We start from the raw sequence: 57,671 nt of genomic DNA, 5'->3' as shown, positions 1-57,671 counted from the left end.
TCTTTATGAGAATGAACTTACGGGAAGCATTCCAACCAACATAGGGAATCTTTCAAAGCTTGTTAATCTATATTTGTACACCAATAAGCTAACCGGAGACATCCCGTCTTCTCTTGGGAACATAACTACTTTGGTAGATTTAAAATTGAGTACGAATCAGTTGACTGGTACAATTCCATCATCCATTAAAAATCTAATCAACCTTCAAACCCTCACGCTTCATACCAACAAATTGAGTGGTTCCATTCCTTCTGAAATTGGTAATCTCACTAAGCTGGTAAACCTATATCTGTACAGTAATCAGTTGACCGGAACTATACCTTCATCCATAGGTAACCTGGTTAACCTTGTTTACTTCCAGATTCATTACAATAAGTTGAGTGGCAGCTTGCCCTCGAGTTTAACTAACCTTACCAAGGTCAAATACTTTTACATTAGCGATAATCAACTTACGGGTAACATTCCGGCAGGCTTCTCAGCACTGAACCAGATGATCACCTTCTATGTATACAATAATAAATTCAGTGGTGAACTTCCAGCAACCGTTTTTAGTGGATGGAATAAAGTAACGGCCATCAATATTTCGAATAACCAGTTTTCCGGAGCATTTCCTTCGTCTATATCTACATGTGTAGCACTGGCGAGTATAAATGCGTTAAAGAATCAGTTCACCAGTCTCCCTTCAGGGCTGCTATCGCTCCCCGTGTTTAACAGTACTAACTTTAGCTACAACGAACTTACCAGTATACCTGACTTTACGACTCATATAAATAAGGCTAACCTATATCTGAACATCTCTTACAACCGTCTTGACTTCGGAACCTTGCAACCGCTTGTAGGAGCGGGATTGCGTTCCGTAGTATTGACACCACAGAAGAACATACAGGATGTTCTGTTTGTAACGCCTGTCGTAGGAGCATCATTAGCTATAGCGGGCCGCGCGGCTGGTAGCAACGGTACGATTATATGGGAAAAACAAAAGGGTGGTGGTGACTGGGAAAGTGTCAATGCACAGAATGAAAACAGCACTCCACAGAATTATACCCGCAATACATTTGCTGCCATTGATGAAGGTATATATCGGATCAGAATGACGAATACTTCATTCGCTGGTGTTACGATTGTGAGTGAACCGATCAAAGTAAAGACAGCTATAAATCTGGCTATTGATAACTGGGGCTTCCAGTATAAGTATGACGGACGCAGGCGCATGACGCATAAAAAAGTGCCTGGTGCAGATTGGGTTTATATGGTATACGATGAGCGTGATCGCCTGGTGATGACACAAGACGGTGAACAACGCAAGAGTAATAAATGGATGGTAACCAAGTATGATGCCTTGAATCGCCCGATCATAACCGGTATATATACACATGCAACAGCCGTTGATCAGGCAGGGATGGCTTCCCAGATCAGTACAACAGCCTTCTCTGAAACTTTTAATGGAACAACAGCTTTCCATGGTTATACGAATACTGTTTTCCCTTTTGACTTGACAAAGTTTGATGCGTTGACAGTGACCTATTACGACTCATATGATTTTAGAAGTTTGCTCAATGATGACCGCTATAACTATAAATCCGATGAGCTTACTGAACAGTATAAATCCGATGCAGCGGGTAACAGTTTTTCAGGTGTAATAGGACAGGTCACGGGTATCAAAACAAAGGTGCTTGACTACTATGGTACCGGGGGAGTTACAACCTGGCTTTCGAGTATAAATTACTATGATGACAAATATAGGGTCGTTCAAACTGTAGCTGATAATTTTCAAGGTGGTAAAGATCGCATTACTAATATCTATGATTTTACAGGGAAAGTTCTGAAGAGTAGAACCAGCCACTATGGCCTAAGCTGGAAAGGCTTGTTGGCGGCAAGACACTCTGCCAACCGCATTGAAAAAACAAGTACAGCCAATGCTTGGGGAACTTCGGGAGGTATCTCTGTTGAAGTACTTCCAGCCGGTCAGGATGGTTGGTTTGAATTTATAGCGCCATCTGTTAAGGGTATGGTAATCGAATTGGCAAATACAGCAGGCACAATTAAATATGGCTTATTCCTGACCACCAGTCCCCAAGTTCAGGTTATCGAAAATGGAGGATCTAATTTGCTAGTGCCTTCTCCTGTATTTGCGGCTGGTGATTTTTTTAGAGTTGAAAGAAAACAAGGAAAGATAAAATTCTATAGAAACGGCAAGTTTTTGATAGATCGTACAGCCACATCCGATCCTTTAGTGGTTCGCTTCTCCATATATAGTGCAGGTGGCGTTCTATACAATGTGCGTTCCTCCTTTGGCTCCTATAGTCCACAGACCGTTACCCGTACCTTTGATTACGACCATGCAGGAAGATTGCGAAAGGTATGGCACCAGGTAAATGATGGAGACAGGATTTTACTTGCTCAAAATGAATACAACGAGCTTGGTCAGATTATTACAAAGAAGCTTCATTCAGAAAATCAGGGAGGTACATTTAAACAGCACGTAGATATGCGCTATAACATACGCGGCTGGCTGACACGTATCAACAACACAGATTTAGCAGCAGATGCAAGTGGTGATCCTCGTGATCACTTTGGGATGAACCTTGCCTATAATGAACCGGTATCGACACTGAACAATGCCCCTCAGTACAACGGAAATATATCGGCCATGACCTGGAGCAATAGTCAAGGCTATGATGATGTGAAGGCGAATGCCTATAAATATAGCTATGATGCGATGAACCGTATCAGTGGAGCAGACTTCCGTCAGAAACAATCCTCTGCATGGGATCTGCCACAACACAAGGATACAAACGGCAACACGCTTACCAGCGATGCCTTTAGCGAAACCGGTTATGATTATGACTTGAATGGCAACTTGCAACACCTTACCCGCAAGAGTACGAAGGGCACCAGCCTGGATGTATTAACCTATGACTACGGAACAGGAGCAGCCAAGAGTAACAAGTTGTTGAGCGTAAGCGATGCAAGTGATATACGGCAAGGCTTTACAGACGGTAATATAGGCAGCGAAGACTATACTTACGATGCGAACGGCAGCATGAATGTTGATAAGAATAAGGACATTACAGCCATTACCTATAACCACCTGAATTTACCTGTGCAAGTAACCAAGGTAAGCGGAGAGTATATTAAATACTTCTATGATGCTACGGGCAGAAAGTTATGCCAGCAAGTGTTTAACAGCAGCAGTGCACCAACCAAGCAAACAGACTATGCTGGTGAATACTTCTATGAGAACGATACCTTAAAATTCATTAACCATGATGAGGGCCGCATTGTAATGACTGGCGCTTCACCGGAGTATCAGTATCATTTGAAAGATCACCTGGGCAACGTACGAGTAACATTTACTACTAAAGTCGAGGTTGATAACCCTGTAGCTACTATGGAGACTGCTAACGAAGAGACAGAGGGTAAAGAATTCCTATACTATGATGAAGCAGTGAAAGTTGACTTTAAATTATTTGATCACACTAATCAGGGCCCCACATACTATTCTACACGTCTCAACGGTACGGCTAATGAACGGACAGGTTTAGCCAAGTCGTTGAGTGTTATGCCAGGTGATGTGATCAAGGCAGAAGTATATGCGAAGTATCTGGATACCAACAAGAGCAACTGGTCAACAGCTGTAACCAACCTGATCACTTCGATTGCTAACGGAACAGCAGCAACCACCACCTATGTAGACGGAGGAGCTATAGGAAGCACAGGAGGTACAGTTAATCCATTTGGAAGCATCCTGAACAAAGGAAATGAAACAGGAACAGCCCCAAAAGCTTATCTGAACTACTTAGTCTTTGATAGAGATTACAACATACTGGATGGTGGTTTCGTACGCGTAAGTGAAGCTGCGATGGAGAGCGGTACAGGTATACAGCATGAGCACGAGTTGCTATCAAAAGAACTTGTTATAAAGAAACCGGGATATGTTTATCTTTACCTGAGCAATGACAACGTGGCTTTAGGTGGAAGCCCGGTTGAGGTATATTTTGATGACTTTATGGTGGAGCATACGAAATCACCGGTAATACAATCAGATGAATACTATCCGTTTGGGTTGACTTTCAATAGTTATCGAAGGGAGAATAGTGTTTTTAATAAAATTAAGTTTCAAGGGCAAGAACACATTGACGATCTAAATTTAGGATGGGACTCGTTCAAGTGGAGAAATCATCAGCCAGATATAGGCAGGTTCTTTAATGTTGACCCTCTCTCGGAAAAGTATGTATATAATTCTGTATATGCTTTCAGTGAGAATAAAGTTACATCTCATCGTGAGCTTGAAGGTTTAGAGGCAACACCATTTAATGATCCGGCATTTGATGCTGCGCTGATTGAAGAACCGGCTGATGAAGGGCCAAGCTTAAATTCTCTGCTCGATGCCGGTGCAAGTGCCTGGAATACTATTGTTGGTTTCTTCTTCGGTGACGGAAACGATGGTACTCTACAAAGTGCGAGCGGATTGGGTAAGGCAATAGAGTCGGTTCCCGCAATCGTGGCTGGAAGTCAAGAAATTAAGGGTAAACTTGAAGAAATAACAGCACCAGTTCCGGGATTGAATTCCGCACTCAATGTTATGGATGCGGGTCAAGCGGAAACAACTGGTGAGACGATGAAGCATTTAGGGAGGGCAGCAGTTAATGCTAACTCGATTCCAATAGTTGGAGTCAGACCGGGAGCTCCAAGCTTGAAGCAACAAGCACTTGAGATCAAAACGAATTTGAACGGTGGAAAGAACTCTATTACCATAGGAACAGTTAATAAACAAATTCGTTTTGATTTAGCAGGAAGAACTCATGGAAATGTAGAGACTCCGCACAAGCAAGTTTATAACAAGAATATGGTAAATGGTCAAGTGAAGAGTATAACCAGAGAGAGCAAAAACGCTTATCCTTTGACACAACAAGACATACGTGCGATTAGAAAATTCATTGAGAGTTTACCGCTACCCAAGAAATAGAATCATATGGATTTAACAGAATCAGAATTATTCGGGAATTTGTTAGAGGCAAAAGATGACTTGTTTCATATTGACTTACACAATGATTACACTTGTGTAAATGTTACCTTCTTTGCTGATATTTTAGAGTTGAAGTTTCAAAACGATAAAGGACAAGGGTATGTTATTCTACGTTTTAAGGACGTTATAATTTTAAAAATGCAAATTCCATTGCGGACACTGATTATTGATAATTTTCATCGAGGAAGATATGAATTGAATGGAGAATTGTACGATGAATACGAGGAGAAGAAGTGTTTTTATATTGAGTTTTATGAAGGAGGAGCGATTGAATTGTTATGTCGTCAGGTGTTGCTTCAAATGCCTAGTCCAGAATTAAATTGATTTAATAGCAGTCTGTTGCTCACAAGGATATATACTATATAAAATGAAGAACCAGCTCACGGCTGGTTTTTTTATGAGTGAGCTTTTCTAGCTTTAGCATCACGGATATAGGTGTCGATAAGATCGAAGAGTGTTTTCTTTTTATCATCTTCCAACAGTTCTAAATCTTGCAGTCGTTTAAGCGCTTGCTTGTCGAGTTTAGAATTTATTCCTTCACCCACCAGGTAGTCGAGCGAAACTTTATTTTTTTGCTGGACAAGTAGGCTTAAAATGCTAATGGATCGTAACCGCGTCCAAGATTATTATTAGCCCTACGATAATAAATATCGAGAAGAAGTCAGAGTGAACTCATGCCATAGTTAAATATCTACCATCCTGCCCCTTCTCCGGTATATTTAGAATTCTTGGTTTTTAGACCTTTATCACGAAGATACTCCCTAAGAACAGCGATTTCACCTCGTGAAAGATAAACTCGTTTTTTTTTACCATTCACAAAATGGATATTAAAATATAAGTCTCCATAGTATCCTCCATGTATTTGAAAAAAGAAGTATTCAATTTGTGAAAAATTGTATATCAGTGGCTTCTTAAATGAAATCTTTGAATAAAAAATACTGAGATTATTCTCACTTACATATATTTTTTTGTAGCTGGATCTAAACTGTAGATAAAACAACAATGTGTGTGCCAATACAAATAAAAATACATGCAGAGATTTCAAATCAGAGCTAAAAACAAACATCACAACAACGAGTACGACAATATACCTATAAACCAATCTTCCGATGGAATATTCAATAACATTGCTGCTTACTTTCCCTTTCTTCATACAAATCTTTTAGCGTTCTTGATTATATATATAACGGTTGAGTAATCGGGCCGGTATAAATTTCAGGCTCTAATGACAAAGTTAAAGCCTTGCAACATTCATTCTATCACAAATTCTTTAACATTGTTCCTTATGTATTTGATTCTATTGTTCACTCTTATATAGGTTATAGAATTTTCTATCTAAATCGTTTAAAGATTTTTAATTATATAAGTCGGTAAAAATGGCTTCGTTTATAAAGGGTACTATATTTTTGATCATAACTTTAGTCGGGAATTACCGAGGCATTGGTCGAGAAAGAATTCATTTTAATTGACGTCACAACACTTATTAAAAATTTTACGACATTCTTTCGATGGCTTCGAGTAACCGATTTTTCATCAAGTCTATAAAATTTGTTTGCCCACTCTTGCGGATCCTGATCTCCGAGAATATCCTCGCATAATTCCCAAGATCAATTGAAAAAACTTCTTCAAAACAATCAACCATCTGTTTGATATCCGTCTTTCCGTAGTTGAACACACCGGCAGCGTGCAGCGCATATATAAGTTCAACCAGCGCCACTTTTTGAGTCGTCCATTGAAGAGGATTATATGATGCATCAGCCTTGCTATTTTCAGATTTCCTGAGAGAAGTAAGTATATAATCCTTGATCATTTCATGTGCTAATATCCTGGCAAGTTTTACATCGTAGCGGGTTGAAAACTTTTCATCCTTCTCAACGGGTAAATATTGGCTACCGTTCCGGGTGAAGTATTGACTATCGAGGTAAGTAGCGCCAGACATGCAGTACTCATAGAACGATTGGTTTTTATAGGCATAGTGCTGAAGCTTCTGCAATACTTTGTAGTAGTTATCGATACGACTCTTTCTGTCCCGGAAGGAATCAAATAATAACACCTCAAACTTCTTCCGGTAGTAATAATACTGGCTTAGTAACACGGGCTTCACTTCTTTGAAGAACAGGATCTCTTGTTGTTCGTCAGAGAATTTATAGGTTACTGTGACCCTTTTTAACTCAGTCAGTATTTCACGCATCGTATTCAACGCTTTACCCATTGCAACCAGATCATCCGTTCCGGTGGCTTCAATGTCTTTCATACGCTTTTGCAGGCCTTCTGAGAATATGATAATATCCATAGTCATGATCTGTTAAAATGTTTAAGCGGCATCCGGTAGTCGGTCTTCAATGATGTAGCGGATGTCTTCCTTTATCTTCATATAGTTTTGTTGCACCTCGTCTATAGTCACCTTCCTGACTGCCGGTATAGGTTGATAACTGTCTTCTTCTTTCTTTAAGGCCGCATGATCGTTTAGTATCTCGGCATGAAATACTTTGAGTGCAATCTTCTGATCAGGGTCATCCGCTACCATTCCCACGAACTCGCCCGATGATAGCGATGCAATCTTTGATGGTGGTATAGCAGCGTCCAGTTGCGTTGACCTGCTTACAGAAGTATCCGTGCGATTGATAGATATACTTTCACGTTGCTGGACGATTTTTCCAAAGCGCTCCGACAAGAACTTTGCTGTGTCTCCAACGACCTGCCCGGAGATAACATTTCCGACAATGTTCATGATCACTTCGGCCTGGTCGCGGCCATAGTCTTTCTTAAGCTGTGAATAATCCTGAACGGCCAGGGTAGTTGCCACCTTGTTCGACCTTGCTGTGGCGATCAAACTATCGATGTTGTTGAAATATACCGTTGGAAATTCATCGAAGATCAAACTGCTTTTCAACTTCCCTTTCTTGTTAACCAGCTTAATGACGCGGGATATATAGAGTGAGAGTACCGCTCCGAAGATCTGTTGCTTCTGCGGGTTGTTACCCATACAGATGATCTTCGGTTCATTTGGATTATTGATATCCAGCGTAAAGTCGTTTCCCGATAGCACATAGTATAGCTGAGGAGATGATAGTCGCGCCATACCGATCTTGGCCGATGCAATCTGACCTTCTAACTGTTCCCAGGCTTCATGCCGATAGGCAGACTCAAAGGGATTAATCAGTACATCTATCTCCGGTTCTGTTCGAAGCAATGGAAACATAGTCTTGTATTCTAACTGCATCAATTCAATAACATGCGGTAGTGTGCAGTATTTTCCACTCTCATATTTCCGAAGGAACCAAATAACAGCCGTCACGAAATTGATCGGTGACTCGACAAAGAAATCACCTTGCTTCTTGATCCAGTCGCGGTTAAGGCCGAGCATGATTGTTCGTGATGATTCACTGGCATCAGTAATGTCCTCCATCGTGACAGGATCAAGCGGATTACACCGGTGCATGATCTTATCGAACTCGATCACGTAAAACTTTGGTGATACCTTGTAGTTGCTGCTAAACTTCAGCAACGTGTTATAGGCTATAATAGACAGATCATCATACTTGAAATCATAGATGAACATGCTGAATCCTTTGCGAATATGCTGCGTGATAATGTGCCGGATAACAAAGTAAGATTTACCCGCTCCGGGTGTTCCGATAACCAGCAAAGCCCGGAAGGGATTTATGAAATTGATCCAGCTCCTGCGTAGTTTACTTTTTAATATATACTGTGCCGGAAGGTTAATGGAGTATTCATTTTCCAGCAGGCGTTCCTCCTGCGGGAAAGACTCGTTTAATTTGTTGAAGATGTCATTTCTAAGCTGAAGCCTGATCAGGCGTGAGAGCCATGTACCTCCGGTAAGAATAAGTATATATCCGGCTATGACAAGCGCTATATAGATACCACTCGCCATGAAGGTTTCTATATTTCCGGATAGAACAGCATGGCTCAATAAAAACAATAAGAGGCCTATACCTATACAAGACAACGCAGCCCGAAGACTGATTTTCTCGTCCTTCTTTCCTTTCGCCCCAACAAGGGAAACGATCAGCAACGCCAGTGATATTAGCTTTGAGTTCCATATCGTGTTGAACAGCCCGGTGCTGGAAATATTTATCATCACATGGTCAATGAATTCCAATGTATACCCCCATTGAAAGAATGCGTGGTGGCAGTAGTAATAAAAATGCATGAGCAGTATGACCATACTGCAGATCCTGGTCAGATCAATAATCTTGCGCAAGGCTTGTTCGTTTTCACCGGTTTGCATAGCAATGAGTTTAAAGTGTACGTCCTTTTCTTCTTCTCCTTTTTCGTCCAAGTTTCAGAGCTGCCTCTGGTGAACTTCTGTCAAGGTCCCCGGCTGTTACCAAATCCTGTATCATTGAATTGGTACTGGCGACCGCTTCGTGAGTATACTTTTCCTGTGAGGCGACTTTGTCCGTGAATCCCGGACGGTAAGGTTTTACTGTATCTTCTTTGGCCGATAGTTTTTCTAAAATAGCGGTGGCACTATAAGGCTTACCAAGGTCACTTCCATTGAAGACCACTCTTCTTTGATTATCGACAAAGGTTATCCCATAGGTTCTACCTTCTGTATTGGTTCGGAGGAGTACAGCAATGCCGCTTTTCTCCAATTCACATTTGAACTGTTCTTTGGTAGTGACAGCCTTTGATAGTAAGACTTTGTCCACTGCCTTTTTCATCGGTTCTTTCAACGGCAACCGTAGTACTTCATTGAGCTTGAATTGCTTTTCCAGAAATGCCAGCGTCGGCTTGCTATATATAGCACTGGCTTTTACGGGTATACCTATACGTTTTCCTTTCTGATCAATGAGACTATACATCAGTCCCTTTCGGGCAAACATCTTTGACTTTTCGGTCCCGCGCTCAGCCGTAACATTGTACTGCCTGAGTACCGCGTTCAATTCCGGTAGCGAGGTATACTTGTAGGAGCGTGTTGCCATGCACACGATGTTTACAATACTTCGTCTTGTCTCAGACTTTCCGTAGACCACTTTTTCCACATCTACAGGACGGATCATCTCTTTCTGTTCTTTACCCTTGCTTTGAGCCTGCACCAATCCAAACGCTGTCTCTATTTCGTTCCTCGCTTTTTCAGATTGATTCTTCCCCAGGTAGTGAATGGGAATTCGTTTACCGTTTTGCTGAATGAGCGTAGTGACAATATGCACATGCGGGTGCGCTGTATCAGTGTGTTGATATACCAGGTAGGGTTGATCCCCGAAGCCGATCTTGTCCATATACTGCGAGGCAATTTGATTCAGCATGTGTACACCAAGCTTTTCGGTCACGTCAAAATTCAGGGAGATATGAAGAGTGTTGGTCTTGGTGCGTATATTCTTTTCATTGAGATCAGTGAAGCGCGCGAGCTTCTCATAGAAATTCAAGTTGCCTGCTTCCTTCTTAAAAAGATTCGCCTGAATACATAGCGCTTTACCTTCCATAACTTTCTGTTCGTTGTAATTGAGTGCCCCCTGTATATCTTTTCCGCTGATCACCTTGGCTACCATTTATTTTAGTATTCCATCCAGAACCGTTAGCAGCTTGTCTATCTTGCCCGAGATCTTTTTATACTCTTCCAGTATCTTCAATGCTTCAAATATTTTTTGACTCGGAATGGCAGTTCCATGGAAGTAGCGTGTTATCTGGTTGATATTGTTACCGATGGCTTTCAGCTCTTTCCTGATCGCTGTCAGTTCGACAGTTATAGCATCTGCTGAAGCATCTTTGTGATACCAGATGATTTGTTCCTTTTGCAAAATCATTCGCGTGAATTCTCCGATGGTTTGGCAGTTGCTGTTCTTACGCAGGCCTTCCAGTTTATTGTAGAATGCCTCCGATACACGTACACCGATGAGGTGATCCAGTGGCTCGGTCTTATTGTATTTGCGCTGGCTCATGACTTATTGATTTTGGCAAGCCACAGAAGCCGAGTTCCGAGGCTTCGTTCCGAAGCGCCGATAGGGGATGAGGCAAGATTCCAAATGTGTTAACATTTGTACATCTTGCTCCCTGCAGAAAACCGCAGGGTGTAACGTTCAGCTCTTCAAATTGCGATAAGCATTCACTTTCCGCTTTCATGATCTTCGTGGTTGATTTTTTGTAGGTGAAGATTCCGTATTAGCCTTGCGTTCCTGAAGGATTCGCTCGATGTCTTGGTAATCATAGAAGATCACACCTCCGATTTTTGTGAAGGGAAGCGTACCGTTAATCCGAAGGTTCTGTAATGTTCCGGGAGAGAGGTTCAGGAGCTTCCTGACCTGAGGAGATTTAAGCCAGCGTTGCATCGGGCCTGCCTGCCGTTGTGACAGCAACTTTTCTATAGCTTCGAGCAATTCAATTTTGAATGTCTGAAGATCTTCCGGGGTAATAATATTGGTTGCCATGATTTGTTCCGCTTTGAAAATTGTTGGTTCAAATCACGGGTGTAACCCCATGGTAAAACAGTCACAACTGTCCTAGGACACCTGCTAACCGACTCATATTCAGTTAGAAATATTTTTAAGATTTTCTAAAAACTAGGATGCTTACTTTTGCAGAAGCGCAGAAATTCCTGTTGGTTTTACACATTAACAACCCAAAATCTTTTATGCTATGACACAGGAAATCACTCATCCCATCCTGCATAAAGCCATTAAAAACCTCGATGTAACGAAAGAGTTTAAGGCGATGGCCAAGGCTAATGGATTCAAGAGTTTACAGGATATATTAGATAGTTCGTTGCATGAACTTCCGTTCAAACCACAGTCGGGGTATCGGATGTTGAAGGAGTTTTTGGATATCTTAGATGAGCATGGGCTTAATGAGCAGATTGAAAAAATAAGCGAGTAACTCTCAATTCAACAAAGCCGACTCTTTTAAGCACTGTTAAGTGAGATTTGACTCATCTCGGATCAAGTCACGCGATATTTTTGCTACGCCAATAGCAGCTTTTTAAAGATAGTTTGCATTTACTTTTGCACTTATCATCTTAATCGAGAGCTGGAGCTTAATGCCAGTTTCTTCTGAAATGCTACTGACGGTATTAAAAAATTCGTACAGCATTTCCTCGTATTGGGCGAGAATTTTCTTTTGCGATGGTGGATCGCCAAAGCGAAAAAAAACACAGCGTCTCCTTCAATCTCAGCAATATTTCAAGTTAAGCTTGTCAGCGTTGATAATCGAAAGGAGTAAGTCGGAAACAATATTTTGCCCAGCAATTAATTCCGTCTCAAATACGAATTTGGTGAATCCACTGATATCAACGATTATAACTAACCCGTGTTTAACTACAGTACTTCTTGATGTATTTACGAAATGGGACATGCACCGGATGGTTTGGATATTTATTTTTGATGCATTTTAATTGATGATCTTAGCCTCACCCTTCATTCAATACTTCGACATTCACTATTGGCTTAGCCATAATTAGTGAGCGCAACCGCTCCTCATTTTTATCACCCCATTGGCCAATTGCACCAATTACAGGTATTAAACTTTCTCCAAATTCGGTAAGGTTATATTCAACTTTCGGTGGAACAACTGCATAAACAACTTTTGAGATCAACTCGTGATCTTCCAATTCTTTCAATTGAACATTTAATACTCTTCGTGAAGCATCCGGAATTTTGCGTTGCAATTCGCTTGGCCGCTTGTGGCCCTGTTTAATAAACCATAATAGGCGCATTTTCCATTTGCCATACAGCACTTCGCCTACCAGGTCCAACCCACAATTCAGATTCAATGGAATTTTTCTGTTTTTCATAGATCAAAAATAGTCTTATGCTTTGCAATGTGGCATAGGGGTTAAAATTATCCCTATGCGAATAAAATCTCCCTACTTGTGCTAAGTGATCATACACTCCACTTTTGCCCATATAAATTTCAACAAAAAAGAGGTAAAAAATGGAAAATCATTTCAGCAATGAGTTATCTGGCAAAATCGCCTTGGTAACCGGTGGGACAAAAGGCTTGGGAAAAGCAATTGCAGATCGCTTAGAGAAAGCAGGTGCAAAGGTTATCATCATAGCCAGAAGCAAACCTGAAGCGAACGGAAACATGCACTTCATTCCAGCAGACTTAAGCACCGCAGCTGGTACTGAGAAAGTGATTAAGGAAGTTCAGTCAAAATTCGGGCAATTGGACATTTTGATAAACAACATGGGTGGCTCAGATACACCAGCAGGTGGTTTCGCGGCTATAACAGATGAAAATTGGGAGAAAACTATTCAAACAAATTTGATAGCCGCAGTTAGGTTGGACAGAGGTTTCTTGCCACAAATGTTAGCACGTAAAAGTGGCGTTATTATTCACGTTGCATCAATTCAAGGCAGGTTGCCTCTGCACGAATCTACCTTGCCTTATGCTGCTGCAAAAGCAGGGTTAATCAATTATAGCAAAGGTTTATCTAAGGAAGTTTCTCCGAAAGGTGTGCGGGTATTGACTGTTTCACCGGGTTGGATTGCTACCACTACAAATACCGGGTTTCTAGAACGGATTGCGGAAAACGCAAAGATTACCATTGAAGAAGCTACGAAGAGTGTTATGGATGCGCTTGGTGGTATTCCATTTGGCAGACCCGCGCTACCTGCAGAGATCGCAGAGTTTATCGGTTTTCTAGTTTCTCCAAAGGCTAATTATCTAACGGGAACGGAATATGTCGTTGACGGAGGGACAATTCCAACCATTTAATCTGAAATAAACAGGAATAACAAAACAACAAACAATATGAAATTACCAAACATAGTGCAAGAATTGATCAAAGCGCAAAACAACTTTGACAGTGAAGCTTATGCAAATCTTTTTTCTGAAACTGGTGTAGCGTATGATGAGGGTAAAACCCATACAGGAAGAAAAGAAATTCAAAAATGGATTGCTGAAGCTAACGAAAAGTATAAGTCAGTCATGCAAGCTGTTGAATATACAGAGAAGGGTAACAAGGGAATATTATCGGCTAAAGTTTCAGGCACATTTGAGGGGAGTCCGGCAGTGCTGAAATTTAATTTTGAAATCAATGAGGGGCTTATTCAATCATTGAAAATAACAGGATAATTAGGTTGGCACCACCCGAACCAAACAACTTCAATGAGTTACTGCTCAGCAATAAACCAAATGCAACCAGGCGATAGAAAAACGCTTCATAAAAACTATCACGATAATCAATATGGTTTTCCAATTCATGATGACAATGAACTGTTTGGAAGATTGATTCTGGAAATTAATCAGGCTGGATTGAGCTGGGAGTTGATTTTAAAGAAAGAGGAAGCATTTCGGAAAGCATATCACAATTTCAACATCAAGAATATTGCGAATTATACAGAAGCGGATCGGAAGCGACTTTTAGCTGATGCGGGTATTATTCGCAACCGGTTAAAAATAAACGCCGCCATAGAGAATGCTAAAACAATCCTTGTTTTACAAAAACAGTTTGGTTCGTTTGAAAAGTGGTTGGAATTCAACCATCCAAAAACAAAAGAAGAATGGATAAAAGTCTTTAAGAAGACTTTCCGTTTCACAGGGGGTGAAATCGTAAATGAATTTCTGATGAGCATCGGTTTTTTACCCGGTGCTCACTCATCGGATTGTGAAGTTCATAAAAAGGTTTTAAAAGCAAAGCCAATGTGGCTGAAACAAAATAGTATCCTTTAGCCCTGCAGTGACTTTCCTCATTTTTGTATCGTAGGGAAGAATGTACAAGAGTCTCTGCTATTTGTCCATTCCATTAGGGTGAGTTCTCCTGCACCTTTGTATCGTTGAATTGATCATTTTTCAGCAGCAAGAATGGTCATTTAGCGGGTAAAAGGCAAACATTTTAAACAAAACTAGACTTACATTATGAAAACAATCATCTATGCACTCGGTATTTTAGCGACTTCTGTTATGGGGTCAACGGTTTTTGCACAAGGGAAAAGAGTACCCGCTTCAGCAGGAAGACAAGAATTCATTGAAGTAGAAAAAGGAGTAAAGCTTCACGTGACTGATTTAGGTGAAGGCCAGCCTATTGTTCTGATCCACGGATGGCCACTTAGCGATGCAATGTATGAATACCAATACCAGGCCCTGGCGCAGAAAGGATTTCGAGTTATCGGAATCACGCTTAGAGGTTTTGGCGAATCAGATAAACCCTATGGCAGGTATGACTTCGACGTGTTCTCGGATGATATAAAGGTTGTGTTGGAGAAACTTAATATTCAAAACGCTGTACTTGGAGGATTTTCTATGGGCGGGGCAGTAGTCATTCATTATGTCACAAAGTATAATTCTGCTCACGTTAGTAAACTGGCACTCTTTGCAGCAGCAGCCCCATCCTGGAAACAACGTGATGGCTCGCCATCTGGTGTATCAGAAGCAGACGCCGATGGATTGATAAAAGCAACCATGACTAGTCGCCAGGATTTGATTGCAGGTTTTGGCGCTGCGTTTCCTGCTAAGGAAGGAGCTATTTCAAAAAACGTGGAGAGGTGGTTAGAGAATATCAATTTGCAGGCATGGCCTTATGCCATTACCCATTCAATCACTGCATTACGTGATCTGGATTTACGCCCCTCACTTTCAAAGATCAAAATTCCGACAGCGATTTTTCATGGCACACAAGACAAGTTATGTCCATTTGATTTCGCGGAGCAGCTTCAAAAGGGAATCAGCAATTCATATATTGTTAAGTTCGAGAACAGTGGTCACGCGCTGTTCGTAGAGGAGGCTGATAAATTTAACGCCGAGATGGAGAAGTTTGCGCTGAAAAAGTAAGTGATTCAAAATCCATATGTGGAGTTGTTTTGCGCAACTCCGTATTTTTATTGTTTGGGTCTTTCAAGAATTGAAATTGTCGAGTTTATTTCATTCTATGATTAAGCGAAGTGTATTTAAAAGTAATCTGAAAACTTTAGGATTGATGCGTGCTAACGATCAAAGTCTTGACGCCATTAATGATGATTTTTATAAACCATACATTAAAGTCTTGTATCTGCCGAAGGGCTATAGCCTGACAGTGGATTTCAATACATTTACCACCAAGCAATCAACTCTTTTCTTCATCAGTCCAAATCAATTTCTCCAAATCAACCTGGCTGGTCCGGACTCCGGCTACTTCATATTCTACAATAGGGATTTCTATTGTATTCAGATACACGATGAGGAAGTTGCATGTGATGGTCTTTTGTTCAATAACATAGCTAACATGCCTATGACTACGTTGACAAAAGATGAAGATTCATCTATAAAATATCTTTTTGACCAAATAGAGTTTGAATTTAGCCTCAAGGATGCCACTCATGAGGAAATGATCCGGACTTACTTAAAGCAATTGTTCATTAAGTCTGCCCGACAATGGAAAAAACAACACCTCGGCAAGATTGTAGCGCAGCAACACAATGAGCTGGAATTTTTCAGGAAGTTTACGCGCTTGGTTGAAGAACATTATAAGTATAAGCACTCCGTTTCAGATTATGCTGAAATACTTTCAATGGCGTCCAAAACCATAACGCATAGATTCAAGAGACTCAATCTTTTGCAGCCAAATGAGATCATTAAAAATCGGCTGGTGTTGGAGGCCAAGCGATTACTTGTTCATACTTCAATGACCGCTAAGGAAATTGCCTTTGAGTTGGGTTATGAAGATCCGGCATATTTCAGCAGACAATTCATGATAAAAACAGGAAAGTCTCCTTCAAGTTTCAGAGCGAAATTCCTTGGCCAAAATGCTGAAGCAACGACATGACTTCTAGTAAGAACCTAAGATTTGTTTGAAGCTATCTTATTTGAATTAGATTCATTTTACCTGAAAAACACTAACCTCATTTTCCCTTTAATCACCCAAGTAATTCTATAGTATATCTTTCTATGACAAAACTTCTTTTCACTGCTGTATTCCAATTGATCTTTACAGTGTTTGCGCTGGCACAGATAACTCCAAACCCCAATTCAGGTCTTTCAACTCGTGTTTCAAGTGCACCAGAAAGTGTATTCAAAAGTTTTAGAGATGCCGGAATGAACCCTACAAATCATGAGTTGACAGGGGAGGAGCGGTTGAAAGTTGAAAAGGCGTTCAGATTGCTTCCACCATTGCATAAGCAAGTGCTAGATGCCTGGCTTCACAATATTAGTTTCATGGACAATATGCCCAATACAGCACTTACGTCAAGGCTGGAAGGTGGAGATTCTGCGAAATTCAATATTACTTTTAGAGCAGGTATGCTTAATGAGACTATATCCGAGTGGGCGACGAAGAAAGAGAATACCATTTATTATGATTCAATTGATACCGGCCACCAGGTAAGTATCGATGCAGGGCAAATGGACGCTATCGTTTACGTGCTGCTGCATGAAGCAACGCATGTAGTAGATGCAGTTTTGAATATAACACCACATCCGGACCAGCGTGATGCGCTCGTATCACCCACGTCTTACACCAAAAACATCTGGTTCAAAATGAATGTTCCGGATAACAGATTCATAGATTCAGTATTGGAGAAAACTCTCTTTCGAAATGGCACTAAGGTTTCCAAAGCGTTAGCTCCTGAAATCTATCAACAGTTGGGAGAAACTCCATTCGCATCTCTTTATTCATTAGCATCCTGGTTTGAAGATTTAGCGGAAATGGAAACTATTTATCACCTGACAACAAAATTGAACCAGCCATTTCGTATTGTGGTCAAATTGAATAACAAAGAAATTGTCAGCTATGAACCTATGAAAAATAACCTAATCAGGAGGCGATTAACCAACCTAAGGCGATTTTATAATGTTTAGTTGTCCTTGTTCATATCGTCAGCGATCAAACCCTGAATCATTGCCACAACGATACAGTCGCCATGCTTAGCTTTTAAAAATTTAATACGCATGAGTTTCTTGGGCATTGGTTTTTGCATCTCCTGTTTTTTGGGAGTGAATTTGGATGACTTAGTATCGGTTTGCCCTAATTGCCATAGGATGCTTCATAAACTTTATTGACGGAAATTTCCTATCCCTTGATCAATTGCGTGATCGCATAAAGGGGAATAGGTATAGTTCAAGAAACTGAGATCGATTTTTCAGTTGTTGGTAGGGTATACGCTTTGGCGACTGTTATAAAGGTAAAGAGGCAGTTGATATAGTTTTCCCTAAACTCTTTACCGATGATTCGTAAAATTCCAGTTGAGTCCATCGTGGCTCTCCTTGTAGCACTTTTTGTTTATACGGCCCTAAGCAAGCTGATTGACTTTTCAAAGTTTTCAAGCGAAATCCATAATCAACCATTACCTCGATGGCTTATCAATATACTTGTGTTCGCTATACCGGGAAGTGAAATGATCCTGGTTGTGATGCTGCTTACAAAATCAGTCCGTCTATACGGATTACTTTTTTCTTTTGCACTCTTACTGGTCTTTACCATCTATACCGGACTGATTTTAGTACGGTCGTTTGATTATATACCCTGTTCATGCGCTGGTATATTTAGCAGTATGTCGTGGTCAACGCATTTAATCGTCAACGTGGTATTCACCACATTGGCTTTGCTTGGATTTCTTATGGAGAGAAGAAGGCACAAGAATAGTTTGCCTCCTGAAAATATTCGCGATACGTCTGCCTGATCAGCAGACACAGGGGAACGCCGAAAACCTGTAAGAGAGTAGGCACAGTTTCCTCAAAGTTAAAAGACGTTTTGATGCTTTTTGAGTGTTAAAAAAGCAATCCAATAGTTATGAAAAAGCTGCTTCAATTGTTTCCTGTCTTCGCGCTTGTGTTAGGCGTTTCACTTGCCTTTGCCAATGCGCCCCGTAGCGCTGACGCTTTTGCTCAGACAAAGCGAGCCAATCAAAACGGCACATGGGTAGACATTACCGGACAGGTCCTGGGCACAGACTACCGATGCCCGTCCAGTTCTATAGTGTGTACACAAATGTTCGACACGAATGGAAATCCTATTGCCGGAACGGAGGTACTTGGGACGTATACCGTTATTCCTTAACCTAAACGAGAAGAGCAGCACAACGCTGCTCTTCTTTTTTAATATATACTTTTTTAATCTAATTGAATTCTATCTCGGCCAATGATTCAAGCTGGTCAGATGAAAGCGGCTTGCTAAAGATATGCCGCGCACCGAGTGATCTCGCCTTTTCATGTTCGGCAGGATCAAGGGAAGAAGACACTACGGCAATGACGACACGGTCTTGTTTTCCCTCCAGGCAATCCAGTGCCTTGAATTCCCGGATGAAGTCAAAACCATTCATCCTGGGCATATGAAGATCGAGCAAAATCAAATCAGGCATACTTACCAGCCCTCGGCAATGATCTTTCACTATTTCCAGGGCTTCACTTCCACTATAGGCTGAATATACTTTGTTACTCCACCCAATGGTGTTGAGTAGTTTTTCATAGATAAAGTGGTTTATACTTTCATCATCCACCACGAGTATAGTTTTCTTATCCATACTCATTGATTCATCGCGGATTCTGTTCTACTCCGCTGAAGGTAATTTCATCCACCGGTATAGGATATACATACCTGTTGTCATTAGGAGGGAGTGAATATATAGCTCCATTCAACTTTCGAGTCAGCGTCCGTTGAAAACGAACATCCTTGTTAAGTCTTCGTAAATCCGTCCATCGTGCGGGTCTAAATACAAGTTCTTTTTGTCGCTCCGAAAGAATAATATGCAAAAGTGCTTCTTCACTGCTTTCCGTAATAGGAAAATAGGTTCCGGCTTTCCAGCGTTTGATCAGGAGTGAATTCAAATCTTCCAATGCACCAGCAACGTTTCGATTTCTTACTCTTGATTCTGCTCGCACTAAATAAAGTTCGTCAATACCTACGCCAACAAATAAACTGTACAGGCCCGAGTAGTGTCCTTTGAATGTATAGCGATTTACGCCGCGATTTCGAAAATATACTTTCTTTCGTAAGTCGTTCTCATCGTATTGATCGAACAATAACGTATCAATAAAGGCCTGAGCCGAATAGGGGAAGGAATAGTAATTGGACACTGAGTGAAAACTGATTTCTTTATTATACTGTGTGATGGGAAGGCGCGATTCACTATTAAGGTCGTTGTAATCCAGCAGACTGTTATCGATGTCGAGAGATTGTGAGGTGTATTTTTCAGCGTCTGTATAGTTATTCATAGCCAGGCTTACAATGCCATGTAATCCTTTTGCAGTTGCTGTCGTGGGTTGCGTACGAGAGGGGACAACAGCAGGTAACAACGTTTCTGCTTCCGTTAAGTCAGCAATGATTTGAGTATAGGTTTGCTGGATGTTTGAACGGGTAACGGGCGTATCCACATCCGAATTGAGACGCAATGGAATACCCGGCTGATCTATAGTTTCATTGCTATAGGGCAGACAAAACAATTGCGCTAACTGATAGTGCGATATAGCGCGATGAAACAACGCTCTTCCCTTAATCGTTTTCCACTGCGCTTCATTACCAGAATTCATCGGGATGTTTGACAATGCATCCAACACAGTGTTCGCATAAAATATTTGCCGGTAGGGATAAGACCATTCGGTGAATGATTCCTGGCCACGGTATATATCACTTTCCCAGGTATAGCCAAATTGCTCCACCGGATCAGTAAATCCCTGCCAACCTTCATCCGTCATAAAGAAATCATTTACACCCAGCACTCCAAGTCCGGGACCTATATTCATAACGCTAGTATTGTTCAGGAGTGCTTCCAGATCGGAGAGCGTAGAGGGAACCACCAGCGACTTGTTGGGTTTCTTTTCAAGATAGTCGTCACTACAGGAAATAGTTAGTGTCCATAATAACATTATATAATATTTTTTCATGATCATTTCATTTTTAGGAATGAGACAATTAAAAATTGATTCGGACGCCGAAGGCGATGGAACGGGATGGCTTCAACGTTGGATAGTCCGGATCGATGCTACCGGGAGCCGCTTTCCAGATGATCCCTATATTATTTATATAAGAGTATATCTCTACGCTTGCAAAAGGGAGTTTCTCCACGAATTGCTTGTCGAGTGTATAGCTTACGGAAATATCTTGTAGTCGGATGTGATCACCTTTTTCAACCAATGCTTCCGAGTAAGTATAGATCGACTCCCGGTTATTGTCGAAGGTTGTTGGCATGGATGGAACATCGGTATATAATTCGTCACCCGGATTTTGCCAACGAAGTCCATAATCGCCATGGCTGGCATATCCATTGAGTACCTGATTATATAGTACCGATTTCTTGCGGAAGTAATAGCCTAGCCGATAACTGATATTTAGGGAGAGTGAGATATTTCTCCAGGCGAATGTGTTTCGGAGTGAACCATATACCGTAGGTCTTGCTGATCCATGGTATATCAGTTTTTCGGGAGTGGTCGTACTCACAATCGCACTATAATCCGTACTGGGCAAGCCATCCATATATCCTTGCGGATTGCCAGTCTCCGGATCGAGCCCGGCCCACGCATAGCTATAGATCGCATAAAGAGGTTTGCCTTTTAAGGGGGCAAAAAATCCCGATACCCCCGGACCATTCTGCAGCAAAGAAGAGACTGGTGTCTCCGATTCATAATCAGTAACTTTTTCTTTGATAGTGCTAAAGAGCAGTGTCGTATTCCACGTGAATTGCTGGTCTATATTAAGAGAGTTCATGACGAGATCAATGCCATGGGATTTTGTCGAAGCAAAATTCCCGGTAAATGTGGTCACGCCGGAGGAAGGAGCAAAGGACCTTGTGCCGATCAAGTCCTTCCCTGATTTGTTAAAGTATTCAAGGCTTCCGTATATCCTACGGTTGTGGTTTTCGAAATCAAGTCCCGCGTTATAGATATTTACCTTCTCCCATTTCAAGTCAGGGTTTCCCGGATTTTGAATGACACTATACGGCAAGCCTGTTGTCTCATCGTACCCCAGACTATAGGCTGTTGTAAATGCGGAGGTTTGTTTATTGATATTTCCGTTGGAACCGTAGGTTACTCTCAGTTTCAGATACGGAAGGAACGATGACTGATAGAATGCTTCTTCGCTGATCGTCCATCCCAGTCCGGTTGACCAGAGTGGTACAGACTTCTGATTGGTGCGAACCCCGAACAGGTTGGATTGATCCCTTCGTGCGCTCCCCGATATACTATATTTTATTTTATAGGTATAGCTGGCATTCGCGTAGTAAGAAATGAAGCGATCTGTCAGAGAGGCTTGTGCATCGATGTAGGGAATTGTTCCACCTGAGAAGGGCGCATCATAACGATAAAAGAACCCCGTGTAGTTGACGTGCTGTGTGGTGGCTAACGCATCATTATATCCATAGTTTCTTGCAGTCGATTCAATTGTATTTACTTCACGTGCTTCATATCCTGCCAGGGCACTAATCGAATGATCGCCATAAGTTTTGTTAAAATTTAATTGACCTCTTACGGAATGATTTTCCGACTTCGCATGGGTCAAGTCCAGGACGCCTCCTATAGGAATAGGCCGTGTAACCAAACCGTCTGCATCGGTACTGCTGTAACGGTTAATCAGATTTCTCGCAAAATACGAGTTGTCTTTATGTAGTATTCTTCGCTCACCATTTCCTTGCCAGTACTGATATAGTATCTCTGCGTTCAGGCCCTCTGCGATACGATAGTTAAGCGATGAATTGATCCGGTAGTCGGTAAGTTTAGATTGATTGTCCGTTGCATCAATCTCATCCAGCGGTGAATATTGCCAATTCAACAACCCATTTTCTTCAGCCTGTTGAATAAAAGAGAGCCTGTGATCTTTTGTTATAGGTATAGAATTGCCATGGTCATCTTTCAGTCTGGCATAGGTATAAATAGGGTTGCTATTGTTGTAGGTGATCGCAGAGGTACCTCCGTTGTTGGTTTGTGTATTATTTTGTGAATAATATATACCTGCGTTTATAGTCAACTTGTCCTTGAGTACCGTCCATGAATTATTAAGGTTTAAGGTGACGCGGGTGTATTCATTGCCCTGCAGGTTATCCAGATTCTTATCTATACCTACAGATAGGTAATACCGGTTCATGGTGTTTCCACCATTGAGATTTACAGCGTATTGCTGGTTGACACTTTTGCGATATAGATACGCGTCATAGTCCTTCCGTATATCCTGTGTCCCCAAGACTGCTAACTGATTTTCCAGATCTATATCAGAGAGTAAACCATCCCGGTTTGCAATCATCAACTCAACGGCAGGTGTTAATGGACTGGAATGAGAAGTCTCTGCTGTGGTATAAAATCCTTTTTCGAAAAGTCTTCGTTCGTTTTCAATCATTTGGGTTGATGACATTTTGGATTCATAAAACAGATCAGGCTTTTGTGTGATGGTAATGTTTGAATTGATGGAGACGATAGGTGCCTGATTTGAGCTTCCTTTTTTTGTAGTGATCACAATAACTCCATTGCCAGCACGGGCACCCCAGATTGAAGCTGCCGCAGCATCCTTGAGTACCGTAATACTTTCCACGTCATTGGGATTGATTGTATTTATATCTCCTTCATAAGGAAAATTGTCAATAACGATGAGGGGCTGCGACTGCGAGTTGATGGTACTCATGCCGCGTATGGAAATGTCATTCGTCTTTCCTGCAATATTCCGGTTGAATATCAATCCACTGGTGACGTCTTCCATTCGTGAAAGCAGATCTGTGCCTACACGTCTGTTGAGAAGGCGATTGTCGATCTGCACGAACGATCCGTTAACACGTTCCTTCGGGACTTGCTGATAACCTGTAGAAACGATCGTGACTTCTCCCAACGTTGAAATATCTTCTTCGAGTTTGATTTCAAAATTGTCCGGACCGTTGGTCGGTATCTCTACCGGCTTATATCCTATAAATGAAACCATCAACGTTTGGTTGTCGGATACTTCCATGGTAAAGTTACCATCCGAATCTGTTGATGTACCCGATGTAGTCCCTTTCACAATAACATTCACACCCGCGAGGGGAGTACCATCACTGGAAGCGATGACTTTTCCGGTGACCGTCTTTTTCTCTTGCGCATATAGTATAGCCGCGCAAAGAAGAAAACTATAGGATAGTATATATTTTTTCATAAGCTCGATTAGTTAGGTTCAGGTATAAATAATAAAAGATGTTAGCGGGCATCGCGGATGACCAGCATGTCTATTGCTTTAGTCTTGTAGACAAGGTCCAGATCATACTTCCGCAGTTCTTTCCGGATGCTTTCGATGTCTGATTGATTTGCTTGAAGTGACATATCTACATTGCCGATATAGCCTGTATCATCAATCACCGGGATGCGAAGGAGTTGTAGCGAGTAGTTGAGGTTCGCTACCAATAGCTGGAGTTTACAGTTGGTAATCGTGAACTCGAAATGGTCAACGTTGAATTTCTGTGGCTTACCACTTGTCTTTATTTTATCGTTCGATGATGTTCGAACCAGTGCCAATACTTTTGTGTCGCGTTTCTCCAGGGAGGCGGTATATAGATTAAATATTCTGGCAAGATCTTCCTTCATCATCTTTAGAAAATTCTTTGAAATGGCATTGGGCACCATGAGTTCGTAGCAATACGAGTTTACCTTTACCCAGCTTAGCAGCTGCTCTGCTGATGTAGTGCGATGATCTGGATATACCAGCTTGGAGGTATCGGCTACCTCCACGATTACCCGGTTGTCTTTGATGACTTGTTCATCGGTACTGAAAGCATATGCATAGAGCGTTTTAAGACCGAGGTTCGTGCCGGTTATCCGGGCAATTGTATTATCAGGATACCTAAGTACATCAATACGGGAAGCGAAACCTTCTTTATAGCCGAGAACTATACTTTCATATCGAAGATCTTCCGGAGCAATCTGCACTGGGTTGAACAGTAAAGGTAATTCCCTGTCGTAGGGAAGAATCTCAATGTCCTTTTTCTCTTTTAGTGCTGATGTAGAAGAAGCAATCATTTTACTGATGTTGTCAGCATTCACCTCGTTGTGTCCTGTTATCGCTTTAACTTTCCCTTGCTCATCAATCCATATATAGTGTGGTATTTCCTTGTGCGGAAAAAGCTTGCGCAGTTCGGTATCACTTGTAGCCATGGGCATTTTAATATCCCGGAGGTGAGCGGACTTATTGAAGAGCTTTATGACTTCTTCCTTCGACTGATAAGTGATGGGTAGAATTACTGCTTTATCCTTGAATGCTATATTTAGCGAATCGGACTTAGGAAACATAGATATACAAGGAGAGCACCAGGTTGCCCAGAAGTCGAGTATAAGAAGTTTACCTCTATAGTCTGATATTTTAGCCGTGCCACTCGGAAGGTTTAGGATGTTTGTAACAGTTATATCAGGAACGTAATCGCCAATGGCTAATCCACTTCTCGGGGAAGATAATGATTGCGCTGCTGCACTAACAAAAAGACATAGCAGTGCCAGACAGCATAAAATTCGTTTCATGCGTATTGATTTTTAGTTAAGAGAAATGAGATAAATAAATCCGGTGATGCACCGACACTGAAGATGGATGCCGGGCATACACCGGACAGGGCTCCATTAACCTAACTTGGAGGACGTTTACAGAGTAAGAAGATTCGTTCTGATCGGCTCATGTTGTTTACTGTTTAATTGTACAGAAACTTATGAGCGCCTATTGTAAGAGGGATACCCGTTCAAAAAAATATGGCGTGGAACCCAACTTACTGTAAGGAGGTACTGGTATACCTGGAAACGAATAAGTGAGCCCACGCCAATGGCGTGAGCACCTCACTTATTGCCTCGTTTCCGTTGAAAATTACCAGTTTTCCTTACGAGACGCTAAGTGCGAATGCGTCAATTTCTTGAGAATTCGCTAAAATAATTTAATTCAACCAACTACTCCAATTCATTCATTGAGTTGCTAAATCAAATATAATAAAATAATCGGAATTCAAGTATTTTAGTAGATAATATACGATTAATATTGAAAGCACCTTGTTGGGTGCAAAAAAATAATGATAAGAACAGTCGTAAAAAGTTCGCTGACCGGCTTAAAGCAATTCGAGAATCTGTAAATCTTTCACAGGAGCAGATTCATTACGCGACAGGAATTATACAGACACATATCTCAAAGATTGAATCTGGAAAAATAAGTATTGGAATAGATACTGTATCTACACTCTCAGATTTCTTTGGCGTAGAGGATTTCCAACTGTTTCAGTATGATGAACCGATTCCAGATCCTGATTTACTGAGGAAAAATGTTCATAAGTACCTATTACTCCACGACATCAATCCTCATGTTTTTCTTAAGAAGAGTCTGATGTACGCTATCAGAGAAAAGATTCTGAACTCAAAATTTATGGATACTCCTAGACTCACGAAAGAAATTGCTGGCCATTTACATGATAAGTACGATGTAAAATTTACGACCACGAGAATTTCTGATGCGCTTGAAGAACTAAGGAGGAAAGGACTTGTTGAGAAACTGACAACAGACAAGAAGTCAAAATTCCAGTATCGAAAAGTTTAAATGAAAAGTGAGACTTTTCTAAAGTCGGAAAAACCACTCATCCATTCTCCTTGTAACACGTAACACATCCAAGCATCATTAAAAAGCTCGGATCGGAGCAGCGTCTAAGTAACTGTGTGAGGGATTGACAGGTGATCTATAGTTGAAAAGCTATCGATCTAGGTCAATTATGGTATTAAAACCATTACATTTAAATATACAGCTACTTAGACGCTGCCACCCTTGTCAAAATTTTTGCTTATCATTTATACCTTTCTGTTTAGGGCTGCGACAATAGTTTTAAAACTTTCCAACCCGGCTTCCAAATTTTCAATTATCTCGTTTGCCAAAACATCCGGGTCGGGAAGGTTATCAAGATCGGCAAGGGAATTGTCTTTTAGCCAGGTGATGTCTAAAGAAGTTTTATCCCGAGCGATGATTTCATCGTAGCTGAATTTTCGCCAACGACCGTCAATGTTTTTCTCACTCCATGTTTCTTTTCGCTTCTTTCGATTAGTCGGGTTATAGCATTTGATGAAGTCAGCTAAGTCTTCAAATTTCAGTGCGTTCTTTTTGAGCGTGTGATGAATGTTGGTTCGGTAATCGTAAACCCAGAGATCTTTTGTGCCTACATTCTTAGTATTGGGGTTGCCATCGAAAAACAAAACGTTGGCCTTTACGCCATGTGCATAAAATATTCCAGTGGGCAGACGAAGAATGGTATGCAATTCTGTTTTTTCAAGTAGTGATTTTCTAACCTTTTCACCAACGCCACCTTCAAACAAAACGTTGTCTGGCAAAACGACCGCAGCTTTACCATCGGTTTTAAGCATGCTGATAATGTGTTGCAGGAAATTGAGCTGTTTGTTGCTGGTTGTTACCACAAAATCCTGACGGTTGTAAACCAAGTCCTCTTTTTCTTCTTCACCTTCTTCATTGGTGATGGTCATGCTACTCTTTTTACCAAAGGGCGGATTGGCCAAGACATAATCGTACGTAGTTTTTGGTGCTGAGAGTAATGCGTCTTCTGCAGAAATAGAACTATTAGAGTCTATATCTCCGATGCCGTGAAGGAATAAGTTCATCAGCGCGAGCCGCCTGGTACTGGCTACGATCTCATTACCAAAGAAGGTCGAGTATTTTAAAAATTTACTTTGTGCTTTATCCAGTTTGTTCTGCTCAACAATGAAATCGTATGCTGCTAAAAAGAATCCACCGGTACCGCACGCAGGGTCTGCAATGGTCTTCATAGGTTCGGGACGTATACAAGCGACCATAGCCTTGATCAACGCACGAGGGGTGAAGTATTGACCAGCCCCACTCTTTGTATCTTCTGCGTTTTTCTCTAGCAGACCTTCGTAGATATCGCCTTTGTCTTTCACACCCATCATTAGCCATTGCTCACTATCAATCATCGCTACGATTTTGCTAAGCTTGGCGGGGTCCTGGATTTTATTTTGACTTTTGGTAAATATCTGTCCCAGTATTCCTTTTTCTTTTCCAAGCTCTCGAAGTGTTTCCGAATAGTGCGTTTCTAACTCAGCGCCTTTTAATGGAACAAGCTTGCCCCATGTGTATTTCTTTGGAATAGAGAAAGCACGATTGTGTGGTGGCTTGGTGTATTCGTCAGCCATTTTTAGAAAGAGCAAATACGTTAGCTGCTCTAGATAATCTCCGTAGCCTACACCATCATCGCGGAGGGTATTACAGAAACTCCAAACTTTACTAACTATTGCTGAATTGTTGTTACTCATTATTAAAAATTGAATTTTAATATATCCAGAACGCGTTGCTTTATCGCTTGCCTATTATTGTACCTTGCTAATCGGGTTTCGAACATAACCTGCTTCGCACGGGCAAAGGTGTGTGCTTCCGAATCCAGTTCGAATAAAGAAATAGAATATCTTCCTTTATTGCTTACAGCAGAAATCAGGATTTTAAATCTTCCGGTTGACCAACTATAGTGGTGCGTTGGATCGTCATTATAAGGATGAACAATTTTGAAAGTACAATTATCATAATTCGTCAAGTCAACCTGATCCAACACATCATCTTGCCCCTTCTTAGATGAGCTATTGCAATATTGACAAGCAATGACTAAATTTTTTGGAGTAAATATGAATTCAGTATATGCAGGGCGTCTAGGCCCTCCTTTTTTTGCAATATGATCAATTTCCGCTCTACCACCTTCATTTACTTTCAATCCACAATAGCAGCAGTTACCATTTTGAATGGCCAAAAGTTGAGCATGGATTTCTTGTTTTATAGGTTCAACATCATTCCTGTCCCAAGCTCCTGGTTGAAACGGGAAGATTGCCTGTAGTAGCAATTCCTGTGCTTGAGTGAGTTGAAAAGTAGCGGGTATCTGAGAAATCATATCGTTTTCAAATATGAATTTGCTTCTTCAATGACAACGTTTAATGGATCATTTGATGTGATACTCAACGATTGAATTGAATTGAGTATTTCTTGAATACGATTTTTGTCTTTTGAATTCTCAGAGATTAAGCCAAGCAAATCTGTTAAGTCAGCTTCGATGAAATGGTTTCTGACAGTTTTAACTTTAAAAATATTGTACAATATTTCCTCTGCTGACCATCCGAATGTATCCTGCGGCATTTGTCTTGGAATTATTTCATCCTTTTCACGGCTCATCGCTACGATTGTAGAATTTTCAGATTTGAGTCCCGAAACCAAAAAATGCGAATGAGTAGTAATAACAAAATGACTGGAATAGAATTTGGCAAAGATCAGATTCAAAAACTCCATATACTTCATTTGCCAGTTAGGATGCAAACTCACTTCTGGTTCATCAATGAGAATCAAAGAGTTTTCTTTTATTGATGCTAAAAGCCCCACAATCGTTGAGAAAAAATGATATTCACCGGAACTACTTTCTTCAAGCTCATATTCATTGCCCTGCCTCCTGAGAGTTATGGATGGAAAGGAAACTAAATCAAGTTTGGTTAAGTGCTTGATCATCTCATAGTCTTCTTTCAAAGTATGTTGTGAAAGCACATCGTATCCAAAATAGAGTGTTCTGGACTTCTCATGTATTGGTTTTAGCTCTAAACTCTTTTCATTGCAAAATGCAGCGATTCGATCTAGCAACGCCCTATCTGTCTTAATTTTCTGGAAGTAATCATAGCCCCAAGGTTTTCGATTTTCGTCTCGCCTTGTATATTGAGTAAAATTTGCAAAAAACTCATTAATAAACTCTCCTGATAAATTTCCTGCAAAAAACTTTGACCTATATTTTGGGATGTAACTCACATAAAGTGAATGCTGCAATCCGAGGAAATCTAAAAGATCAATCAAACTTGATCTGAAAGTCTCCTCATCAATAGATTCAGTCAACAGTTCGATAGTTTTTCTCACATAGGTTCTTGTTCCGGCAACTGACGATGTTCTGCGTATTCCCAGGTATGTGTAAATGGGAAATATATCATCTTTAAGCACAGGAAATTTATCAGTTATCATCAACGAATTAGCAATGATCCTTTCCGGAAATTCGATTTCGTTTGGTATTGTTTCGATTCCTTCTTCCGTCTTTACCTCTTTAGAAAAATGCACTGGATTGCTTCCGCCCACTGCTTCTAGATCCGTGCCACCAACTTCAATGAAATTGGATATAGTATAAAGAGCACCATTCATCTCGTACTCTAGTTTGTACCTCCCGGTTATCTCTCCTGAATAGTTTAAAACATTTTTTTTTGCGTAAGCAATTCTAAATATTTCGACAATAAATTTTAAAAGATAACTTTTACCAGTACCGTTTGGCCCAATGATTAATGAGAAGTATGGTCGATTCGGCTCAGCCTTATTTTGATCAAATAGATCCTGGAACCCAACACCGAACGTCTTGAATACTTTGTTCTTCTTAAAAAAAATGTCTTTTAATCTGAACATGGTTCTTAGATTGATGTCTTAGGTTTAGAAACAGTTTTCCCTACTCCAACAGGCACCATCTCATGCTTACGTAGCCAGTGTAATGCATTAAAGAATTTCTCTCGCTCAATAGTCAATTTTCTTTTTGACCAATTCTCTCTTGATTCGTAAACGATCTCTTCATCTGTTGGAGTTCTGCCATCGAGCAGAAGATTGTTCCATCCGGCATATACGGTTGCAATGACTTCCGCATGTTCGAGTTCGAATGGAAGAAAGGTCTGAATTAGTTTTTCAATTTTATTCAGGTCTTCAGTAGGTAGCATTTCTTTAACGCGTTTGATGATCTTCGGCATACCAGATTTTGAAACATACGTTTGACCGATATGAAGCCTCTCCGTACGAAACCAGCCTGCCTTTGCAGCACGACTTTCTACCTTTTTAAGGTGCGGATAATCATCTGGCCCGGCTGCGTCTTTTCTGGGATTTCGGCCAAGATCAATTCCAATATAGGCCTCCACAAGATGCGCGATCTTTTCACCCTTTACATGACTGAGTTTAAGATGATGTTCAGGTGATTTTTCATGAGCATCGATCACCATGGCAAGAATGCCTGCATGCAGGTCAGTATCTTTGATTCCGGCAATGACTTTCAGAAAATGTGTATCAGTCTCTACGTTGTTTTTTATCAGTGGTTCAGTTACAATGGTGAGTTTTTCTACTGATTTCGAAAGTACTCGAATGTCTTCACTTTCTACTTCAGTAAGTAGCTTACCCTCAAACGCCTTCTTCAAAATGCTTTGCCGGAGGGTTTCGGCCTGAGATAGGCTTTGGTTTATAGTTTCTTCTACTTTATCACATACACTCAGACGGCTTTCGATTTCTAGAACTATTGACTTTTGTTCTTTTATCATCGGAACCGGTAACAATATTTTTAAAAAACCTTTCTGAGTTAGATTTACACCGCTGTCGCTAATTCCCGTTTTCATTTTCCCTATTTCCTTTGAATACTTAGGAGTATTAAGCAATATTTCGAGATACTCAGGGATGACAACTTTTGGATTTACTTTGATCCTATAAACCTTATCACAGTTTAGTAACTTAGAGCGGGTTTGCCTCACCATACAGCACACACCTACTCTTACCCTTGGACCTGCTCGTGTGATAAGAATATCTCCTACTTTTAGTTCATGTTGCATTCGGGGTTCAAGATTACCTGGCAGCATTTTATTTTCACCGTCAAGGAAATAGCCTGCTTGAACAGCTGTGGTTTTGATTACCCCCCAAATATTTTCATTGGGAGAGGGTTCATTATGACATCTCGGACTCCAACCTTGATCCAATGAATCTATAACGTCTTCAATTGGAATATTTGCTTCTCCTTTTATTGCGAGGTTGAACACAGCCTGGCGGTAAACTTTTAATTGCTGCTGTGCGAGTTCTAATTGTTGTTTGCCTTTGTCGAGATCGCTGAGGAGTTCCTCTATTTTGGAAACGATAGCGCGTTGTTGGGTGATAGGCGGTAGTACCATATCAATTGATAGCAAATCTCGTTTCGCTAGACTTGGTATGGTTGTGCTTTTATCCAATGCATGAAAATTAAATCCTTTACAGAAGTAAAAGAGAAACTTTCCAATAAGTGTGCCTTTTGGACTCAAACCAAAGGCTGTGTCCACATTCCAAAATTTTGTCGAAACATAAATCGGACTGTTAATAGTCCCCTTTCTTCCAATAACCGTGGTACCTTCATTGCATAAGTATTTATTTGCATAGCCAAAAATTCCACTGCTTCCATAAATCGGATACTTACCGTTTGGATCAAGTACTTCAGATTGATTCTTTCCATTAATAATGTCGCATACCTCTCCTAACTTAACCCATTTCCATCCTTGAGGTAACGTTGATTCACTTGCATTGATTTTTTCTATTACCCTTTCCATTCCTTAATCTTTTCAATACACTGTTTCATATTATCTCTCACCTGGTAAACCCAAAAGCGTTGCACATTCCAACCTAACTCAATCAGTCGTTTGTTTCTTAGTTGGTCGCGTCTCATCAGCTCGCCATCCCAGTTACGATGATATTTTTCACCATCTACTTCAATGTTCAGTTTTCGGTCGCCATCGATAATAGCAAGGTCAAGCGAGTACTGTCCCACCTGATACTGTGGTATAGTAGGTATGCCCGCCCTGTACAATGCTTCGTAAAGGTACTTCTCCCAATCAGAAATCATCACCCTTGTATTTACTTTCGGATATCTTGGGCCATTGTCAGTTACAAGATTTTTATTGGTGAGTGGCTCTCTGTTTTCCAGTTGATTCACGTATTCAACGAAGCCCTTGTAATGCGAAATACCAGAATGGTAACACACTTGGCTATCGCCAACCACAATCAAAGCCGCGCGGGCACGGGTAATGGCTACGTTAAAAAGATTGCCTGTCCTTTTCAAGAAACTTACTGCACCTTCTGTAACTCCTATGCTTACCACAGATGAGAAGAGTATAACATCTCTTTCATCACCCTGAAACTTATGCACGGTGTCGCAAAGAAAATCTCTCAGCATCAGCCTATCGGCCAAGTCTTTGTTTTGGTTGATCTTGTCTTGTATACGTAAGTGCTGAGCACGGAAAGGTGTAACTACACCGATAGATCCCTTGTATCCATTGCTTACCAACCTGCTTAACTCTTTCACCACTTGTTCAGCCTCCTGATCATTGTAGGAACTACCTGTCTCCGGTCGTACGCATTTACCTTTCACATCGAGCCATCGCACTACGGGTTCGTTGGGAATGGACTTTAAGTTTTCATACTTGGTGGCAACGCGAAGGGTATTCTCGTAAAAGGATTTGTTTGAATAATTGATAATGTCGGCATGCGAACGGTGATGATCGCGAAGCACGATAATATTTTCAGACTTGCAACGGGATGCTGCCAGGCGGAACAATGATGTAGACGCATAACTCCAACCCATGTATTGTCCATCAAGCCCGTATTTCTCCAATAGGTGAATATCCTGCGTTTCACTGATGGCGCTGATGTGAGTAAGTTGTTTGTCGTCACCAATAATTACGGCACGTTTTGCCCGGTATAATAAAGGCAGCGCAGATGCGATATCACACTGACTGGCTTCATCGATAATAACCAGGTCGAAGAAGCCCGGCTCCAGCGGCACACGGCCTCTTGCCGATAACGATGTAACGGCCCAGGCAGAAAGTACATGCATCAGCTGAGGTTGGAGAGTATAATACTTCGACCAAATTCCTCGATCCGGCTGCTGATTCTTTTCCTGCGCAGCAATGATCAGGTTTAATATAGCCACATAGTCACCGATTACTTTGCGATCGTTTTGCGTCATCCGGCTAGGTAAAAGTTGCAGCCAGTAGTTCCAAAGATCAAGTGAGTTTGACACGACCTGATCAGTTGCCTCCTTTTCTTTTAATGACAGCGCAAACAGATCTTGTGCACTATTGAGCTGAGCAAGACTAACAAAGTATTTCTTTATCTCTTTTGCCTTACTATTTCGAATAGAAAGATCAGACAGGAATTTTTCGTAGACATGAATGGTGAAGTCATCAATGGGTGCCAGTGGCTTTGAAACACCTAATGAAGAAGCGTGCAAAGCAATACTATCCATATACTCCTTCAGTCTTGTAAACCTTGATTTGCTAAAGGACTTCCAGAAAAGTTTTACAAAGAATGACTGTTTCGTTTTATCTGCCTGATCTAATTTTACTCTTGATCCTTGAATGAGCGGATCAAGATTGTTTAGCTCGTCTAACTTCAATGACTCGCAAGAGGCAAAGAAATCTGAACCGAGTTCTTCTCGGTAGATCTCAACACTGCTTTCAATTCTATCAACATCATTCCGCAGTTTGACAACATGCTCTTGCTGTTGCTTAATCGATTCAATTTGCTGAAGGAGTCTGTCGTGTATTTCCTTGGCCTCCTTGTATCTCGATTCATCATCTCCTGAGGGACGTGCTGAAAGTAATCCTGAAAGGTATTCCGACAATGTAACTTGAAACTTGGAACCAAGACGTAACATTACCTGCCTGTTGGTTAAGGCATTTACGCGATCGTTGACAACATCTACGGCTTTGTTGTTCTTACTAGAGAACAAAACGGTTTGTCCCTGGTAAACAGCATTTACAATTAGACTGGCGACTACTTGAGATTTCCCTGTGCCCGGAGGTCCCGTCACAACAGTAAGTGGAGATGCCAATCCTTTCAGAATGGCTTCACGCTGTTCCTCATTGAGCGAAATGGGTTCGATTAACACTTTATCGCTTATAGAAGAGTCGCCAACAGAATCATTAATCCAACTTCCAAGAGCTGAATTATTATAACTGCTTTCTGGAATTTTAGATAAGTCCTTAAGGTCCTTTTCGAGACCTACAGTATACTTTGACTTTTCACCAATAAATATAGCTGCAGCATTATATATACCCGGCTTAGTTAACGAAGCTATCGTTTCTTGCTTCAGTTTTGCGATATCCAATGCGTCATTCCATTTCCAATCGCTTTGTAATTGTTCAAGGCGCTGAAACATTTCGTCCAAGCTTGGTTTATCTTCCGGATCGTTATTGATACCTAACTCTTCATAGAGCTCAACAATTTCACTTAGCAGCTCTGCGCTTGAATTGACTCCTGTTATTGATTCCAGCGCTTTCGGGTTTAGTACCGGGTCATCATCCGTCAACCTGACAACCCCGTCTTTCAACGCATATTCTGTATCCACTGAAAAAATAAAGAGTGGCTCGGCCATCAGATAAGAATTACCATTCTTTGCAGTGAAACTTCTAATCAGCATGGGATAACCCAACTTAAATACAAAGCTGTTTTTGTCTTGCTTCACCTTATTGAGCAAATGATTTTGTATTCGCTGCGTTGGACCTTGTTCTGATGGGAAGGAATTTATTTGCGAGTATTCGAGACTAAATTGACTTGATGCAAAGACTGAAATACCAGCATCCATATCTTTCGAAATGCACTCGAGGTAGTAGTAAGATAATTTGGAGAGAGGAGTTTCGCTATTTGCGCTGGAAGTTAGCCTCTCAGTCGAACCATTTGACTTCTTCCTCAGCGACCATTGATAGTTTTTATTTTGTTCAGCCTTATCGCGCAGCTTTCTATGAAGTATTGAATTAACCGCAGTCGTATCCACTTGAACTTCATATTTTGACGCAAGTAACAAGACAATTTCCTTCGCCTTTAACGGCTTGCCCTCGGTAAGAACTTCGATAATCTTTTCTTCTAAATTCATATTAGGCTGCTAACGATTCATTGAGTTCATCCAATATTTTTTCATAGTCCTCTCTGAACAGCTGGTAGTACTTACCCAATCCACCGGCTGCGTTAAAAGGACTTAGATCGAAATCTTCAGTTGTAATGTGAAAGCTTGCAGCCACGTAATCTTTGATCATGCGTAGCCATTGCATTTGCTCTTCAGTAAACTTGAGCGCACCGGCTTGTTTCTTAAACACCCACTCCTGGAAGTTCTTGTCTACAGTTCTATCAAAAGCGGTAAGGCTCTGGTCAATTCCACTTACGGCTCTGATCAAAGACACTAGTGCGATCAATTCATTCTTAGGCGATCCATTACTTTGTCCCAATTGTTCATAGGCTCTCCAAACATGCATGGGTGCCAGCATCGGTTTTTCTGCTTTCAACAACTCGTACACATCCTTGATCATCGTATACGTAAGCTGTCGTCTGCGGTAAGGTTGACTGTAAAAGACTTGCAGAGCCGTAATTTCATCTTTATGCGTTTCAATCCACTGTGTGAAATCTTTAATGAGCGTTTGAGCTTTCTCCGTATTGTCTTTATCCCAACCCACGTTTACCAGTTTATCCGGATTGATGTGATCAATTACCTGCGCATGAGCTCTTCTTACATTCTCAATATATTCATTGAGATCGCCATTAAACACATCAGCTGCCTTGTCTTGCAATGCCGTTACGCGCTGTTCGTATTTCTCGTCTTTCAGCTTTGGCGCTTCACCGGCAAATTGTTGCTCCACCTGTGCGCGTATATCAGCCAAAGTATCGGGATTAAATGCATTAAGCAGTCCCTTCACTACTTCCGTAATAGTTTTACCTTCGGCTTTTTCCTGGAACGTGGTCTTCTCCTTTTCTGTGATTTGCTTTTCGAGCCGAGCAAGTCTTCCGGCTAATGAAGTAAACAATTCTTCATCGCGTGCCCCTACAGTAATAGCTCCTAATAAGTCCTTAAGTGGTACACCGGGTTTCTTCTCCAACGGCCTACTATCAGTCTTTAAGCTTTTCGTAACACCAATGGCATCGATAATCACAAAATGGTCTTTAGTAAATTTGGCTGTGGGGGTCACTTTACGGAGAGTATCAAGATCGATAGTACGCGTGCCGCGGCCTTTCATCTGCTCAAAGTAGTTTCTGCTTTTTACGTCACGCATAAAGAGCAAACACTCCAGAGGCTTCACATCAGTGCCCGTGGCAATCATATCCACCGTTACAGCAATACGGGGATAATAATCGTTTCGAAATTGAGCTAGTGTACTTTTAGGGTCTTCACCTTTTTCAACCACATTGCCCTTGTCATCTTTTTTATCCTTTGTAGTTCCGTAAGTGATTTTTTTACAAAACTTATTCTCCTCAGCAAACTCCTCACGCACAATTTGAATAATGTCATCTGCATGTGAATCAGTTTTGGCGAAAATGAGTGTCTTCGGTATTTCAAATACACCGTGCTCATCAACACGATCCTGAAAAATATGAGGCAGATGTTCTTTAAAAGTTTTAATGATCAATCGTATTTGATTGGGATTTACTACCTCATTATCCAATTGCTTGTTTGAATAAACTTTATCTTCATCCAGTTGCTCCCATCGTTTTCTACGTGTGTCTTTCTCGCGATGATCTACGTATTCGCCTTTCCATACGACACCACCTTTTTTAGATACTTCGGTTTCGATCAGGTACACATCGAAGCCCACGTTTACTCCATCCGTTACAGCTTGTTCATGCGTGTACTCACTCACTACATTTTGATTAAAGAATCCGAAGGTACGATTGTCGGGTGTAGCGGTTAGACCGATGAGAAAACTATCAAAGTAGTCCAGCACTTGCTTCCATAAGTTATATATACTACGATGGCATTCATCGACTATAACAAAATCAAAGAACTCAACGGGAATCTTTGGATTGTAAACTACAGGTACAGGCTCGCGTTTTTCCCACGCGCGTGATTCATTCGGATTTGTTTCTTCCGCACTTTCATCAAGCTCCTCATCTTTAAGGATGGAGTAAAACCTTTGAATGGTTGATATATATACCTGGTTGTCGGGCGAGAATGTTCCCCTTCGCAGACGTTGAACTCCGTAAAGCTCTGTGAACTTCCGATTATCGTCATTGGGTACATAAGCCATGAATTCCTGTTCTGCTTGCTCTCCCAAATTTTTTGTATCTACCAGAAAAAGAACGCGCTTCGCTTTGGCAAATTTTAGCAAGCGATAAATGAACGTGATGGCCGTAAAAGTCTTGCCCGAGCCCGTTGCCATTTGGATAAGGGCTTTCGGTCTATTTTCCTTAAAGGAGGTCTCAAGTTTAGTAATGGCATTGACCTGACACTCGCGTAAGTCGTCCGTATTAAGTTCGGGTAAATCAAAGAATCTGGCCCGCAGTGTTTTTTCTTCACTAAGCCATTTTGCTAATGTCTCCGGTCTATGAAAGTCGAATAAGGTTCTCGATCGCGGCTTCGGATCGCGGTAATCAGTAAATCGTGTTACTTCTCCTGTGCTTTCGTATCCGAAAAATAGAGGATCGTTGTTAAGATACTTCAACTTGCCGTCTGCGTATCGTTTGGTTTGATCTTCAACCTGAAGTAGTCTAACACCCTCCTCTGCCTTTTTAGCTTCGATCACACCGACAGGTTTCTTGTCGATGAACAAAAGGTAATCAACCGGACCCGTTTCTGTTTGATATTCCGTTACAGCTACCCCTAAACCGGCCGATAAATTGATCTTAGTTTTTCGCTGAACAACCCACCCACAGTCGATCAACATCTGATCGATTTGGTCACGCGCGATTTGCTCAGGGTTTTGGTTCATGTTCAAAAAAAAGCCCACCTTCCCCTTAAGCAGGAGATGTGGGATGGGCATTTCGAAATTTAGGATTTAAACTTCTAAGTATCAACAGTCAGCCTATTTGATTCAGCCCACGACTGTAAGCCCGCCGTGGATGTGGAAATTTTTTTCGGAGTTTTTCTATAAATCCACAGTTAGCATATCAGGGCTGCGCAAACCCTTCCGGCATTCGACTTGAAAAAAGTAATGTATATACCGCTCACCATTGAGCCACCCGTACCGGTCTAAATTGGTTGACCAGTATAAACATAACATCCGATTTCTTGGATTTTTGTGTATTTCAAATCACGTCCCTGGGGGGATAGTTTATTATTTAGTCAAGAATTTAATTTGCATTTATACGACTAACCTATGTTACCTGTAAAGTTGCTGGCCGTGCTATGCCTAAGCATTCTATTTAATAATGCTATTGCTCAATTTGAAATTCCTGTAGACCCATTTACCGGTAAACCCTCCATAACCATTCCGCTTGCTAGCGTTGATAATAGAACAGTATCACATCTAATCGCTTTGTCCTACAATGCCGATGGCATACGAATAGACGAACCAATCTCAAATGCCGGACAAAACTGGAATCTTATTGCAGGAGGAGAAATATATAGGGATTTAAAAGGTCTTCCTGATGACTTTTCCGTTACCGGTGACTCTAGAACCGGATGGCTTTTCAATTCTAACGCTTCAACCATTGGGGGGTTTGCTTATCCATCTGATGGTACGGCAATGTCTTGTACAACAGAGCCAACGGTTTATAATTTTATCGACGCACTTAAATATCAGCGAGACACTGAACCTGACATATTCCGCTTTAGAACACAAGGCTTGTCGGGATCATTCCTAATTAACAATACAGGCGGTGTTTCCAATGTTAATTGTGTTCCCTATCAAGATGTTAAAGTTATTCTTACGCGGCCTACGTCTAAAGAAATTACACAAATTGAGATTATAGATGCCTCGGGAACACGGTATATTTTTTCCTTACGAGAAATGACTACCCGTAGAGCAAACAAAGATGCCAATACCAGTGATCCTCTATACTTTGCTAAGGATTATAATTTGTACAAGACTCAGTTAACCTATGCATCCTCATGGAAACTCACACAAATTATAAGCCCATTTTCTGAAACAATTGACTTTACCTATACGGATACACCGGAGTTTACCTATAGCAATGATGTCGAAATTCAAACAGCCTACACCACCACAGGTTTTGCAGTCAAAAAATTATATACTATAACTGAGAAAACCATTAAAAAAGTTTTAACTGGTGTTTCATCATTAGATGAGTCAGTCGTATTTAATTATAAAAGTAATGACTATACCAATGACTATAAGCTTCTATCAAGTGTTTCCGTCAATGAGATTCGTAACGCGATATCAACGTTAAAGCGATCTTGGCAACTTGACTATGTCCAAGCATCTTATTCACAAGAATATCAAAATTTATTTGTTCGGCCCTTTCTGATAAGTGTCACAGAGCAAGACGCATGCAGGGCTCATCAACCCTATAAATTTTCATATCAAGGTCTATCCGGCAATATTGTGGCTGTGAGTCCTTACCGGTCGAATTCACAAGATATTTGGGGGTATTCAATGCCAGGTAACACGTCCAAATTTCCAAAAGTTTATGTCTATCCTTCATCTTCCAATGCTTCTCGGATAAGCTTGTATAAAAGAACTGGAATTTCAGACGAAATTATAATTGATGGAGCCGACAGGTCGCTGAATTCCACGCCGGATATAGGGGTGCTTAAAGTCATAAATTTTCCTGGAGGCGCAGTTAAAACGTTTACCTACGAGTCCCATGTGTTTCTTGAACCAGTGAGCAATACTAGTATCACTGGAGGTGGCTTGCGTATCAAGAAAATCCAATTACATGACGGCGTATCCTTTCGAAATGATATCGTAAAGGAGTATGAATATTTAGCTGCTTCGGGCACTACAACAAGTGGAAAAATACTGGGACTTCCTTCATATTCCTTCGCATCTGCATGTTACGCAGATCCCCAAAGCGGTGTAGTTTCTGACTATACATCTCTGTCTGGATTGTCTGCTGCTGAACAATGGAGAAGATTAATCATCAGAACTTCAGAAGATATAGGTTCAACTGAATCTTCTATAGTTTATGAGCGAGTCAGAGAAAAACAGCAGGGCGCTGGGAGTACAGTTTATGAATATGAGATTCCTAATACATGGAGTGCCTTACCTTCAGGAGATTGGAACTCGACCTATTCACATATTGCCAGAAGCGCCACGTGTTCACCTGCAGGTGTAAATTTGCCAAGCTACTATACATTCCCATTTGCTATGCCAACCCCCTATGATTATGCACAAGGGTTAGTTAAACGGATCCAATATTTTGCGGAGGGTCAAAGCAATCCTGTAAAAGAAACGCTGTATACCTACGTAGATAAGAGCATAAACGGTACCGCTATAAAAGGCCTTGATTTTGATTTGATTCCAGTCAATGGTAGTAGCTATTATTTTATGTATGGAGCCTATACAATAAATGCAGATAAGACAAGAGTCATCCAGCAGGTTCTCGACAGGGTTCGAGATCGCGTAACGGTAACTTCTTACCTTGAGAACTCCACAAACTTTGCCTACGCCAGTAATCATATACTGCCGGTTAACATTACTTCTACAAATAGTGATAATACACAGTATATAACCCGAATCAAATATGCGAAGGACTTTACTGCAGGCGGTGCCGGAACTTCAACCGATGGTCAGGTGCTTTCTATTGACGCATTACTTGAAAAAAATAGAAACGCTACATTAATCGAGCAGACCGTTAGCACTATTCCTTCCGGTGGAACAGAAAAAACTATTAGTGGTACGCTGACTTTATTTGAAAATATAGGGACAACTAGTAGTCCAATTATAACACCATCTAAAATACTTTCCTTGGACGCTGGAGTTGGTATCAGCGGTTTCTCAATGTCGAGCATTACCGGAACTACCTCGAGGTCTTTCCAGCGAAATGTAGCTTACAGGCCTATTGCAAATTATAAGTACAATAGTAAGGGTGACATGATGAGGAGTGAAAACAGTAGTCGCCTGGTGCAAAGTATACAATACGAATCTCAGACAGGAAATGTCGTCGCTCGGATTGAACAGGCGGAAGCGCACGAAGTGATATGTTCTAATTTTGACAACCTCACAGGATATGAATTCGGACTGCAAGGAAGCTTTTCATCTGACCAACTCAATGCTGTCGGGAGAGATAACTCAAAGGGGCTGGGGCAAGTATATAGTACAACCCGGTACTTGAGAAAAAATCTTATAAAACGTCCTGGAAGTAAATACAATCTTTCACTATGGTATAAGCCTGGCTTGTCAACAGGAACTCAGAACATCGTGGTCACCATTAAAAACACTTCCAATACGCAATTGCTGACATCGTCTTTTCCTGTTACAAATAAGAATACCCAGGAGTTCAGTTTTATTCAAGGTACTGTAGATCTTAGTTCTATCAGTAACACAGAGGTAATTGTAGAAGTATCTTATTCGGGACCTACCGGAACACTAGGTGGAGCTATGTCCATTATGGATGATGTGTTATTTTATCCTATAGACTCAGAGGTGAGTATCATTACAAATGGATCTATACATGGAATAACTTCTACGGCATCAACGAGGGGCGACTATCAGGTTTTTAATTATGACCCCAGTGGCCGGCTTAAATATAGTAAGGATAAAAATTTAGATATAGTAGCCGCGTACCAATATAAAGACTGGTTACCAACAGTGAGTGGCGTTACTGGTAATGCATCAATAGCTCTGGAAACAGAAATACTTGATAACAAGGCTACTATTTTAAAAGCTATAACCGGATGCTTGGATGTATCTTCGATTGAATGGAAAGTTGAACCTGCTGGTTCAGCCTCTGGTGTTTTTTTTACAGGATCCAATGACCAGCCTTATACATTTGCCTCTGCCGGCTTTTATGATGTTACCTTGAAAGTTTCACATTCAAGTTATGGTAGCTATGAAATCAAGCAATCAAATGTCGAAGTAAAGTTGTCACCGCTAACAGTAAGTATTTGTGCACTTGGCGGTACAACGATTGATCTATGCAGCGGTACACCTATTATTTCTGAAGCCTGCGGCGGAACATCTACGGGAATTTCATCGACCATATTTAAGGTTCAGAGTATGGCAGGCTGTCCTGTCGGGGCAACCTATACTTACCGATGGCAAAAGCGTCCTAACGGATCAGTGGACTGGGCCTACTATGGTGCATCGGATGCAAATCTGTCGGTTAACAATATTGCATCTTATGATATTCGCTGCGTAGTTACCTCATCTTGCGGCAGAGTAGGATACTCCAATGTAAAAAACATCATCGTTTATCGCAGCAATACATCCTGCTCACAACCATAACAGCTCAGCATTAAAATGAAAGCACTACAGTATATCTTTTTTCTGCTGATGATTACCAGCATTCCAAGTGTATGTCATAGCCAGCAGGCGGATGTTGTGACAGCACAATTTAAAGCTAATCAAATTGAGATAGTTCGAGTTAAAGGGATAAAAAATGAGACTGGCCTAATTAGCCTGCCTCAGTCCAGCAAATTGACAGGGGTACGATACCAGGATGGCCTGGGAAGAACAATCGCCAACGTATCTATTCAAGGGAGTCCGACTCAAAAGGACCTATACAACCTGCCTGCTTATGATCATTACGGGAGAATAGATACTACTTATCTTCCCTTTGTAAACTCTTTTTCTGACGGTCGCTGGATGCATCGCTGGCAAGCTATAAATGCACAGAAATCTTTTTATAATAACGCAGCTGATAAAGTAGCAGATGATATATACCCTTTTGGCGTTCGCGTTCTTGAGGCGTCTCCGATTGGTCTTGTCAAGGAGGAAGGTTCAGTTGGAAATGGCTGGCAGCCAGGCAGCGGACATACTTCAAAAGAAGTTCAACGTGTCAATACAGCAAACGAAGTAAGAATATGGAAGGCTGATGCAACCAGCACTGGATACTATGCTGCGGCTTCGCTGCAGGTTTTTGAGGTAACGGATGAGAATGGAAATAAAGGGTTGAGTTTTGTAGATAAGCTTGGCAAGATAGTAGAAAAAAGAATTCAATCTAAGGTTTCAACATGGCTTAAAACCTTGTTTATCTATGATGAGGTCGGCCGTCTTCGCTATATACTACAACCCGAAGGAGTGAGACAGTTGGGGACGTTAACCTCGATTTCCGCTGCTCTGTTGGATAACTACTCCTATAGTTACGTGTATGATCAAAGAGGGAGGTTAGTAGAAAAGAAAGTACCTGGTACAGCTCCTATATATTATGCTTATGATCCTTTAGATCGATTGATTTTAATCCAAGACGGCAACGTAAGAGCATCAAATAAGTGGTATTTCATAAAGTACGATAATAAGGGCAGGTCTGTCCTTGAAGGTCTTTACACGAATACAACGTATACCACCCGGGCAGCCATTCAAACCAATGTATTGGATGTGCTATATAGTAATACAACGGATCCTTATTTTGAAAAAAAGCAGTCCGGCTCGAGTCATGGATATAGTAACCAATGTTTTCCCACGGCAAATACCGAAGCCCTTGTTGTTAAATATTATGATGACTACGATTTTGATAGCAATGGGACAAATGATTATTCATATATAGCGCAAGGTTTTGCAGAAGAAGGGCAGCAAGCTGAGGCGCGAGGAAAAATAACGGGCGCCAAGTCATTGATCGTAGGGACAAGTTCTTGGCTTGTCAATTATATTTTCTACGACTTTAAAAATCGAGTTATACAAGTAAGAAGCAATAATCATCTTTCATTGACCGCTGATAATCTGTCGAGCTATGAGTATAACTTTGATGGTTCCGTTAAAACCACTAAGGTTTTTCATAATGCCGGCGGTACGAACCAAACGACAGTGTTAAACAAATATAACTATGATCATACTGGAAGACTACTTCGAGTATACCAGAGCAACAACGGTTCTGCTGATCAATTACTCGTTCAATACGAGTATAATGAAATAGGAGAACTGGTTGATAAAAAATTGCATAACACTACCGGCTCAAACTTTTTGCAAAGTGTTGACTATAGATATACTATTAAGGGAGCACTTAGTTCTATTAACAATGCTCAATTGATAGCAAATTCGTCAAATGATGAGGGTGACGATTACTTTGGATTGGAACTCTTATACAATACCGTTGAAACGGGGTTAAATAATCAAACTGGTGACACGGTTTATTGGAACGGCAATATAGGGGCTATCAAGTGGAAGAGTGTTGGTTATACCTCCGGGCAGTCTGATCAAAGGAGCTATAAGTTCAGATATGATAAAGCTAACCGTTTGACTTCGGCAACGTTCCAGGCTTATGGTACTTCTTGGAATAAAGAGTTGAATACATTGAATGAGACTTTGACCTATGATTATAATGGAAATATCAAAACGCTGCAGCGAAACAGAAACCTTCGTGGGATGTCAGGGTTGACCGTTACCTCTTCACCGCAGGCCATTGACAATCTTACCTATACCTATGCCACAAGTGGTGTTAGTAACTATCTAAATAAAGTGGAGGATGCTGTTACCGGAACTACCGGACAGGCCGGATTTAATAATCTTGTAAATACGTCCAATGAATATACCTATAACACCTCGGGTAGTATTCTGTCAGATGCAAATAAAGGTATTACCGGAACTATATATAATGATATAGGTAAAGCTTCGGAAGTCAGTTTTAGCGATGGAAAAAAAATAACTTATATCTATGATGCCTCTGGTACGAAGTTAAATACGAAAGTATTTCAAAATACGACGTTACTGTCGAGCACTGATTATGTTGGAAGCTTTGTTTACGATAATAATAATTTAAGCTTTTTCGGTTCACCAGAAGGAAGAGTTGTTAAGAATGGGACTACCTTAGAGTATCAATATGCCATTGCCGACCATCAAGGAAATACGCGCGTTTTGTTTACATCGTCATCCGCTACATCTCAAACAGCAACAGCTGACTTTGAAGCCGCTTCAAACAGTTCGGTGGACAACTATCCGTCTGGAGGGAGTCGAAGTGGTTGGGACCTGTTTAATCATACAGGTGTTGGTACTACACCTACATATTCTCAACTTTTGAATGGTGGTAATAATTCTCAAATAGGAGTTTCAAAGAGCTATACCGTGTATCCCGGTGATAAGGTAAAGATTGAAGCGTACGCTAAGTACTATAATGTTCAAAGTACCAATAGTAATTTATCGGCATTTGCAGCAGCATTAACATCGGCATTTGGTGTCACTGCCGCTTCAACAGGAGAAGCTGCTTTGAAATATCAAGGTTTAAATGCTTATGGTAGTGTTGTCGCAGGCGGTGGTGGAGTCGGATCAAATTCATTTCCTAAGCTATTTGTAAACATTCTGATTTTTGACAAAAATTTCAAGCTTCTGGATATAGCATTTGAGCAGATTGACGGTGGAGCACAGACAGGAGTAACGCCTAAAGCAGCACACGATTATATGTCGCGGGAATACACTGTGAAAGAGGCCGGGTATGCTTTTGTCTATCTGTCCAATGAAAGTAGCACTTACGTGGAAGGATACTTTGATGATGTAACGTTTACCTATACCCCTGGTAATATTTTACAGTATAATGAGTACTACCCATTTGGACTCCAGACAGTCAACAGTTGGACACGCGAGTCGAATAAGAATAACTATTTGTACAATGCCGGATCTGAACTAAACGTTACCTCCGGAGTCTATGAAATGCTATTTCGAAATTATGATCCCGCATTAGGGCGGATGTTACAGATTGATCCGTTAGCAGAAAAATATTCAGATATTTCCCCTTTCAATTACGCTTTCAATGATCCAGTTTATTGGAATGATCCTGCTGGTGCAGATCCCAACGATCCCGATCACGAAGTTTATACGCGACCGATAATCGATGAGCCTGGTGGTGTAGAAAGCGGTATGATTTTCGTGAATGGAAGGCTAATGAATCCACGAAGCTCCTCTGGGCAGCGACAATGGTCCGGAACAGATCTTCAACAGGCTCAATACCAATATGCGCTCGCCGGGTTCGGAGGGGCTGGAGGTATTTCGCTTGGTTCAGTGCCCTTAACCAACTATCCAAAAGATGAAAATGGCTACTACTATGGTGAGAGGTTGGTAGATGTTAGTAAGGATACATGGTGGGATGAGGAAGCCGGCATACAGCGTTATTATAAATATTACGAAAGGCTGTACTTTGCCCCGCAAGGTGGGCAGGATGGTGATGGTTATAGATCAAGAATGTCGGCACAGGAATTGTCGATTTTTGATAACATGACGAGAGGACAACAAACCGCTTATCTTGTAAATGGAAATTATGCTAAGGGACTTGCTCAAGAATTATTCTCAGAGAGTACTCTTTTCCAGGGAAATGGAGACGCATTTAGGCATGCACTTTTTAGCGCTTTAAATTCTCGTGACTTAGGCTTGGATTTGGCAAAGAGGTTAGGAGATGCTCATGAATTACATCGTAATGAAAATCCACTAGGAAGGGAAATGGATCTATATAATAATCAAGTAGGAAGAGATATATTCACCTTGTTGAACAGCCGTGGTTTGGCGCAAGGGCATTTTTCGACTGAGAATTTAGCAATTGTAGTAATGAAAGCTGTTGCCCAGGGATTTCTCAGAGAGATTGCAAACGGAACTCTTATACCAACAAAAAAATAATTACTTATGAAATTTTTATCACTTTCGTTGTGGCTCGTGTTTTTTTTATTTTCGTGTTCAGAAGAAAAACACGAAGCAAGATTTGTAAACTACACCAAGGAATTGGATAGTGTAACGGTTGTCTATGGAAAACCAACAAAGGGAGAATATATAATTGATTTGTCTTTGGTCTTTAATAAAAATCCATGGGATTCAATCGCATTTATCTTGCCTTATCTTCCAGAAAAATACTTATTGAAATCAGATTTCTGTAATCTTAAATCAGTAAGAGATACTATGCAGTATGTCATTGAAACTGACTGGAGTTGCGGGCTTCTTTTTTTTAAAGACAATTGTATACACTCTTATTCAGTCATAGGTGGAAATCCGAGTTTTGCGGAAATTATTGGAAAAGATAGACCTGCAATTCCAATGCTAACGAGGTCGAATAGTAAGGTTAAAATAATAAATACGCCAAATACAAATGGTGAGCAAAGCTTTACTTTGGTTCCCCTAAATTATCCAGCAGTGGAGGCAGAACCAAACGAGCGAATGAAAATGATACCCATTGATTCATTGAAACTATGATATCCGTGAGATTCGTTTTCCTTTACTTCTTCCAGGTCAAGTGCATCACGTAAGACGATCATAGTCCAGTCAAAACACAAAACAAAACTCTTCCTTCAAAACAGGTTGATTGCATTTGGTTTCTACAAGGCGTTTTACATCGTTCAGTGTCAGAAATTCTCGCATGACACGATGTAACAAAATGAGGCCCATCAAAACATACTTAATCAACCTTAACCTTATCAGCCATCACCTAGAATGTTCGAAGTTGTGGTTGCTTCGGTCAACCTGAACTGCGGCGGTTGCTTAAGCGATCTGCTTTGGGAAAATATGTTAATTTCATATTTAGACAAACCAGATCCAGGTAAAAATAATTTAAATGTCGTAAGTGCTCCCCCATCGTTGAAAACATGAAAATGTTACTTTTTATTTTTTTGATGACGATCAATCTATTTTCATGCAGTTCGCAAACGCATGAAAATATTGTACTCGTAAATGTTGAACACTTAGATAGAGCAGGGATAGCTCAAGAGATTTCGACATTAAATGCGCTTAACCCGAGGGTAATTGCAATTGACTTGCAGTTTGATGAGAGCAGGCATGATGAGAAGGATACTAAGCTTGTCAATGCTTTATGGGAATGTAAAAATCTTGTAATGCCAAGCCTGGTGCATAATCTTAACGGTAAGATTTTTACTAGTTCAGCAAGTCAGTTAGAATTTTCTGCATATGCCAAAACAGGATTTGTAAATACGTTGCCGGAGAATGATACCAATCACACTTTGAAGCGTTTTACAGTGTGGGAAAAGGAAAGCTATGGTGAGCAGGCATCGAAGTACCATTTTGCAGCTCGTACCGCTATGTCTTACGATAGTATTAAAGCAATGAAGTTCATCAATGCTCACCCTAAAATAGTTGACATTGACTATAAAGAGGGCAAAAGGCAATTTAAAATATTAAGTGCTAAAGAAGTATTAGATGGGAAGGTAACAAAAAAGGATATCGAGGGAAAGATAGTGATGATTAGCTTTTTAGGACCGGGTAATGAAGATAAGTTTTATACCCCTTTGAATAAACATCCAAAGGAACCAGACATGTATGGAGTAGAATACCTGGCCAACATTGTGGCTCAAATATTAGAATATAATGGCGAATGACATACGTCACCTAGCTGCATTATGCTCGGTGATGGAAAAGAATGTCATCTTGCTCAACGGATAGAAGATGCGTGAGATGCTAATGATATCCTTGGCCAGTTTGGCCGTGTTAAGTAGGTCTTTGTCATCAATCACCGCATGCATGGAAGATTTGAAATCCAATGCAAAAGACTCTGACGACTTTAAAATTTTCTCAAATTCATGCGGAGTTAGCATTCCTACCCGTAACTCATTTCAATTTGAGATAGATATTACGTTTATTCTTTCCTTTCTGCAGCCAGTGCTCTTTTAAATTCAATTTGATGGGCAGGAAAATGCCAGACATCACCGGAATGAGTGAACCATCTGTGGGGTCAAATGAAACCATATATGTAGGCATCGGATGATTCTCTTCGTGTTCCAGATCCTGCCATCCACGGGTATCGTAATGATTCCGTCTCCACTTGTTGTTTCTTACTTCGTAGCCATCCTGTTTGGCTGAAATAAAAATAGTATCCCGGATGATTCCTGTTCCCAGTTTCTTCCCCGTTGCCGGATGAGGCACCTCAAAATCGATAATTCGTACATACCGTCCGTTAATCTGTTCCGGGTTTACTTCCTTTCTGGAACAAGACTCAAACAGAGTCAATAGTATAAATGAAATGATTGTAACGCGTAGCATCTTTTAGTTAGTTTTTGTTTATATAGTCGACCATTAGTAATAACATATTTCTAACACTTCGCTTGGTCCCATCCTCGGTATTATAGTATCGCACCCGGAAGCTCTCGTAGGAAATGCTTTCGAGTCGTTTGGTTTGGAAGAACCTTGAAAAGAAACGGATCAGGTCGGACACGTTTTTAGTGTTGATGATCCTGGTTTCAATGAACACCCGAAGCAAATAAGCAAGCTGCGATACTGACATTTCTGTTTTCAATTTGAAGTCGTCTGCCAGGGCTGTGCCTACGGCATTCTTCTCGTTGAGCTTGTGCATCTTTTCCAAATAGAAAACTTCCTCTGCAATCCATTCAGCCAACTGCTCCTTTAGCGTGTGTACTGTTCTGTTATACCCTACGCCTGGCTTCACCTGCGTTTGGTTTACCATCTTTAGAAAATACGCTAGCCTTTCTATTCTTCCAGAAGATGAATCAACATTCTCCAACTGCGCCACAACGTAGTTGGTATAGTAACGAAAGTACTTAATGGTATTATAGTTGAGGTAAAGCATTTCAAGCCGGAGGTCGTCATCAATTGTGCCGTCATTTTTTGTTGAGGCAATGATTCGGTGAAGGTCTTTCTGAATTTCTTTAACATAGATGATCTTTCGATAGGAGATCTCACCCAGGGGTATATTCTCAATAAACTTCTTCATGGGATACAGTACCAGATCAATGAGGTATATATCCGCGTTAAGGTTTTTTAGACGATCTTGTAATTCTCCGAAACTTTTTACGATGTCACTGCCGGCAAGCGTAATATAACTTTCCGGAGCCTTTGTATCCTGATCAAAATACTTTGTAAAATGACGTTCAATAAAGGTGAGTAACTCTTCCACTGCCCGGCAGGCATGTCGGTATAATTCGTGATACTCCTGATTATAGGCAACATTTTTATGATTCCCGATTCCCGCCAGTTGATCCATCAGCCGGATCAATTCCTGTTGATGGAGTTGAATATACCGCTCAAGATGCCGCTCATCTTCGAAAGCATATATCTCATGCACGAATTTCTTTTTGATCCGATCAGTCTCGTCTTGTAAAATATTCTTGAGGGAGTCGAGTTGTTCTTTCATGATATGAACATCCTTCTCACGGGTGGCAAGAAGATCGTTGGCAATTATCAGCTCCAACTTTTCCAGTTCATATTTTAATGACGCGTTCATGCATAGTAAATAACGGAGACCGTAAGGTGCAAGGACGTTTTGGTGTCCTTGCATTTCTATTACACTGATTTTGATAGATTACCCTACTGAATAGTATATATATACTTTGGTCAGTACAGTATATTTAATTGTCTGCTATAAGCAGTAGACTGAGAGCAGTTCACCAACGTCAACTGGTAGGTATACACACCCGTTGGAACAATACTTCCGGTACCATTTACCCTGGCGTTCCAGTTAATATCACCACCAAGAATACCCAGGTGATTGGCAGTCACCGTGGCGCTGGCTGAAAAGACCTGTACACTACTGGCATTTGTAATTGTAAGGGTATAACTGTAGGCGTTGATAGGACTATAGTTCTTTCCGGAATCGGTCACAATCCAGGTATCGTTATAGCCATCTCCGTTTGGTGTGATCAGGTTAGGTATAAACGTGTCGAAACTTCCTGTCACGATTCGATAGACGGTTACTGTAGCAGAGGTAATTTGATTTGTATTCAGATCCTGAACGGATACATTCACGTCAGCCGTTTGATCCAGTGCGAGACTAACACTGGCAACGTTATTAGAGCCGGGCCATGAGATTGCAGGAGTGACGATAGACCAGGTATACGAATAGCTTCCGGAACCATCGCTCACCAAGGCGGTTAATGAACGCGAACACGAGTTGGCGGCAGTTCCTGTTTGATTTATCGTGACGCTCAAGGCCAGACCGTGAGGTAGCTGAGAAAAGAGTAAAGCAAAAAGCAGTAAAAGTGTTTTCATAAAAGAGGAGTTAGTGTTTGTGAAATAATGAAAATTGAATTCCCGCTTTTATCCTGTAAAGCGATGAGTTTGATTGCATGGCTTCTTTGTTCACTGCTTTAATAAAGTATATATAGCCGGGCTCGATGAAAATACCACAGCCGTTGCCGATTGAATAGTGGGCAATGAATCCTAATGTTGCGCTGTAAATCGTAGACCGATTGGCATTGATGAAATAGGTTGTGGAAGGATTCCCTGAATTGAGATAGGTAGTGTGCTCATCCTTTTCAACCAGGTATGATGGATAAAATCCTGCGGCCACACACAGTGAATACTTTCTCCGTGTGAGAATTCCATAACCCAACGTCAGTGGAATTTCCAAGTAGCGAACTTTGACTTTGGTTTGATCCGGTATAGGAAAAGGATCATCAGGGTCAAGCACCCGATAATTGTAATTCAACACAAAATCTTTCGTGGCGTATGCACCACCAAGTGATATATAAATCCTGGACGACAAAATTATATAGCCACCAATTGCCATGCTGTGGTTCCAGTCTACCCTATATTTTTGGAATGCTATGTTCCGCTCAACAAAATGAAAGTTGTTATAGTCGGCAGCATAGCTTAAAAACACACCGGCTCCATAACACCCAATTTTTGAACGTTTATTACCATCAGAAAATAAAGAAGGGCCGATCACCAAATTTGTTATGTCCGGTCTTCTCACGCGCTTCGGAGGTCGAAACTCTGCCCCATTCGGTATAGTATATTTATAAGAGAGCTTTACAGAGTCAACCCTGTTTGCTATCGGTGAGTCGATGCCACTATCACCTTTTACCGTAAACGAAATATCCGATGAGTCCGTGTTTACAGGCAAGACCTTGGCTGTTTTGTGCGGATGATTGGGTTTAGAGTATTTAAACACGACAGCCCGATCGATTACATCATAGGATAATCCTGCCTGGGTGCAAACCATTTCTAGGATCTCAAAGATCGTCTTGTTCTTAACCGACAAGGATATTTTAAGGGTGTTGGGGATATTGTCTATTCCGAAGGCGATGGCTACTCCATGATATGTTTCGAGTATTTCAAAGAGTTTATCCAAAGTAACTTCTTTGACATCGAGTGTAATGTGCCTGGTGAGATCTACTTGTGCGTACGCTGTCAAGATCCCTGTTAATAAAGCAGTCAGTAAAAGTATTCGCATACAGAACTATATTTTCATGGCACACAACCTCTGCCGGAAACCTGATAGTAGTTTCCTATTTGTGAAGTAAATTTTATATCCATGCTATAGGAAAGTGTTTTGAGTACATCTTCCAGTTTAGCATTATCAAATTTTCCGGTAAACCTGCAGTTCAGTATTCTCTTTTCATCCATCAAGAAAGAAATGTTGTATAGCTCCTCCAGCAGCGGAAGTATATCTTCCAATTCTGTATTTTTAAATACCAACTCTCGCGTATACCAGGAATTAAAATTGGGATTGCCATTCATGATCTTCTTAAGACTGCCAGCCTTTCCTGTTAGGAATTTTTCTCCTCTGGCGAGCTTAATTGTTTTATCCTGGTATTTAACTTCCACCAATCCTGATATCACAAAGATTTCAACCAGAGAATCAGAATATACCTTTACTATAAATGCCGTTCCGACTACATCCACTATAACATTGCTCGCAGATACCTGAAACGGTCTGCGTTCTTTCTTTACGTCGAACATCGCTTCACCGATTAGTTTAACCTGGCGCAGACTGGCGGAGCTGCTATAGGTGATGGACGAATTTTTATTTAACAGAATCCTGGAGCTATCGGACAGAACAAGTTCTTTGTTTTGATCATTTGAAAAAGTAACAGTATTGACCGGATCGATCTTCAGAAGCGGAAGAGCAATACAAAAGCCCGTGACAATGACCATTGCAACCAGTGCCATGTTTCTAACCCGGTTATTTCGTTGATACGTTTTAATCATGTTATCTTTTCTCACAGATTCCTGAACAGCGCTTTCGAGTTTTTCCATTTCGCCTTTGAAATGCTCTTCTGTGATTTCCTTTTCATCATTGGTACTTTCCCATATTTGTTTTATTTCCTCATAGGCCTGCTGATTTTCCGGAGCCGCTGACAGCCACGCTTCAAGTAGTTTCTGATCCTCTGTAGAAATCTCTCCGGTCAGGTATCTATGGATGAGAATGATATAGTCCGTTGCGGGCATATGCTGTTGTTTCTGTTACTACTATCACACGAAATGTTGTTGCCACCCTACTGGTCGGGAGTATTTTTTTTATCGTTATTCCATCAAGGCTATCACCAGCATCTTAAGGTAGATTCCCAGGTATTGCCGTAAAAGGCTCAATGCCTTGCTCATGTTTTTTTCAACCGCTTTTTCTGTTACATGCAAATGCTCCGCTATTTCTTTGTAAGTCATACCTTGCTTGCGACTCATGAGGAACGTTCTTTTTGCATGGATAGGCAGTCGGCTGAGAGCTCGCCTGATTTGGATTTCTAATTCGCTGGCTTGCAATTCAGCATCGGCAGGAGGGGCTATCTTTCCGTTACCTGAGCGATTGACTATTTCCCCCATGATCCGGTTTTGTCTTCCTTTATCACGCAGATAATTGATCGCCTTGTTGTGCGCTGCACTAAGCAAATAGCTTCGAAGTGGTTTGATCAGGTTTAGTGAGTGTCGCTTGATCCAGATGGCTGTAAATAATTCCTGTATGATATCCTTGGCTGCATCATGATCTGAAATAAAGTCTTTGATATAGGTATATACTGCCTTATAATGATAGGTATAGATTAGCTTGGACGCAGTTGGATTATCTGTTTCCAACAGCTTCAGGATTAGGTCATCGGTATCATTTGTATCATCAACGTTCATAAGCCAACAGGACCGTCTATGAATTGATATACTTTAAATAGAAAAAGCAATCATAAAATAATGATTCACAACTTTTCAAACTATCCAGAGAGTCAGACACTCGCGTTTGTATATACCTTCACCCCTATATGAAGGATAAGCAAACGATTGCTTGACGACTGAATTTATCGTACTAATTGTATTAAATCACTTTGGTAACACTCAAAATAGGTTGAACCCTACCGGATGTCGAGGAGAAAGGAGTGAAGCACCGTGAAAATAATGATGGGCACTTCGATCCGGATTGAAAAAATGTTCAACCTAAGTTATAATTCGAGGTGCTATATTTTGTAAAATTTAGATTGATAACAGGCATCAAATTCATTCAAAGAAATTGAGAACTGAACGGTGACCCGAGTTGAGATTGTTCTTACAAGCAAATATAGCTGGCTAAAAAGACGGGTTGTCTTATTACGAAATGAGTCTGCATTTGTTGCTTACTTTTTTTATCTTTGAGTCATCTGAATGGCAAATCAGGCATACTAGAAAGTAAACTGATTCATCTATGCCAAAATTTCCAAAAGACAAGCTGTTAGATAGTAAGCAATATTACTCTCTACCCACTAATCAAGTATTTGTACGCCCACCGGTTAAGAAGATTAAAATTGAGCTTTACTGGCAAGATGCTACCGGAGAAACAATCAAAGGCTTTGACGATGTTCGTCATTTTGCTGATTTCTTAAAAGCTAATCCGGAACTAGCGAAGGCCATTGGCTATATATCAAAAAAGTAAAATCAGTTTGATATGCCAGTGAAAGATGAGGATACATATATGATTGGTACTGTGGTACGCCTTAAAAGAACGGGTGAGTTTGCTATTATACGGAACCGATGCTTCCTTCGTGAAGATAAATACTTCTTAAATTATCTTGGAGAAATTGAGGGGAGACCAGGTGGGCTATATGCGCTTTATCATGAAGATATTGAATTGGAATGTCTTCCACCAGAATGAAACGGTATATAGAGGTACGCTCAATCACTTTAATAGTTTGTTCACGTGTATTTAAGATTGATCATATCAAATTCACCGACAGAGAAAATTACAGTGGGAGTGATGTATAGATCGGTACTATATTTTTGTGGTCAACCTACCTTTACACAGTTACTTAGACGCTACCGTAGCCCAAAGCCCTATACTCGTAACAACGATAACAATCGAAAGGCTTGCCAAGAGAGGGTATGAATCCATGCTATCCTACTACGAAAAAGTATCTCTACAACTTAATGAACCGCTGTATACGAGGCCCGTACGTACAGTGGTGTGAGAGCCTCTCCCCGCTAAATTAGTGGGGAGGGCTACTCGATTGGCGGTAGTGCCAGATACATCAGTTTCATTTTGTGACTCTTAGTGATTTGAGTGATTCATTCATTTTGTCAATAAAGGAGTCGCAGTTTTTATTTGCACATTCATACTCAACTTTCAAGTCAATGCCATTAACTTTAGTGAATCCCCATATTAGTATTGATTGATATTTCTGTCTTGGTAATAAGTCGGTTTTAAATGTTAAGATATCAAATGTCAGTTTGTTAATTTCAACTTTGTCCAAGGAGATTAGCCTAAATTGTACACTGTCCATTTTAGATCTTAGTTCAAGTCCCTTAACTACCCCTTTCAAATCGACCTTCCATGTTGAATCTTGGCAGTTATAGTTGTCAATATGAGAAAATGTTAGCCTGTACGAAGAATCAGGTGAAGTCTTATGAATAAAACCAGACTCTTGAATGATTGGATAGTTTGAATTTGAAAATCTATATTTTCTCAGATGTCCACAACTTGTGTCGTCATAGTCAACCCAGGTGTTAAATGAATCCAATTCCATTGGAACATTAATTTCAATCCTGAACAACGAGTCCTGAAGAAAAAATATCTCTGGTCTTGAGTCGGTAATTTTACTATTCTCACACGAGATAATGACGACGACTGTACATATTGTCAAAAGAGTTTTTATAGATGTCACTCGTGTATATTAATAGTTAACAAATTTTCATTGAGGCATTGACTCACAACGCTTGTATATAAAACGTGCCGACACACCAAAATAGTAAATTATAGTCAACAGTGCCGACATGATTTATATACGTTGTTGTGTGTCGTTTGAATCCACCTAGTCTATTTCGTTCCAAAATATTTTCTGGAAAGAAATCCCGCGCTGATTTTCTTTTTGAATGAGTCTATTGTACTCTATCCAATTATAAACATTCGAATCATTCTTATACAGGATCACTTTATTGTCCCTTACTTCTTCTATCAGTGTTGTCAGTGTGTAAGCTCCCCTGAAAATAGGACGGTTTAAGATTAGACGAAAGTCTTTTAACTTTAAACTGTTACATATGAAAAAGAAGCGATTTACAGAGACCCAGATTTTTAACATTCTCAAGGAATTTGATGCGGGCAAAAACATTCAGGATATCTCACGCGAGCATGGCGTATCGAAAGCCACAATCTATAACTGGAAGGCTAAGTATGGCGGCATGGAGATGAATGAACTTAAGAAGTATAAAGAGCTCGAAGAGGAAAATCGAAAGCTCAAGCAGATGTATGCTGATCTTGCTCTGGATAATAAAATGCTGAAGGACATTCTAGGAAAAAAGTTCTAAGGCCCTCCGAGAAGCGAGCACAGATTGAGTATTTGCAAAAGAGCTATACAGTAAGCCTTGGACGGGCCTGTAGTCTGGTAAACTTATCACGATCAGTTTATTACTATAAAAGCCATCGCGATGATCATATAGTCATTGACAAACTCCGAAGCTTAGCGGAGCAGCGACCAACGGAAGGATTTTGGAAAATGTATTTCCGCATTCGCAAAGAAGGTTTATTGTGGAATCATAAACGCGTTCATCGGGTATATAAATTGTTAAAGCTAAATATGAAACGCAAGAGTAAGAGAAGGCTTCCTGCGCGTATACTATATCCACTGGAAGCAGTGAGCACAACCAATATCAGCTGGTCTATGGACTTTATGAGTGATGCACTCCTCAACGGTAGAAAATTCAGGACGCTGAACTTACTCGATGACTTTAATCGTGAAGCATTAGCAATCGAAATTGATACTTCGCTACCAGCAGAGCGCGTGGTGCGCATACTTGAACAAACGATTCAATGGCGAGGTAAGCCGCAAAGAATTAGGGTTGATAATGGTCCTGAATTCGTCTCCAGCAAGCTTGGCCTCTGGTGTGAAGAACATCAGATTAACCTTCAATTTATTCAGCCTGGAAAGCCATCACAAAACGCATACATCGAACGCTTTAATGGAAGCTTCAGGAAAGATATACTTGATGCCTACTTGTTTGAAACGCTCAGTCAAGTAAGAACCCTGGCTGACGAGTGGATGCAGGACTATAACTATGAACGTCCGCACGATGCGCT

Annotated in this window: 42 protein-coding genes (1 of these 42 running past the window's edge); 19 read left to right on the top strand and 23 right to left on the bottom strand. The window is 40.8% G+C overall.

The features are described 5' to 3' along the window. Both B5Y40_RS23695 and B5Y40_RS23690 read left to right on the top strand, forming a co-directional pair. Nucleotides 1-4,969 carry the 3' portion of a polymorphic toxin type 24 domain-containing protein gene (locus B5Y40_RS23695; RefSeq protein WP_079689361.1) on the top strand. 641 nt of this gene lie to the left of the window's left edge, so 4,969 of the gene's 5,610 nt are visible here — the last part of the coding sequence; its start codon lies beyond the left edge, outside the window; it ends in the stop codon at nt 4,967-4,969. Nucleotides 4,970-4,975: 6 nt separating this feature from the next. Next, nucleotides 4,976-5,353, top strand: coding sequence for a hypothetical protein (locus tag B5Y40_RS23690; protein ID WP_079689360.1), 378 nt, complete (start codon nt 4,976-4,978; stop codon nt 5,351-5,353). Nucleotides 5,354-5,720: 367 nt separating this feature from the next. On the opposite strand, the gene B5Y40_RS23680 is transcribed toward B5Y40_RS23690, so the two are convergent. The 6 genes from B5Y40_RS23680 to B5Y40_RS23655 all read right to left on the bottom strand — a co-directional run bounded on the left by B5Y40_RS23680 (nt 5,721) and on the right by B5Y40_RS23655 (nt 11,421). Next, nucleotides 5,721-6,182 (bottom strand): hypothetical protein, encoded by a 462-nt coding sequence (locus B5Y40_RS23680; RefSeq protein ID WP_079689359.1) that lies wholly within the window; start codon nt 6,180-6,182, stop codon nt 5,721-5,723. Between the two features lie 339 nt (nt 6,183-6,521). Then, nucleotides 6,522-7,322: an RteC domain-containing protein gene (locus tag B5Y40_RS23675; RefSeq protein WP_159453800.1), complete on the bottom strand. Its 801-nt coding sequence runs from the start codon at nt 7,320-7,322 to the stop codon at nt 6,522-6,524. A gap of 21 nt (nt 7,323-7,343) precedes the next feature. Continuing rightward, the gene (mobC, locus tag B5Y40_RS23670) at nt 7,344-9,332 is read right to left on the bottom strand and encodes a conjugal transfer protein MobC (RefSeq protein WP_449580021.1); all 1,989 of its coding nucleotides are present in this window, start codon (nt 9,330-9,332) and stop codon (nt 7,344-7,346) included. After that, on the bottom strand, nt 9,292-10,545 hold the full coding sequence (locus tag B5Y40_RS23665; protein ID WP_079689356.1) for a relaxase/mobilization nuclease domain-containing protein: 1,254 nt from the start codon (nt 10,543-10,545) through the stop codon (nt 9,292-9,294). The genes mobC (B5Y40_RS23670) and B5Y40_RS23665 overlap by 41 nt, the downstream gene beginning before the upstream one ends. Continuing rightward, on the bottom strand, nt 10,546-10,935 hold the full coding sequence (gene mobC, locus B5Y40_RS23660; protein WP_079689355.1) for a plasmid mobilization relaxosome protein MobC: 390 nt from the start codon (nt 10,933-10,935) through the stop codon (nt 10,546-10,548). It abuts the gene before it with no gap. Between the two features lie 177 nt (nt 10,936-11,112). Further along, entirely contained in the window at nt 11,113-11,421 is a 309-nt protein-coding gene (locus B5Y40_RS23655; protein ID WP_079689354.1) for a helix-turn-helix domain-containing protein, read from the bottom strand. A 208-nt stretch (nt 11,422-11,629) separates the two neighbouring features. Between B5Y40_RS23655 and B5Y40_RS23650 the strand changes: the two genes are divergently transcribed. Next, nucleotides 11,630-11,866 (top strand): hypothetical protein, encoded by a 237-nt coding sequence (locus B5Y40_RS23650; protein WP_079689353.1) that lies wholly within the window; start codon nt 11,630-11,632, stop codon nt 11,864-11,866. A gap of 529 nt (nt 11,867-12,395) precedes the next feature. On the opposite strand, the gene B5Y40_RS23645 is transcribed toward B5Y40_RS23650, so the two are convergent. Continuing rightward, nucleotides 12,396-12,779: a winged helix-turn-helix transcriptional regulator gene (locus tag B5Y40_RS23645; protein WP_079689352.1), complete on the bottom strand. Its 384-nt coding sequence runs from the start codon at nt 12,777-12,779 to the stop codon at nt 12,396-12,398. Between the two features lie 140 nt (nt 12,780-12,919). Between B5Y40_RS23645 and B5Y40_RS23640 the strand changes: the two genes are divergently transcribed. From B5Y40_RS23640 to B5Y40_RS23605, 8 genes are all read left to right on the top strand, one after another. After that, nucleotides 12,920-13,705: an SDR family oxidoreductase gene (locus B5Y40_RS23640; RefSeq protein WP_079689351.1), complete on the top strand. Its 786-nt coding sequence runs from the start codon at nt 12,920-12,922 to the stop codon at nt 13,703-13,705. A 36-nt stretch (nt 13,706-13,741) separates the two neighbouring features. Next, nucleotides 13,742-14,065 (top strand): nuclear transport factor 2 family protein, encoded by a 324-nt coding sequence (locus B5Y40_RS23635; RefSeq protein ID WP_079689350.1) that lies wholly within the window; start codon nt 13,742-13,744, stop codon nt 14,063-14,065. Nucleotides 14,066-14,125: 60 nt separating this feature from the next. Then, nucleotides 14,126-14,662, top strand: coding sequence for a DNA-3-methyladenine glycosylase I (locus B5Y40_RS23630; protein WP_245840743.1), 537 nt, complete (start codon nt 14,126-14,128; stop codon nt 14,660-14,662). A gap of 186 nt (nt 14,663-14,848) precedes the next feature. Beyond that, nucleotides 14,849-15,760 carry an alpha/beta fold hydrolase gene (locus B5Y40_RS23625; RefSeq protein ID WP_079689348.1) on the top strand — a complete coding sequence of 304 codons (912 nt, stop codon included), beginning with the start codon at nt 14,849-14,851 and terminating at the stop codon, nt 15,758-15,760. Between the two features lie 97 nt (nt 15,761-15,857). After that, nucleotides 15,858-16,730 (top strand): helix-turn-helix domain-containing protein, encoded by an 873-nt coding sequence (locus tag B5Y40_RS23620; RefSeq protein ID WP_079689986.1) that lies wholly within the window; start codon nt 15,858-15,860, stop codon nt 16,728-16,730. A 122-nt stretch (nt 16,731-16,852) separates the two neighbouring features. Next, nucleotides 16,853-17,761 carry a hypothetical protein gene (locus B5Y40_RS23615; protein WP_245840741.1) on the top strand — a complete coding sequence of 303 codons (909 nt, stop codon included), beginning with the start codon at nt 16,853-16,855 and terminating at the stop codon, nt 17,759-17,761. Between the two features lie 365 nt (nt 17,762-18,126). Then, nucleotides 18,127-18,582, top strand: coding sequence for a MauE/DoxX family redox-associated membrane protein (locus B5Y40_RS23610; protein ID WP_079689347.1), 456 nt, complete (start codon nt 18,127-18,129; stop codon nt 18,580-18,582). A 110-nt stretch (nt 18,583-18,692) separates the two neighbouring features. After that, nucleotides 18,693-18,959 carry a DUF6520 family protein gene (locus B5Y40_RS23605; protein ID WP_079689346.1) on the top strand — a complete coding sequence of 89 codons (267 nt, stop codon included), beginning with the start codon at nt 18,693-18,695 and terminating at the stop codon, nt 18,957-18,959. 58 nt (nt 18,960-19,017) lie between these two features. Here B5Y40_RS23605 and B5Y40_RS23600 read toward each other — a convergent pair whose 3' ends face one another. Genes B5Y40_RS23600 through B5Y40_RS23585 form a run of 4 tightly spaced genes read right to left on the bottom strand, consistent with a single transcriptional unit; the run spans nt 19,018 to nt 25,360 of the window. Continuing rightward, nucleotides 19,018-19,422 (bottom strand): response regulator, encoded by a 405-nt coding sequence (locus B5Y40_RS23600; RefSeq protein ID WP_159453799.1) that lies wholly within the window; start codon nt 19,420-19,422, stop codon nt 19,018-19,020. A gap of 10 nt (nt 19,423-19,432) precedes the next feature. Then, nucleotides 19,433-20,782 (bottom strand): RagB/SusD family nutrient uptake outer membrane protein, encoded by a 1,350-nt coding sequence (locus B5Y40_RS23595; RefSeq protein ID WP_159453798.1) that lies wholly within the window; start codon nt 20,780-20,782, stop codon nt 19,433-19,435. A gap of 28 nt (nt 20,783-20,810) precedes the next feature. Continuing rightward, nucleotides 20,811-24,008, bottom strand: coding sequence for a SusC/RagA family TonB-linked outer membrane protein (locus tag B5Y40_RS23590; protein WP_079689343.1), 3,198 nt, complete (start codon nt 24,006-24,008; stop codon nt 20,811-20,813). 41 nt (nt 24,009-24,049) lie between these two features. Further along, nucleotides 24,050-25,360 (bottom strand): TlpA family protein disulfide reductase, encoded by a 1,311-nt coding sequence (locus B5Y40_RS23585; protein WP_079689342.1) that lies wholly within the window; start codon nt 25,358-25,360, stop codon nt 24,050-24,052. A 520-nt stretch (nt 25,361-25,880) separates the two neighbouring features. On the opposite strand from B5Y40_RS23585, the gene B5Y40_RS23580 reads away from it, so the two are divergent. Beyond that, the gene (locus tag B5Y40_RS23580) at nt 25,881-26,411 is read left to right on the top strand and encodes a helix-turn-helix domain-containing protein (RefSeq protein WP_159453797.1); all 531 of its coding nucleotides are present in this window, start codon (nt 25,881-25,883) and stop codon (nt 26,409-26,411) included. A gap of 245 nt (nt 26,412-26,656) precedes the next feature. Here the strand turns inward: B5Y40_RS23580 and B5Y40_RS23575 are convergent, their stop codons facing one another. From B5Y40_RS23575 to B5Y40_RS23550, 6 genes are read right to left on the bottom strand one after another with little or no spacing between them, the layout of a single operon-like run. Next, entirely contained in the window at nt 26,657-28,144 is a 1,488-nt protein-coding gene (locus B5Y40_RS23575) for a class I SAM-dependent DNA methyltransferase (RefSeq protein WP_079689340.1), read from the bottom strand. A 2-nt stretch (nt 28,145-28,146) separates the two neighbouring features. Next, nucleotides 28,147-28,767, bottom strand: a complete 621-nt coding sequence (locus B5Y40_RS23570) for an HNH endonuclease family protein (protein ID WP_079689339.1) — start codon at nt 28,765-28,767, stop codon at nt 28,147-28,149. Beyond that, nucleotides 28,764-30,299, bottom strand: coding sequence for an AAA family ATPase (locus B5Y40_RS23565; protein WP_079689338.1), 1,536 nt, complete (start codon nt 30,297-30,299; stop codon nt 28,764-28,766). The genes B5Y40_RS23570 and B5Y40_RS23565 overlap by 4 nt, the downstream gene beginning before the upstream one ends. A 5-nt stretch (nt 30,300-30,304) precedes the next feature. Beyond that, a complete protein-coding gene (locus tag B5Y40_RS23560) occupies nt 30,305-32,215 on the bottom strand; it encodes a restriction endonuclease subunit S (RefSeq protein ID WP_079689337.1) in 1,911 nt (636 codons plus the stop codon). Further along, the gene (locus B5Y40_RS23555; RefSeq protein ID WP_079689336.1) at nt 32,203-35,538 is read right to left on the bottom strand and encodes an AAA domain-containing protein; all 3,336 of its coding nucleotides are present in this window, start codon (nt 35,536-35,538) and stop codon (nt 32,203-32,205) included. The genes B5Y40_RS23560 and B5Y40_RS23555 overlap by 13 nt, the downstream gene beginning before the upstream one ends. A 1-nt stretch (nt 35,539) precedes the next feature. Further along, nucleotides 35,540-38,359, bottom strand: a complete 2,820-nt coding sequence (locus B5Y40_RS23550) for a type I restriction endonuclease subunit R (protein ID WP_079689335.1) — start codon at nt 38,357-38,359, stop codon at nt 35,540-35,542. 387 nt (nt 38,360-38,746) lie between these two features. Between B5Y40_RS23550 and B5Y40_RS23545 the strand changes: the two genes are divergently transcribed. From B5Y40_RS23545 to B5Y40_RS23530, 4 genes are all read left to right on the top strand, one after another. Further along, nucleotides 38,747-42,778 carry a hypothetical protein gene (locus tag B5Y40_RS23545; protein WP_079689334.1) on the top strand — a complete coding sequence of 1,344 codons (4,032 nt, stop codon included), beginning with the start codon at nt 38,747-38,749 and terminating at the stop codon, nt 42,776-42,778. A 15-nt stretch (nt 42,779-42,793) separates the two neighbouring features. Next, a complete protein-coding gene (locus B5Y40_RS23540; RefSeq protein ID WP_079689333.1) occupies nt 42,794-47,089 on the top strand; it encodes a DUF6443 domain-containing protein in 4,296 nt (1,431 codons plus the stop codon). 6 nt (nt 47,090-47,095) lie between these two features. Continuing rightward, a complete protein-coding gene (locus tag B5Y40_RS23535) occupies nt 47,096-47,656 on the top strand; it encodes a hypothetical protein (protein WP_079689332.1) in 561 nt (186 codons plus the stop codon). A 389-nt stretch (nt 47,657-48,045) separates the two neighbouring features. Then, nucleotides 48,046-48,792 carry a CHASE2 domain-containing protein gene (locus tag B5Y40_RS23530; RefSeq protein WP_079689331.1) on the top strand — a complete coding sequence of 249 codons (747 nt, stop codon included), beginning with the start codon at nt 48,046-48,048 and terminating at the stop codon, nt 48,790-48,792. Nucleotides 48,793-49,021: 229 nt separating this feature from the next. On the opposite strand, the gene B5Y40_RS23525 is transcribed toward B5Y40_RS23530, so the two are convergent. From B5Y40_RS23525 to B5Y40_RS23500, 6 genes are all read right to left on the bottom strand, one after another. Beyond that, complete coding sequence (locus B5Y40_RS23525) at nt 49,022-49,453, bottom strand: hypothetical protein (RefSeq protein WP_079689330.1); 432 nt, start codon at nt 49,451-49,453, stop codon at nt 49,022-49,024. Between the two features lie 7 nt (nt 49,454-49,460). Continuing rightward, nucleotides 49,461-50,651, bottom strand: coding sequence for a hypothetical protein (locus B5Y40_RS23520; RefSeq protein ID WP_079689329.1), 1,191 nt, complete (start codon nt 50,649-50,651; stop codon nt 49,461-49,463). A 110-nt stretch (nt 50,652-50,761) separates the two neighbouring features. Further along, nucleotides 50,762-51,415: a T9SS type B sorting domain-containing protein gene (locus B5Y40_RS23515; protein WP_079689328.1), complete on the bottom strand. Its 654-nt coding sequence runs from the start codon at nt 51,413-51,415 to the stop codon at nt 50,762-50,764. A 10-nt stretch (nt 51,416-51,425) separates the two neighbouring features. Beyond that, the gene (locus tag B5Y40_RS23510) at nt 51,426-52,601 is read right to left on the bottom strand and encodes an outer membrane beta-barrel protein (protein ID WP_079689327.1); all 1,176 of its coding nucleotides are present in this window, start codon (nt 52,599-52,601) and stop codon (nt 51,426-51,428) included. 14 nt (nt 52,602-52,615) lie between these two features. Further along, the gene (locus tag B5Y40_RS23505) at nt 52,616-53,599 is read right to left on the bottom strand and encodes a FecR family protein (protein WP_079689326.1); all 984 of its coding nucleotides are present in this window, start codon (nt 53,597-53,599) and stop codon (nt 52,616-52,618) included. Nucleotides 53,600-53,674: 75 nt separating this feature from the next. Then, nucleotides 53,675-54,265 (bottom strand): RNA polymerase sigma-70 factor, encoded by a 591-nt coding sequence (locus B5Y40_RS23500; protein ID WP_079689325.1) that lies wholly within the window; start codon nt 54,263-54,265, stop codon nt 53,675-53,677. 544 nt (nt 54,266-54,809) lie between these two features. Here B5Y40_RS23500 and B5Y40_RS23495 point away from each other — a divergent pair. The 3 genes from B5Y40_RS23495 to B5Y40_RS23470 form a co-directional block, all read left to right on the top strand. Beyond that, nucleotides 54,810-55,037 (top strand): hypothetical protein, encoded by a 228-nt coding sequence (locus tag B5Y40_RS23495; RefSeq protein ID WP_079689324.1) that lies wholly within the window; start codon nt 54,810-54,812, stop codon nt 55,035-55,037. 12 nt (nt 55,038-55,049) lie between these two features. Further along, nucleotides 55,050-55,256, top strand: a complete 207-nt coding sequence (locus B5Y40_RS23490; RefSeq protein WP_079689323.1) for a hypothetical protein — start codon at nt 55,050-55,052, stop codon at nt 55,254-55,256. A 1,379-nt stretch (nt 55,257-56,635) separates the two neighbouring features. Further along, a protein-coding gene (locus B5Y40_RS23470) for an IS3 family transposase (RefSeq protein ID WP_143785913.1) occupies nt 56,636-57,671 on the top strand; the annotation gives its coding sequence in 2 pieces (ribosomal slippage) (nt 56,636-56,897 and nt 56,897-57,671; 1,037 coding nt annotated over the 2 pieces). This gene is flagged as partial in the annotation.

The organism is Ohtaekwangia koreensis (assembly GCF_900167975.1).
Lineage (GTDB): Bacteria > Bacteroidota > Bacteroidia > Cytophagales > Cyclobacteriaceae > Ohtaekwangia > Ohtaekwangia koreensis.
The sequence above is the reverse complement of the archived record's forward strand: the minus strand, read 5'-3'. Positions and strand labels throughout refer to the sequence as shown.

What these genes read in the sequence shown, in the direction of transcription:
- B5Y40_RS23615 (WP_245840741.1), top strand. Translation starts at nt 16,853, where the DNA reads ATGACAAAACTTCTTTTCACTGCTGTATTCCAATTGATCTTTACAGTG.
- B5Y40_RS23520 (WP_079689329.1), bottom strand. Translation starts at nt 50,651, where the DNA reads ATGAACGCGTCATTAAAATATGAACTGGAAAAGTTGGAGCTGATAATT.
- B5Y40_RS23625 (WP_079689348.1), top strand. Translation starts at nt 14,849, where the DNA reads ATGAAAACAATCATCTATGCACTCGGTATTTTAGCGACTTCTGTTATG.
- B5Y40_RS23560 (WP_079689337.1), bottom strand. Translation starts at nt 32,215, where the DNA reads ATGGAAAGGGTAATAGAAAAAATCAATGCAAGTGAATCAACGTTACCT.
- B5Y40_RS23675 (WP_159453800.1), bottom strand. Translation starts at nt 7,322, where the DNA reads ATGGATATTATCATATTCTCAGAAGGCCTGCAAAAGCGTATGAAAGAC.
- B5Y40_RS23490 (WP_079689323.1), top strand. Translation starts at nt 55,050, where the DNA reads ATGCCAGTGAAAGATGAGGATACATATATGATTGGTACTGTGGTACGC.
- B5Y40_RS23540 (WP_079689333.1), top strand. Translation starts at nt 42,794, where the DNA reads ATGAAAGCACTACAGTATATCTTTTTTCTGCTGATGATTACCAGCATT.
- B5Y40_RS23600 (WP_159453799.1), bottom strand. Translation starts at nt 19,422, where the DNA reads ATGGATAAGAAAACTATACTCGTGGTGGATGATGAAAGTATAAACCAC.
- B5Y40_RS23595 (WP_159453798.1), bottom strand. Translation starts at nt 20,782, where the DNA reads ATGAAAAAATATTATATAATGTTATTATGGACACTAACTATTTCCTGT.
- B5Y40_RS23635 (WP_079689350.1), top strand. Translation starts at nt 13,742, where the DNA reads ATGAAATTACCAAACATAGTGCAAGAATTGATCAAAGCGCAAAACAAC.
- B5Y40_RS23690 (WP_079689360.1), top strand. Translation starts at nt 4,976, where the DNA reads ATGGATTTAACAGAATCAGAATTATTCGGGAATTTGTTAGAGGCAAAA.
- B5Y40_RS23510 (WP_079689327.1), bottom strand. Translation starts at nt 52,601, where the DNA reads ATGCGAATACTTTTACTGACTGCTTTATTAACAGGGATCTTGACAGCG.
- B5Y40_RS23555 (WP_079689336.1), bottom strand. Translation starts at nt 35,538, where the DNA reads ATGAATTTAGAAGAAAAGATTATCGAAGTTCTTACCGAGGGCAAGCCG.
- B5Y40_RS23535 (WP_079689332.1), top strand. Translation starts at nt 47,096, where the DNA reads ATGAAATTTTTATCACTTTCGTTGTGGCTCGTGTTTTTTTTATTTTCG.
- B5Y40_RS23665 (WP_079689356.1), bottom strand. Translation starts at nt 10,545, where the DNA reads ATGGTAGCCAAGGTGATCAGCGGAAAAGATATACAGGGGGCACTCAAT.
- B5Y40_RS23575 (WP_079689340.1), bottom strand. Translation starts at nt 28,144, where the DNA reads ATGAGTAACAACAATTCAGCAATAGTTAGTAAAGTTTGGAGTTTCTGT.
- mobC (WP_079689355.1), bottom strand. Translation starts at nt 10,935, where the DNA reads ATGAGCCAGCGCAAATACAATAAGACCGAGCCACTGGATCACCTCATC.
- B5Y40_RS23585 (WP_079689342.1), bottom strand. Translation starts at nt 25,360, where the DNA reads ATGAAACGAATTTTATGCTGTCTGGCACTGCTATGTCTTTTTGTTAGT.
- B5Y40_RS23620 (WP_079689986.1), top strand. Translation starts at nt 15,858, where the DNA reads ATGATTAAGCGAAGTGTATTTAAAAGTAATCTGAAAACTTTAGGATTG.
- B5Y40_RS23545 (WP_079689334.1), top strand. Translation starts at nt 38,747, where the DNA reads ATGTTACCTGTAAAGTTGCTGGCCGTGCTATGCCTAAGCATTCTATTT.
- B5Y40_RS23515 (WP_079689328.1), bottom strand. Translation starts at nt 51,415, where the DNA reads ATGAAAACACTTTTACTGCTTTTTGCTTTACTCTTTTCTCAGCTACCT.
- B5Y40_RS23680 (WP_079689359.1), bottom strand. Translation starts at nt 6,182, where the DNA reads ATGAAGAAAGGGAAAGTAAGCAGCAATGTTATTGAATATTCCATCGGA.
- B5Y40_RS23495 (WP_079689324.1), top strand. Translation starts at nt 54,810, where the DNA reads ATGCCAAAATTTCCAAAAGACAAGCTGTTAGATAGTAAGCAATATTAC.
- B5Y40_RS23650 (WP_079689353.1), top strand. Translation starts at nt 11,630, where the DNA reads ATGACACAGGAAATCACTCATCCCATCCTGCATAAAGCCATTAAAAAC.
- B5Y40_RS23565 (WP_079689338.1), bottom strand. Translation starts at nt 30,299, where the DNA reads ATGTTCAGATTAAAAGACATTTTTTTTAAGAAGAACAAAGTATTCAAG.
- B5Y40_RS23630 (WP_245840743.1), top strand. Translation starts at nt 14,126, where the DNA reads ATGCAACCAGGCGATAGAAAAACGCTTCATAAAAACTATCACGATAAT.
- B5Y40_RS23570 (WP_079689339.1), bottom strand. Translation starts at nt 28,767, where the DNA reads ATGATTTCTCAGATACCCGCTACTTTTCAACTCACTCAAGCACAGGAA.
- B5Y40_RS23500 (WP_079689325.1), bottom strand. Translation starts at nt 54,265, where the DNA reads ATGAACGTTGATGATACAAATGATACCGATGACCTAATCCTGAAGCTG.
- B5Y40_RS23550 (WP_079689335.1), bottom strand. Translation starts at nt 38,359, where the DNA reads ATGAACCAAAACCCTGAGCAAATCGCGCGTGACCAAATCGATCAGATG.
- B5Y40_RS23505 (WP_079689326.1), bottom strand. Translation starts at nt 53,599, where the DNA reads ATGCCCGCAACGGACTATATCATTCTCATCCATAGATACCTGACCGGA.
- B5Y40_RS23610 (WP_079689347.1), top strand. Translation starts at nt 18,127, where the DNA reads ATGATTCGTAAAATTCCAGTTGAGTCCATCGTGGCTCTCCTTGTAGCA.
- B5Y40_RS23525 (WP_079689330.1), bottom strand. Translation starts at nt 49,453, where the DNA reads ATGCTACGCGTTACAATCATTTCATTTATACTATTGACTCTGTTTGAG.
- B5Y40_RS23590 (WP_079689343.1), bottom strand. Translation starts at nt 24,008, where the DNA reads ATGAAAAAATATATACTATCCTATAGTTTTCTTCTTTGCGCGGCTATA.
- B5Y40_RS23640 (WP_079689351.1), top strand. Translation starts at nt 12,920, where the DNA reads ATGGAAAATCATTTCAGCAATGAGTTATCTGGCAAAATCGCCTTGGTA.
- B5Y40_RS23530 (WP_079689331.1), top strand. Translation starts at nt 48,046, where the DNA reads ATGAAAATGTTACTTTTTATTTTTTTGATGACGATCAATCTATTTTCA.
- B5Y40_RS23655 (WP_079689354.1), bottom strand. Translation starts at nt 11,421, where the DNA reads ATGGCAACCAATATTATTACCCCGGAAGATCTTCAGACATTCAAAATT.
- B5Y40_RS23645 (WP_079689352.1), bottom strand. Translation starts at nt 12,779, where the DNA reads ATGAAAAACAGAAAAATTCCATTGAATCTGAATTGTGGGTTGGACCTG.
- B5Y40_RS23605 (WP_079689346.1), top strand. Translation starts at nt 18,693, where the DNA reads ATGAAAAAGCTGCTTCAATTGTTTCCTGTCTTCGCGCTTGTGTTAGGC.